Below are 56,950 nucleotides of genomic sequence, written 5' to 3' on the forward strand. Positions count from 1 at the left end.
CGATCAGCGGCGTGGGTTGAGACGCGTTACCTACTACGTTTAACATGGTTTCACTCATGATTCCCTCAGTGTCGTTTGTCCAGAAAACTCCCGCCCGAACTGAAGTGTGGCACACAATAGCGCGTCCAGATCGTCGGTGCGGGTGCGGTGATTTACTATGGCTACGCGTATCGCTACATTTCCCTGCAGCACAGTAGTCGACGGCGCTGCAACCCCGGACTCCTGCAAAGCAGTAGCTATGCGGCTATTCAAGGCGTTGCCGTCCCCGTCAGTGCAAAAACGGAAACAAACAATATTCAAGCCGACCGGCGCAAGCAGCTCCAACTCCGGATGCCCATCGATTGCGGATGCCAGATAATTCGCCAGATGGCATGTATTCTCCATTACTTCCGCCAACTTACGCGTACCGTAGACCTTAAGCGTAAACCATATCTTGAGCGCTCTGAAACCGCGCGATAAGTCTGGCCCGAAATCGCAAGGCCAGGGCGAGCCGGCGGCCAAGCCCTGTGTCTCGCGCTTTAAATAAGCAACCGGCGCGGCAAATGTTTTATAGTGCAGATCGCCGTTTCTAACCACCAGGCAACCGGCGTCATAAGGAACCTGCGCCCACTTGTGAAAATCGAATGCTATGGAGTCGGCGCGTTCGATCCCCTTGAGCAACGGCGCCAGCGTCTCAGACATTTTGGCCAGCGCGCCAAAGGCGCCGTCTATATGAAACCAAAGCCGGTAGCGTGCCGCTATTTCCGCTATCGCGTCCAGATCGTCTATGGCGCCAATATCGACGCTACCGGCTGTTCCCACGATCAAAAACGGATGCAGCCCCGCTCTCCGGTCTTCGATAATGGCGGCTTCCAGCGCGCCGGCCTGCAAGCGGTACCGGCCATCCACCGCGATTTTACGCAAGGCTTCGATGCCGATACCGGCCAAATCCAGCGCCTGGGCAATACTGGCGTGCGCAGCTTCCGATGTATAGGCCACCAAACGCGACCCGGCTTCCCCCAAACCGTTGCAGCGAACATCGACCCCCAACGCACGGGTACGCGCCACCACCACAGCAAGATAAGTAGCCATTGAAGTGCCGGTCACCAGAATACCGCTGGCGGATTCGGGAAACTCGAACAGCCCGCATACCCAGCGCACGACTTCGCGCTCCACTTCTACGGGTATCTGGTTGCGTCCGCCAAGGTTCGCATTCAAGCCCCCGGCCAGCATTTCCGCCAGCATGCCGACTACGGAGCCGCCGCCATGCACCCAGCCGAAAAAACCGGGGTGCGTGTTCCCCACCGCGTATGGCGCTATCGCCGTCATAAAAATGCGGTGCACTTCATCCAGTTCCGTGCCGGTTTGGGGCAACGGCTCGCGAAATTGCATGCGCACGGCTTCGGGCGGCGCTTGCCATACCGGACGATCACGGGTATGTTCCAGGTAATCCAGCATGTCATCCAGCATCAGGTGCGCCTGCAAGCGCACCTCATCCCAATCAGCCGGATCAAGCGATTCGTTCGACCATTCAGTCATGCTGTTTGCGGCTTTTACTGACTATTACGGCATTATTCGGCATAACTGAAGCGCGCCGAGGGATCAATGGCCCATATCGTAGTGAATTCTGTTCATCGAGAGGGGTTCGGCATAACCCCTTTCTCCCTGCGAATAATGTCCATAAGTAAAGAACGCGCCGGTAGAAACATCGACGATACAAGGCAGGCAAGCCAGCAACAAATCCAGAAACAGATAAGCGCCTGGGTCGAACTGCGACTCGATCTGTTTACTGCCCTCCTGAAGACCGTTATGGCAATTAATCTGTAAAGGGCTCCAACTCCTGCGCACCGACAGGGTATTGCTCAACGGATCATTGGAAGCGTTCGTCCATACCCCTTGTCCGTTCTGGGCCTTGCATAGGGTCGCGGAAGACACGTCCACGTCCTGCATGCGCGTTTCAATCATCAAAGACTCATCCCCGCCTCTGAATACAGTGGCGCACCCGTTAAGCAATGACAGTATCAACAGTGTGCAAGCAAGCCTTGTGCGCAGCATGACGTAACTCCGATTTGACCGAAGCTGAATTATCATACGCGCCATTGCACAAAGCAACCAAACGCGCTAAATTCTCGAAATGCGCGTTGCGCCGTTTTAGACGAGCGCAGGGAGCGCGCAAACCTTCACAAAATACCTCATTACAGGAGCTTGATTATGAACAAGCGACGCGCTTTCAACATTTCCGTTTGCTGCGGACTGATACTCGGCTTCAACGCCGTTTTGAACGTCAACGCCTTTGCCGGCCCGCCGGTGCCAATGGGTCCGGGAGCAGCTGGCGGCGCTTGGGCCGCAGGAGCCATGATCGGGGCCGGTGCCATCCAGAACGGCGGCGCGAACGGCTCCGTCACAGTCGGCGCCCCGCCTTCGAACGGCAGAAACTGCCAGGAGATTTCACCGACCTACACCACTAATAACGCATGCGGTACCGGCAGTTACACCTACTCCACCGGTTCCACCGGCATGCAGACCATGCCGGCGCAAAACATGACGCCCCAGCAGCCGCAACAGTAAAACGGAAACCGGACCGCCCCTTAAAGCCGTGTTTTCAGTTTAAGGGGCCGCCCGGATTAGCCATGCTTAAAGATCAAGCTTCTCCCGCAAAGAAAAATATACTGTTGACTTAAGTCCTCCGCGCTGAACCTGTCGAGGTAGGCACGGCCTCACAGTCAATGTTGGCGTCCGCACTTTCAGCACGGCTAACGATGGATATAGGACCGATAAAAGTAGTTTTGGCGGATGAAAATGCCATTTTCCGGGCAGGAGTCAGCCAGATTCTGTCTGAAAATCCGCTTTTTCAAATAACCGGTTACGCCAGAACCGCACTTGATGCGGCACATCTGTTCAGAAATCTGACCTGCGACGTACTGATCACCGATATCGGGCAAAGCGGACGCAACGGAGTCGCCATGCTCGAACACATAAAAAAGGAGTACCCTATGGTGCAAATTCTGGTGCTCACTCAACTTTCGGAAAAGTTATATGCTGTTCCGGCATTAAAAGCCGGCGTTTCCGGCTTTATAAGCAAGGACACCAGCCCTGACGACCTTATCAAGGCGGTCAGTCAGGTCTCCACCGGAAACAAATACCTTTCTCCATGGCTGGCGCAGGATCTGGTAAGCCGTCTGAACGGCACTCATCGGCCCATTCTGCATGAGACCTTATCGGCGCGGGAGATGCAGACGCTTTGCCTGATTGCGGGAGGGAAAACCGTCGGACTCATTGCGGACGAGCTCAACCTTTCGGTAAAAACCGTCAGCGCTTATCGCAGCAGACTGCTAAAAAAGCTCTCTTTGACCAATAATGCCGAACTGATACGCTATGCCATCGACCATGACCTGGCTTGAATCCGCAGCAAAACCGAATACCGGATAACTCCCAACCCTTGACAGCGATTTCTATCCGGATACCGACAGAGAAAACCTTGCGGCTTGTGCCTTCCGGTGCTAGCATTAGTTGATTTGTTATTGCGTGTTTGGAGCAAATGGATGACTGAGACAAAAACAGCACCGCAGCAGGCATCGCCGTTCAGTTTCGAGCCCTATCCGCTGGTTGCGGGCGAGGAATACATGAATGAGGCCCAGGTTGAGCATTTTCGCAATATACTGAAAACATGGAAGGCCGATCTCATGGCGGAGGTTGACCGTACCGTGCATCATATGCAGGACGAAGCGGCAAACTTTCCCGACCCGAACGACCGCGCGACGCAGGAATCCGAATTCAGCCTGGAACTGCGTACGCGAGATCGCGAGCGGAAGTTGATCAAAAAAATAGAAGAATCGCTCGAAACGCTCGAGCACGGCGAATACGGCTTCTGCGAAACCTGCGGTGTGGAAATCGGCATACGCCGTCTGGAGGCCAGACCCACTGCGTCCCAGTGTATCGATTGCAAGACGCTGGATGAGTTGCGCGAAAAACAGCTAGGCTGACGGCATCCAACTCGGGACCCCCTTCTGTCCGGGCAGAACACGGCAAACCGGAAGTCACCGGTCTATCGGGGTCGGTTCGCGCCCTCGCCGACCGGGCCGCTGCACATCGGCTCAATGTTTACGGCTCTCGCAGGTTTTCTGCAGGCGCGTTCGCAGAACGGACTATGGCTGTTAAGGATAGACGATCTCGACGCGCCGCGAACCTTTCCCGGCGCAGCCGACGGCATACTGCAAACGCTGGACGCGCTGGGATTGCAATGGGATGGCGCCGTCGCCTATCAAAGCAAGCATTTGCCGTTATACCGGGAAGCCCTCGATCTACTGGATAGTAAGGGTCTGCTCTATCCCTGCACCTGCTCCAGAAAGTCGCTGGGCGAAGCTCAGCCTGTGCGGCAAGAAAACTCGTCCGCTCCGGAAACCGGTCCGCGCCCTTATCCCGGCTTTTGCGCACTGCGAAAGCAAAACCCCGACTTACCACATGCTTTACGCGTCAAAGCGCGTGATACCATCTCGTTTATCGACCACTTGCAAGGGCCGCTCAGCTATTCGCTGCCCGACACAACCGGGGACTTCATATTGCGGCGCAAGGACGGCATCATCGCCTATCATCTCGCCACCGTTATTGACGATTATCATGCGCAAATCACTGAAACCTTGCGCGGCATCGATCTGCTCGATTCTACTGCCTGCCAGATTCATTTGAAAAACCTGCTGGGCATGCCGGTTGGCGATTATCTGCATATTCCGGTTCTGGTTGATGCACAGGGGGTCAAGTACAGTAAACAGACGGGGGCAACTGCTGTCGATAGCGGAAATCCGGCGCAATTGTTGTTGCAGCTGTTGGCGCTGTTGAAACAAAATCCGCCATTGGAATTATCGGATGCTTCGGCTATGGAGATCTTGCGTTGGGGGGTTGCGCATTGGGATATTGATCAGCTTCGCAATATTGCAGCGATTCGATATCCGTAGGTTTAACTGAGGTTTAATTGCTGGCAATTATTTAGCGTCCTTTGATATTTTATCCGAAGCCGTTAAGTTAATCCGTTCGTGATGAGCCTGTCGAACCATGAACGGATTAACTATCAAGACAGAAGGATTTTCCATTCATCCTTCGACAGGCTCAGGACGAACGGAAAATCGGGACGCTGAATAGTTACAATTGTTGAAACAAGGTCTTTTGGTTTTGTTTCGCTGCGCGAGATACCCTACCCCAATGCCGTTAAATTATGAGAACAATCATCGCTCCGGCAGAGCTTGATTCGGGGAGTGCCGGAAACCAGACATTCGGGACGGACTTGCGAAGTAACATCCTTGTCGACTGGATACCGACAATCCATGCCGGTATGACGGCTTAACTTAACAGTATAGACCTACTCCCTGCACTCCAACCCCACCAACTTCCCATCCTTATCAAAATGCACCGTGGTATAAGCACTGTTACGACTACGCGCCAGCACATCCCTGTCGACTCCGAAAAACCGGCTCAACTCCTTCACCTCCAGCGCCGCAGCAGCTTCCGGTTTGGTCTTGCGCTTGCGCAACTCACGGCGCACGCCGTTATAAACGCCCCAAAACACCCACATCAACGCAAGCGCCAGCAGCGTCTGTCCATAAACGCTCAACATATCGCGCAGCTCCGGGTAGCCGCCTGAATAACTCACCCAAACGGCGCAAAAATTCTTCTGCAACAACCAGCAGCTCAACGCCAATAACGGGAACAGCAGATAAGCCCACATCAACCAGCCCGCCAGCATCAGGATAAAAGCAACTACACGCTGCCCTGAAGACTGTAAATGCGAAGACTCAATGACCAGTTGCGTCACTTTTTACCCAGCCCCCTGTCCACAGTCACCCATAGCGCGCGCTGCCCTCTCTCCTTGGCTAGCGCCCTCATAAAACCGACCACCGTCGTGCCCACATTATTCAGCCAATACACCAGCGGATACCAGATCATCCAGTAATAATAACGGCTGACGCCGCCGATCCGCGCTTCATAGCGGGAGTCTATGGCGAGACTGACGGCGAACTGCGCCAGACAGGTCATGCTCAGCAACATGCCCGGCCAATCGGGAATCAGCTCGGCTATATTGTAATGCGGATGAACGAATTGATTCACTATCCAGCCCGACAGCACAAATACCATCAAGTAAGACCAGAGTATGCTCAGCAGGCATTCCAGGTAAATAGGCCACATGCGCCGCGCCGACCAGCGCAGAATATCCCGGGAATAACGCAGCAGGACTTCCGCGCCGCCCTGAGACCAGCGCAGGCGCTGCTTCCACAGTCCTCGCAAGGTTTCCGGCATCAGCACCCAGCACAAGGCATTGGTTTCGAAGCGTATGTCCCAGCCTTTGAGCTGCAGCTTCCAGCTGATGTCGATATCCTCGGTCACCATGTCGTTGCTCCAGTAACCCACGCTGTGCAGCGCCGACTTGCGAAACGCCGCAATAACGCCTGAAACGGTAAACAAACGTCCGTAAAAACGCTGGGCACGCTTGATCAGGCCGACTATGGCGGAAAACTCACCTACCTGGATTTTTCCGAGCAGAGTGGAGCGGGTGCGGATGCGCGGATTCCCGGTCACCGCACCGACACGCGGATTTTTCAGGAAATGCCTCACCATCCAGGAGACCGCTTCCGGGGCCAATAGCGCGTCGCCGTCTATGCAGACCAGAAATTCATGCCGCGACAGCAACGCACCGGCCTGTAGCGCCATGGCTTTCCCCTGATTGCTGGCCAGATTGACCACGCGCAGCTCCTTGCGTTTTTTGGCCAGATCATTCAGAATCGATAAGGTTTCATCACGGCTGCCATCGTTGATAGCCAGAATTTCAAAATTGGGGTAGCGTTGCTGCAGAAGAAACTCTATGGTTTCCTGTATGTTATCCGCTTCGTTGTAACAGGGAACCAATATTGAGACGCCGGGCGCGGGAGCTCGCATGACCGGCATGTCGTCTACCGTATCCCCTTCTTTGCGCTCCCAGGCCAGATAATATAAAATAGCCCCCAGCATCCAGACATGAGCCATCACCAGCGGGTAATAAAACACATAGTCGCACACCAGATCGCTCAACCCACGCCACAGAACAGTCAACAATTCATTCGTTGAAATCAACTGCCGCGGAACGTGTAGCAGGTCAGACAGATTTCCGCTTACTGTACTCATCAGGGGTAATAAGGCAACGAAAATTCACGTTCCATGTCGGCTTGGCGCGGCTGATCTTCAATATAATTATCAGGATAATAGCCGACATGCACTGCTCCCAGCTTTTGCACCTGCTGTATTTGCGCAAGAAACGTCGACATCGGTATCGGTTTTTGGGTATTCCAGTCGACCGTCTGCAATTCAAACACGGTTTTCTTCAAACCATCGGGGTAGGTTGCAATTTTGCGCACCACTTGTTCCAGCCATGCTTCTGGGTTTTCAGCCTTTTCCATGAAGGGCATCGCTTCTATGGCCACATAATCGTAATGTTTAAACGCGGTTTCATAGGATTGCGCATACCACGCTTCGCTCTCCGGACTCAATAACGGCAAGGCGTAATAATTGCGCGCGGTTTTGATGCCGGGCCGATAGTAGCGGACTTTGGCGGTCAGGTAATCCGTCCATTCGTCCAGGGCTTCGGTTTTATGGCGCGCCCATTTCATCAATACCGCATCGTTCGCGCGCAAGCGTGCAGGGTCGCCGCTTAATTTCCAGGAGTTTTTAGCGACAGACAGCGCTTCGGGCGTTACATCCTCAAAATCCGACAATATGGCGTCGTCATGGTACAGCACCCCGTTGACCGGCGCGTATTTCGCCAGATCCTCATAAATCTCGCCCACTACACGCCTGGCATTTTGATTGAACGGAGACAGGCGCTTATAGATATGCCGCCCCAATACCGGCTTGCCGTCATGCCATTCATGAACGAACCAGTCGTCCGGGGCGTTGATGCGGAACGCCAGCGTCGGCATCCAGGCGTAAACCTTGACGCGCGTCCGGGTAAACAGCTGCCAGGCCGCGCGGTTAAACAGATCGGCGCGCATAGGCAAATGCCGGTTCGGGAAATACAGCGCGTCGGCATTGCCATCGCCGTCGGGATCGGCAAAGGCCTGAAGGTACACGGCATTGACCCGCATCCCCTGTATGCGGTCTATCAATCGCCCCAGATTCTGCTCCTGCCGCTCGGGGTCCGGGTCGTAGATATAATCCAAGTCCACATGCACGACATGCAGCGGGCGGTCATCGATACGCAATGAACCCAGCAGCCTGGAAAAATCGGCAGTATCCGGATTCTCGGTAACCAGCAGGCGCTTGAGACCGGGCAAGTCCGCCAGGGTATTCAGGCCGTCGCGCAATCCCAGGGTAATCCCCATTCCCGCATCGGACGCGGCCTGTATCAGCGGTTGATTGAATTCGCCGTACGGCCAGACGATGACCCGCGGGCGAAACCCGATGTGCTGAAAAATATCGTTCGAGCTGCGCTGTATGTCTTGGCGTACGCGCTGCAGGTAGTGTTCATCACTTTCATAGCTTTTGTCTGCCGGATCGTATATCCGGTTGACGCCAGCAGGCAGGGGATTACCTTGCGGATTGGCCAGAAGCCCTCTATGCAGATCATGACTGTGAGACGCAATTTCCACCAGCCCGGACCGTTGCATTTCCCTGAGCTGTTCCCAGGTCAACAATTCTTCTATCGACGGCGCGCCATCTACCCTCGCCTTGCCCGCCACGTTTTCCATCCAGCTGCCGACTACGGCGACCATGGCCGGATAATGAAAACGCTGCAGCAATGGAAAAACCTTTGTGTAAAAACTGGCGTAACCGTCGTCAAAAGTGATCAATACCGCTTTGTGCGGCAAATGACGCTTTTTATCTCTGGCATCGATCAGGTTCTGCACGCTGACCGGATGATAGCCGTTCTGTTGGAGCCACTCGAAATGCAGTAGCAAATGCGCGGTGCTTACCGCAGTCTGCCCCGCTTTGGCGTCGCGTGCGACTTCATCCTTGATATCATGATACGAAAGCACCATGAAGCTGTCCGGCGAAAAAACAATGTTCCCCGCCGAGACTTCGTATGCCGGCAAAAAAAGCGCGCAGGCAAGCAGCACGAGGATGACACGCCTGACAGGGTTTAGCGGTCTCAATTCAACAGATCGAACCGATAAAGCGTCCTTCATTGCACCAGAGCCAGCAACACGCCTGCGGCGACGGCGGAACCGATCACCCCCGCCACATTGGGCCCCATGGCATGCATCAGCAGAAAATTATGAGGATTGCTTTCCTGACCCACCTTGTTGGCGACGCGCGCGGACATCGGCACCGCCGAAACGCCGGCGGCCCCGATCAGCGGGTTGACCTTGTGTTCGCTGAAGCGGTTCATCACCTTCGCCATCAGCACGCCCGAAGCCGTACCGAAACTGAATGCGATGGCGCCCAGAATCAGAATACCCAGGGTTTCAGCACGTAAAAAAGCATGTGCGCTCAGTTTGGAACCGACCGCGAGCCCGAGAAAAATGGTTACCACGTTAATCAGTTCGTTTTGCGAGGTCTTGCTCAGCCTTTCCACCACGCCGCTCTCGCGCATCAGATTGCCCAGGCAGAACATGCCGATCAACGGCGCGGCCGAAGGCAACAGCGCGGCGCTGAGCGACAGCAGTATCAGCGGAAAAATCACCTTTTCCTGTTTGCCGACATGCCGCAGCTGCGTCATTTCGATCAAACGCTCTTCCGGCGTCGTCAGCGCGCGCATGATCGGCGGTTGTATCAACGGCACCAGCGCCATATAGGAATAGGCGGCTACCGCAATCGCGCCCAGCAGATCGGGTGCCAGACGCGACGACACATAAATTGCGGTCGGACCGTCGGCGCCGCCGATTATTGCAATCGCAGCCGCATCCTTGAAGGTGAAATGCATGCCGGGTACGATATTGAGCGCCAGCGCGCCTATCAATGTGCCGAAAATACCGAACTGGGCGGCCGCTCCCAGCAATAATGTCTTGGGATTAGCCAGCATCGGGCCGAAATCGGTCATCGCGCCGACGCCCATGAATATCAACAGCGGGAACACACCGGACTTGATGCCCAGATACAGATAAGACAGCAGACCGCCCTCTTCCGCGATACCGGCCACCGGTATGTTGCTCAATATCGCTCCGAAACCGATAGGCAGCAATAACAGTGGTTCGAACCCTTTTCTGATCGCCAGGTAAATCAGCAGAAAGCCGACCCCCATCATCACCAGCTGCCCCCATTGAAAATTGGAAAGCCCGGTACTCAGCCACAGATCGAAAAAACTACCCATTCCGTATCATCCCAAGGTGACCAGTACATCATTGGCTGTAACGGTATCGTTGACATACACAGCTACACGTTTGACAACACCGGCATTTCTCGCACGCACTTCCGTTTCCATTTTCATCGCTTCCATGACGACAACCACTTGTCCCGCCTGTACATGCTGTCCCGGCTTGACGTTAATCCGTAAAATATGACCGGCCATTGGCGCTTTGACAGTCTCGATCACGGCGCTGGCGCCGGAAGCCGTTGCCGGCTGCGCGGAAACCTGCGCAGCCGCTGCCTGAATCGAGACGACATCGCCGCCGGAGGCCACCTCGACATGATAGAATTTACCATTAACCTTTACATTATAGGCACATGGGCCGTTATCGACAGGAACAGCAGGCAACGGCGTGGAATTCTTTACCGAGGCGTCCGTGCCTGGCGCGGGCTCGAATGCCAGCGGCTTGCCGCGATTCTGCAAAAACTTCCAGCCGATTTGCGGAAACAGCGCGTAGGTCAATACATCGTCGATTTCTTCCGCGGCGAGAATTACCTGCTCTTTTGCCGCCATCATGCGCAGTTCGCTCTGCAAACGCTCCATTTCCGGTTCCAGCAGGTCGGCGGGACGGCAGACTATCGGCTGCTCTCCGGCCAATACGCGCTGCTGCAGCGCCGCGTCTATCGGCGCCGGCGTAGCGCCGTATTCCCCCTTGATGACGCCGTAGGCTTCCTTGGTTACGGTTTTATAACGTTCGCCGGAAAGCACGTTGATAACCGCCTGCGTACCAACGATTTGCGATGTCGGCGTTACCAGCGGAATAAAGCCCAGATCCGCGCGCACGCGCGGAATCTCCTCCATGACTTCATCCATCCGCTCCAGCGCGCCCTGCTCCTTCAACTGGCTTTCCATGTTGGTCAGCATGCCGCCCGGCACCTGGGCTACCAGTATACGGCTGTCGATACCTTTCAGGCTGCCTTCGAAATCGGCGTACTTTTTGCGGATCTCGCGGAAATAAACGGCAATTTCCTCCAGCAACTCGATATTCAAACCAGCTTCGCGTCCGCTGCCTTCGAGCGCGGCGACAATAGATTCGGTAGCGCTGTGACCGTAAGTGCCGCTCATGGAGGAAATGGCGGTATCCACGTTGTCCACGCCGGCCTCTATCGCCTTCAGCAAGGTCGCAGTGCTCAGGCCGGTGGTGGCATGGCTGTGCAGATGGATCGGCACCTGCACGGCCTGCTTCAGCCGGGCAACCAGTTCTCCGGCGACATAAGGCTTCAGCAATCCGGCCATATCCTTGATGGCTATGGAGTGAACCCCCATGTCCTCCAGTTTTCTGGATAAATCGATCCAGGTTTCCAGTCCGTGCACAGGACTCACAGTGTACGAAATCGCAGCCTGTGCGTGCTTGCCAACGTCAATGGCCGCCCTGATTGCGCACTCGAAGTTGCGCGTATCGTTCAGTGCATCGAAAATGCGGAATATATCGATGCCGCTTACCGCCGCGCGTTCGACAAAACGCCGCACCACATCGTCGGCATAATGGCGATATCCCAGTATGTTCTGCCCGCGCAGCAGCATTTGCTGCGGCGTATTGGGCATGGCTTTTTTCAAGGCTCTGATGCGCTCCCACGGATCTTCACCCAGATAGCGGATACAGGCGTCGAAAGTAGCACCCCCCCAGCTCTCCATCGACCAGAAACCGATCTGATCGAGTTTCGCGCATATCGGCAACATGTCATCCAGCCGCAGGCGCGTTGCCAGCAGCGACTGATGCGCATCTCGAAGCACAACCTCGGTTATGCCTAGTGCTTTGACCATAAACAAGCTCCTTGAAAATGTTTGCTGTTACTGATTACGATAACGATGAAGCGCTGCCGATATTACCGCGACCAGCTCCATCGCGTCAGAGGCCTCGTCGTCCGATACCGCGCTCTCCGGCAACGCCGAATGTTCGTGCAGGGGTAACGGTTCGGGGTCGAACCGGCTGATGATACGTGAACTGACGTTGATAACCCAGACCAGCAGCATCAGGAATAGATAAACTATCCCCATGCCGATCAGCATGAGCTTTAAGCCCTGTTGTATAAGTTCGCCTAAGGATGGTTCCACAATCCGCAACGCTCGACAGTGATGTAAACTGGGCGCATGATAATCTGTAGGTGTGCTAAAGTCGATCTGAATCGCATTACGCGACCGGGCCTTGGCTATGGCAACGGGAACGAATCTGTAGTTTAATCGGCACATACTTGGTTTTTTCTCTAGTTTATCGGACTCATCATGGTTATTACATTAAAAATTCTCGCCGTACTCATCGTACTGATACTGATCGTCGGATTAATCAACCCGCGCTGGGTGCTGTTCTGGATGAAATCGCCCGACCGCCTGACCTTATCCAGTATCTGCATCATCGCCTTCATGGCGACATGGACCGGTATCGCCAAATTGACGCTGACCCCGAAACAGTTATCCGCCGAACACCATCAACAGCAGGATGAGAGAGAGAACGATCAGCGCAACGCCCTGCAACTTGACGCGCGCTGAGGCAGTTACAGCCCCGCCGAAGCCGAGCGGACGAAAACAGGCACAAGCATCCCGCAAGGACTCAGTGCGCCGCTCTTTGCCCGTTCATACGCAAGCGCTACTCTCATGGGTTATGAAGCCACCTGACAACACTAAAAACATTCAGAACCCGTCCCTCTCGTCGCTCTATCCACTTAAATCTAAGGAGGCAGTATGCGCGCTACCATTAAAAATTTGTTTCAGTATCTGCTGATCGGCGTTCTCGCCATTTTACCGATCGTGATCGTCATACAGGTTGTCATGCTGATCAAAACCTTTATAGCAAGCAGCTTTTTTCATGTCTACGGTTACGTCGACAGTTATTCGTTTACCCTGCTGCTGCTGGGTTTGACCATGGCCGGTATTTCGTATATAGGCTATACCATAGTTCAAAACAGAAACTCGCTGATCATCTCCTCTGTTGACCTGCTGGTTGAGAAAATTCCGTTACTCAACACAATCTACAGGGTATCGAAGAAGGTCATCAGCATGTTTTCGGCGACTGGCGACAATGACAACAAACGCGAAGTGGTATACATCGAATATCCCAACAAAGGCATCTGGGTCCCTGCATATGTAACCAATCGCAGCGGCGAATGGTACGTCCTGTTCGTGCCGACCTCGCCCAACCCGACTTCCGGCTTTACCGTCGTCGTTCATGAGTCGAACACCATCAAATCTTCACTGAATATCGAAGAGGTCACCAGCTTCATCATCAGCGTCGGGGCCGACTTTCCCAAGTCCGGCGAAGTGGCGAACCTTCCGCACTGAACAAAATCTTCTACCCACAGCAGCGTGATTAATGCTAGGATTGGCGGGCGTGCCTGCATGCAGGGAACTCATACCTTCCCCCCTCCGGCACACTCACAAAACAAAAAGCTTTTTTAGGAGTCGTAGACCATTATGAATAAAGTCAAACTGGCAAGCACCCTGCTGGGCGCTACCTTGATGTTCGGTGCGGTTGTCCCTTTCGCCTCTGCCGCTGCAGTCAGCGAAACCATTTTCAACGGCGCAAAGCTGTACAAACGCGAACGTTGCGAAACCTGCCATGGCGCGACGGCAGAAGGCGGCCCTGCGTTCCCTAACCTGGTAACCGGCCTGAAAAACCTGAATCAGGAGCAGTTCAAGGCGGTTGTGCTGAACGGACGCGGCAATATGCCCGCATTCAGCGGCAACAAGAAAGTTGCCGACGGTATCGACAGCCTTTACGCCTACCTGAAAGGCAGATCAGACGGCACCGTTCCAGCCGGCGATCTGGAAGTGGCGAAATAAGTTAAAGCGCCCTGTTTACTGCAAATCCGGCGCTCTGTCTCAAGGCCGGATTTGCAGTCGCATTTAAACCACTCGTCGCTACATTCTACCCTGCCGTTACTACGGCGCAGGCCAATTTCCTGCTCCTCAGCGCTTTACATGCCGTGTTCGCATCATCGCGTTCCAAGCCGCTGATACGGGCCGTATATCGCCGGTTCTTTCCGCTGTTATGCACCGATACGAACGATCTTCCGTGCGCCAGCGCCGAGGAAGCTTTCATCGCTGATTTCAGCGCACGCTCCGCATCCGATTCAACAGAAAATAAAGCACCCACCTGGACTGTATAGAGCTGTTTCTGCGGGAACATTTTATTGACATGCGCGTTGAGCCGCGTCGAGGCCGAAGATTTCGGCTTGTGCAAGGCTTCGGCATGGTATTCGTTAATCCCGCCAGCGGACAGCATCCTGGCGATGCTTTCAGGGCGGCGCAGCAATGCGCGGTCTTCGCGCTCGCCAAAACCCGGATTATGAGTCAACGCATCGCGTCCATCCAGCTGATCGAAGCCGTCATCGAGAATTTCACGCATATGGGCGTCGCGGCGCTTGTAGGAATTGCCGCCGAATACCACACCGATCAAACGATGGCCGTTACGCCGCGCCGATGCAACCAGGTTAAAACCGGAAGCGTTGACGAAGCCGGTCTTGATGCCGTCCGTACCCTGGTAGGTTTCGAGCAGGTGATTGTGATTATGATAAGAGCGCCCGCGAAATTCGAAACTCTGCGTGGAAAAATAGGGATAGTATTGCGGAAAATTCTTTTGCAGCGCGCGTCCCAGCCGGTACATATCCCAGGCGGTCGTCCACTGATTGGGATGCGGCAGACCGGAAGCATTGTAGAAAGACGATCCGGTCATGCCGAGCTGCCGCGCTTTCTGCGTCATCATTTCAGCAAACTCCGCTTCGGAACCTCTGCCCAGATGTTCTGCAAGCGTGGTAGCCGCATCGTTGGCCGACTGCGTTACCACCGCCAGGATGGCCTGTTCGACCGTCAAACTCTCCCCCGTCCGCAACCCGAGGCTGGATGGCGGTCGCGAGGTTGCATGCGACGAAGCCATCACCATCGAGTCGAGCGTCAATTCCCCACGGCTCAACGCTTCGAATACCATGTAGAGCGTCATCATTTTCGTCAACGAAGCGGGGTGCCGCAATTCATCGGGCGATTGCGAATACAATACCCGCTCCGAATCGACATCCACAACCAGCGCCGAATAGGGCGCCGCTTTCGCTTCGGCCTGAATCAACAGAAAAACTCCGGCTGCTATTCCGACGAAACGTAATAGCAGTGAACTATTTTTTATTACAACCATAAGGCGCTTGAGTGTGTTTGTAGAGGTAATGTATGCGCGTAAACCTGGCGGGAAGCGGTCAGCGCTGTTTCATGACGCGCTCCTTTTCGCGCTGCCAGTCCCTGCCCTTTTCCGTTTCGCGTTTATCGTGCAGCTTCTTGCCTTTGCCCAAACCGATTTCCAGTTTGGCGCGGCCTTTCTTCCAGTACATCGATAACGGGATCAAGGTGAACCCCTTGCGCTCCACGCTGCCGATCAGCCGGTTCAATTCGCCGCGATTCAACAGCAGCTTGCGCGTTCTAACAGCGTCAGGATGCACATGCGTGGATGCCGACAGCAAAGGCGATACGTGCGAACCCAGCAGCCAGGCTTCGCCGCCTTTCAGAACCACATAGCTTTCCTTGAGCTGGGCCCTGCCCTCGCGCAGACTTTTGACCTCCCAGCCCTGCAACACCATGCCCGCTTCGAAGCGTTCTGAAATAAAGTAATCATGCGTTGCAATCCGGTTGACTGCAATCGTGGCGGAGCCCGGCTGACTTTTGTTTTTCTTTGCCATTGTTTTTCGATGTATCCGGAATTTGCCTGACTCAATTGTCGGTTTCTGGTATTTTACCCTATCATCGAGTTTTATAGCGGAGGAAGAATGTCCGATCAGGTTACAGCACGTGCGCTATGGTCTTCCAGAGCTGCATTTATTCTCGCCGCCAGCGGTTCCGCCGTCGGCCTCGGCAATATATGGAAGTTTCCCTATCTGGCCGGAAGCTATGGCGGCGGCGCTTTCGTTCTGGTTTATATCGCCTGCGTAGTAATCATCGGCGCGCCGATCATGATAGCCGAAACCATGCTCGGCAAACACGGACGAGGCAACCCGGCACATGCCATGCTGGCGCTGGCGCAACAGGCCAAAACCCATCCGGCCTGGCAATATCTGGGCTGGGTAGGCATCATTATCGGTTTTCTGATCCTGTCGTACTATAGCGTCATAGCTGGCTGGTCCCTCGCTTATATTTTCAAGGTCAGCGGCGCGCTCAATGTCAATATCAGCCCTGCAAACGCAATCAGCCGCTTTAACGACTTCAAATCCTCCAGCGATTTTCAGATTATCTGGCACACGCTGTTCATGGGTCTGACTTATCTTGTCGTCAGCGGCGGAGTAAGCCGCGGCCTGGAACGCACTACGCGCTACATGATGCCGGCCCTGCTGGTCATGCTGCTGTTGATGGATATTTACGCGCTGAATTCCGGTGGTTTTCTTCAGGGACTGCGCTTTCTGCTGCACCCCGACTTCAGCAAACTGACCACGGAAGGCCTGCTCGCCGCCATGGGGCAGGCTTTTTTTTCACTGGGCGTCGGCATGGGCGCCATCATGGTTTACGGCTCCTACCTGCCCGACGATGTATCGATTCCACGCTCCAGCGTGATTGTTTGCGTCACCGATACTATCGTCGCGCTGATGGCCGGAATGGCGATCTTTCCCATCGTTTTTGCCAATGGCCTCGAACCCTCCATGGGCGCGGGCCTGATTTTCGAAACCTTGCCGATTGCGTTCGGTCACATGCCCGGCGGAGGATGGCTCGGTGCGATTTTCTTTATTCTGGTCTTCTTTGCCGCGATTACTTCGGCCATTGCGCTGATCGAACCGGCTATCGCGCTGTTATCGGAAAAGTTTGATCTGGACCGCGCGCGCGCCAGCCTGTTGGTCGTTGCCGCATGCTGGCTGGCCGGCTTTGGCACCGTTTATTCCTTCGGTGAAAACCCGGCGCGCTGGTTGCACGGAAAAACCTTTTTCGAACTGATCGATTTCGTGACTTCGGATCTGCTGCTGCCGATCAGCGGCGTGCTGATTGCGATCTTCAGCGGCTGGAAACTGAGCGCTACGATCAGCCGCAGCGAATTCGACCCGCAACAGGGCCGAACCTGGCGTGCGTGGCTGGTATCTATCCGCTATATTGCGCCGGCAGGGGTCGTGTTAATTTTGCTTGACGCACTGGGGCTCCTGTAATGACCATCATACACAAAAGCGCACTGCTCAAATTTCCGGCGCATCAGATGTTCGCCTTGGTTGACGACATTCCCGCCTATCCGCAATTTTTGCCGTGGTGCAATTCCAGCCGCATTCTCAGCCGCACGGAAAATATCGTCGAGGCCGAGCTAGAAATTGCGCAAGCCGGTTTCAACCACCGCTTCAGCACGCGCAATACGCTGATCGAACAGAAAGAAATCCGCATGGCGTTGATTGCAGGCCCGTTTAACCGTCTGGACGGCGTATGGCAGTTCACCCCACTACGCAGCGACGCCTGCAAAATCAGCCTTGAACTGGAGTTTGAAATGAGCGGCGCATTGTTCAGCCTCACTTTCGGAGCCATTTTCAATCAGATAGGCAACACCATGATCAATGCATTCAGCGATCGCGCCAAAGCCTTGTATGCCACTGCGAACAACGAATATGCTGATTGAAATCGCTTACGCGAAACCCGGGCGACAGCGCCTGCTGTCGCTGGACGTGCCCGCAGCAACAACGGTGCAACAGGCTATAGAACAATCCGGCATTATAGTGCAGTTCCCGGAGATCGACCTGAATGTTAACCGTGTCGGCATTTTCAGCAAGCCGTGCAAACTGGATCAGATACTGCAAGCAGGCGACCGCGTGGAAATCTATAGGCCGCTGATTGCCGATCCGAAAGAGGCGCGGAAAAAGCGGCTTAGTAGCGCAAAGATCTAGCGCGGGGATAGCAGGTCAAGCCTGTCTGTTGCCGCCTCCTTCGTAACGAAGAACCGTAACAATATGAAGTTATGAACATACGGTCGAAATAAAACGGAACAAATCGGTATTTCTTGTTTTTTTAAGCCATCAACTTTACAGGTGAATAATAATGCGCTCATTAAAATTCATGTATTTCAGATCGATCCTGCTTGCCGTTATCGTATCAAGCGGCCTGTCCGCTTGTGGCGGCGGTATGGGCGGCGGCGGTTATCCTATGGCCATGGGAGGAATGGGTTATGGTATGGGGCGCGGCCCCGCTACCGTTTTCGGCAGTCCCTACGGTTGGGGACGCACGCAAAATGATGTGATTGTCGACAGCAATCGAGACAGAACCGTCGCGGTGGACAACAACAATGGCTGGAATCGTGAGCGTAACAATGCCGGCGTTTATGACAACCGCGAACAAGGCTGGGAACGGGGCGGCGGGTTCTACCATCCGGGAAGAATTTAACCGGCTCCATCTGCGCCTTATCGAAACGATGAAACTCCAATTCCTAGCTTAGAGGATTTATTGTTATGTTCAGAACCATGCCGGCTGTTGCATTCAGCCTGATTTTATTGTTGTCCGGCGCTGCGATTGCGGCGAATAATTCAGATACCGGCGATATAGCGGCTGTCGCCCCCGCTTCCTACCACCTCCTGGACCCTGCCTGGCGAGTAATGGAACAAAAGGTTACCGCCTTTGTCGGCCAACAGAAGCAGAGAGAAGTAGTCGATATGGCCTATGCCACAGTCGCCGCCGACGTTTGCGATAAGCTGGATGTGGATGAAAAAACGCTCGATAAAGAATTCAACCTTTTATCGGCAGATATGCAAAAGAAAAACAACCCGGGAGAACAGGCCCAATTCGAAAAAGAGTTAATGGGGTATTACGGAGTGTATGTCGGATTGATTGTTGCTGAAAGCATGCAAAACAAAGTTTTGTTCTGCAAGGAAGTCGAGAATGTAAGAACCAAAAAAGGCGGGCCGAGCCGTTATTGGAGCGCGGTATCCTCGACTCCGAAGTAACCCATATTGAGCCTTGTTCAAATGCCTATCAGGCTTTGCTGGCCAGGCACCAACTGATTTGCAGCATGAGCAAGAAAGGTGACTGCTACGATAATGCCGCCATGGAAAGCTGGAATCACAGCTTTAAAGTCGAGGCTATCCACGGCGAGCGATTCCAGACCAGGGATGATGCCAAACACCACGTCTTCGATTACATCGAAGTGTATTACAATAGGAAACGGCTTCATTCGAAACTGGGCTATTTGTCCCCAGAGGCCTTTGAACTTAAAAATATCGCTTAGCGAGGTGTCTGCTGAATCTGGGCAGGATCACTTCTGCATTGATTGACAGGACGGACAGCAAACTATTGCTCAATCTGCCAATAGGGCAATATGAAGACATTAACCCGACTTTCCGTACGCTTGCTATTCGACTCCAAATCCATCCGGAGCATGGAAAACAAAAGCAGCCTACAGCCGCATATTTCCGGCTGTAGGCTGCTTTACGCTAACGAAGTAAACTCAGCACGTGACTGCTACTGGCATTCGCTTGCGCCAGCATCGCCGCGCTCGATTGTTGCAGGATCTGATTTTTACTTATATTGGACATTTCAGTGGCCATATCGACGTCCTGAATGCGACTGCGCGCCGCACTCTGATTTCCATTTCCTATAGCCGACTGCAGGTTCGCGATTGCGGAAACCCCATCATTGGCATTCTGCGAAGCTTGCGTCATGCCATTGATTTGACTGGTCAACTTATCAGAAATCGCTAAGCCTGCCGCATCATCCTGAGCGCTGTTGATCCTCACGCCAGCAGACAGTTTCTGCGTGGCAGCCTGAGTTTGTCCTAGGTAGCGTTGTGAAGTGAGTGACCCTACGTTTGTATTGATAATTAATGACATTTTAGTCTCCTGGAAAACCCGGTTTTCGATTACCGAATGTTGAGTGTCGCCGTTCTCTGGGCTCATCTAGTTTTAAATAAACCACGCCCCGTATCGGTTATCGGATGCAGTTTTTTTAAACTTTAGGTGCTTGTACTTTGGGTTTCCGGAAAAAAGGCATCGGAACTTTCACTCGGCTATATCGAATTGTGTCATGATTGTGTTACATGAATATGTAAAACGGCGTGCAGATTTCTTCACTTTTTTAATTGCTGAAAACTGAAAACATCAGACACAATTACATGAACTAATGCTCCGGGAGAGCTTTGTTGAGCCATGTCCTTGGTGGCCGGACGAACAATCTCAACCGGAACAGGGTATCGGATCGATACCATAAGCAGTGACCCGGTTCCTTCCCTGGCTTTTCGACACATACAAGGCCTTGTCCGCCCTTTCGATAAAACCATGAGCCGTTTCGCCGGGAAGATAAGTGGCGACGCCCAATGAGACGGTAATGCAGCCAATAGGCGCTTCGCTCGTCGGGCGGCGAATCTGGCATGCGGCGATTGCGACACGAATAGATTCCGCCAACGCGCGAGCGCCTTCCAGCGGCGTCATCGGCAACAGCACTGCAAACTCTTCACCACCATAGCGGGCCGCCAGGTCCTGACCTTTAATATTACGCTTGAGTATTTCGGCGACAACCTGAATGACTTTGTCGCCAAAAAGGTGGCCATAGCTGTCGTTGACCTTTTTGAAATGATCGATATCCAAAAACAAAAGACTCGGACGAGGCCCGCCTGCATTACATGCACCCAACAGTCCGCTCATGCTCTCATCAAAATTGCGTCGATTGGCCAGCCCCGTCAAACCATCCTCCATTGCCTTTTGACGAACCCGCGTCACTTCGGCGCGCAACGTTTCTATTTCCTTATGGCTTTGCGCCAGCTGTTCGCTGAGAGAAGCTGTCGATAAACGCATTTTATCCGTTTTATGGAGCATCCGGTCCATGCTGCCGCTCCGCATCAGGATTGCAGGCGTGGACTCGCGGAACAAATTGCGTAAGCGGCCGAGAAACGAGCCTTGATTCCGGTTGCTTTCGGTAGGCGCAACAGCGGCTTCTGTTGTCAACTCCCGGCTGAACTGTTGCAGAGAAGTATCGTAAAGCTGCACCTGCGTTCCGGCTTCCGCAACCGACATCGCCGTTGCCGAAATAATACGCTGGAGGTTAGACGGAAGTTCATCGCTTACATTGGCGCTTCCGGCCGCAATGAACCGGCTGTACAACGACGTTATTGACTGTTCGTCCAAAACGATTTGATTTTTCAACAGCTCGTCAATCGCGCTGTTCAGTTCAGGGTTCATTCCGGCCGCATACTCGTACCAGACCGTAAAACTGATAGGATTCATGGGTGCGGCATGCCTGATCATCAACGGCATGACCTTTTTTAACAGAGCAATGCTGTCTTCTACATTTTCCCGGTAGCGCACCCCTCCCCTCCCACACAATGACTAAAGCGTGCGCGCCAACACCAGCGCATCTTCCCTGCCCTTGCTGGCAGGATAATAGCCCTTGCGCTGACCGATTTCATTAAAACCCAGACTGAGATACAGATTAATGGCTTTTTGATTAGAAGGCCGGACTTCCAGCATCATCATTTCCGCGCCTTTATCGCGCGCAAGCTGCATCAGATTTTCCATCATCGCGCGTCCGTAACCTTTGCCCTGGGCGGCGGGCGATACGCAAACATTGAGCACATGCGATTCGCCGGCGCCGACCGAAGCGATGCCGTACGCCTGGATCCGGCCCAGTTTTTCGGCAACCCAGCAGATATAGTTGACTCTGAAACAATCCCTGAAAGTTTGCGGCTCCCACGGAAACTCGTAGGCCGCATTTTCGATTTGCAGTACCGCATCGATATCCGATTTTTTCATGCGGCGATAAATCACTTCGGCCGCTTCGACCAGACTCGGGTTATATTTACTATAGAAATCCCTTTCCGCATCGTATTGTATCCAATCCTTGAGCACCTGAAAAAAACCGGACATAACGCTTAACATTGCTCCCGATAGACTTTTGCCGCCAAACAAAGATCATCCCATGCCCGGCGCTTTTCGAGCGGCGATCTCAGCAAATAGGCGGGATGGTAGGTAACCACCAAAGGGGTTTCAGCATAACGGTGAACGCTACCGCGCAACTTGCCGATCGGCGTTGCCGTTTTCAATAGATTCTGCGCCGCTATGCGTCCCACGGCGAGAATAATACGCGGTTTTACCAGCGCGATCTGCTGTTTTAGATAACTTTCGCAAGCCGCCACTTCTGCGGGCTGCGGATCGCGATTACCCGGAGGACGGCATTTGAGTATGTTCGCTATATACACCTGCGTTCGCGGCAAGCCAAGCGCGAACAGCATTTCCGTCAATAGCTGGCCGGCGCGGCCGACGAAAGGCTCGCCTTGCAGATCCTCCTGCTCGCCGGGCGCTTCACCGATCACCATCCAATCGGCTTCGTGATTGCCGACGCCAAAAACGGTTTGCGTGCGGCTGCCATGCAACCCGCATGCAGTACAGGCTCGTACGCGCGCTTCCAGATCATCCCAAGCCGATGTTCCTGCCGATGACTCCACCATTTCAGCAGCGAGATGTTCAGCCTCTGACAGCGGAACCGTGTCGTTTGAATTTACGGGGAGTGCGACAACAGGCTCGGCAGCAACGCCGGCCTGCAGATGCAAACCGGTGTCCTCTGCCATCACAGTTTCCAATGCTGCCTTATCCGCCAAAACGTCTACTTTATTAATGTCAGAAACCTGAAATCGAGGCACCCAGACCGGTATGCCCATCGCATCCAGGTAATCCAGCCGTTGTTGCTCGGAGTTAATCATTTATCAGAGGAGTAACAATCGGCCTCAATCAAACCTCCCCAACCTGGGGGTGCGTGCGATCTTTCCCGCTCAACAGCTTATTGACGGCATTGATATACGCCTTTGCCGAAGCGATGACTATATCGGTATCCGAGCCCAGCCCATTGACGATACGCCCGCCCTTTTCCAGCCTGACCGTGACTTCGCCCTGCGCATCGGTGCCGCTGGTAATATTATTCACCGAATAAAGGGTTAAGCTGGTTCCGGTATTCACCAGCGATTCTATGGCCTTGAGACTGGCATCCACCGCACCGCCGCCGCTGGCTGCGCCGGTCAGCTCATCGGCATCCACCTTCAAGGTCACCGAAGCGCACGGTATTTCACCGGTTTCGGAACAAACTTTCAGAGCCACCAATTTAACGCGCTCATCGTCGGATTCGCCGCCGGCCTCATTCAACAACGCCTGAAGATCTTCGTCGAATATTTCGTGTTTTTTATCGGCAAGCTGTTTGAACCGGAAAAAAACCGCATTCAACTCTTCTTCCGAAGCAAACCCGGCGCCGAGCTCCTGCATGCGGGTGCGAAAGGCGTTGCGTCCGGAATGCTTGCCCAGCACCATGCGATTGGCGCTCCAGCCGACTTCTTCCGCGCTCATGATCTCATAGGTTTCGCGGCTTTTCAGCACGCCATCCTGATGGATGCCGGACTCGTGCGCAAAGGCATTGGCGCCAACGATAGCCTTGTTCGGCTGCACAGGGAAGCCGGTAATGCTCGACACCAGTTTGGAACAGGCGACGATTTCACGGGTATCCACTTCCGTATGACAGGAAAAAAAGTCCTTGCGCGTTTTCACCGCCATGACCACTTCTTCCAGCGCGGCATTGCCGGCTCTCTCTCCCAGGCCGTTGATGGTGCATTCCACCTGACGCGCACCATTGGACACCGCCGCCAGCGAATTGGCTACCGCAAGCCCGAGATCGTTGTGACAATGGACGGAAAAGATGGCCTTGTCGGAATTGGGAATACGCTGCCGCAATTTTGCGATCAGCAAACCGAACTGTTCCGGCATCGCATAGCCGACAGTGTCCGGGATATTCAGCGTTCCCGCTCCGGCGTCGATTACCGCCTCCAGTATGCGGCATAAAAAGTCTTCTTCCGAACGCCCGGCGTCTTCCGGAGAAAACTCGACGTTATCGGTAAACTGACGCGCGCGCTTGACCGCCCTGACCGCGTATTCGATGACCTGCTCGGGCGACATATTCAACTTGCGCTGCATATGTATCGGAGAAGTCGCTATAAAGGTATGGATGCGCGAATTGCGCGCGCCGGCAAGCGCGGCCCCCGCGCAGTCGATATCCTTGTCCAGCGCGCGCGCCAGCCCGCAAACGGTGGAATCGCTTATCGCTTTGGCCACCGCCTGCACCGATTCGAAGTCCCCCTGGCTGGCGGCGGGAAAGCCGGCTTCAATGATATCGACCTTGAGCCGTTCCAGCGCGCGCGCAATGCGCACTTTTTCTTCGCGGGTCATCGACGCGCCGGGACTTTGCTCTCCGTCGCGGAGAGTGGTATCAAAAATTATCAGTTTTTCGCTCATGAACAAACTCCATGAATACCGGACAGCCACAGGGCCGTTATCCGGAAGATGATTCGGATTTGTGGGTATTTCAGTCTGTATGAGAGAATCGTGTATGCCCCTGGCGGGGCAGCAGCAGGCACAGAAAATCGGCGTCCAGGCCGAGGGCTTGAACGGTTTTCCTGGTGAAAGGCCTTGTTTCGGCCATGTTATGACTTACGACCCATGCGATGTTGTCTTAATACCAAAAGCGTCAATATCGGTCCGGACACGGCATACCCCGCAAACATGGCGAACAGCGTAAGCGGCGGATGCGTGAAAATCACGGCGAATGCCAGCATGATCATAATCGCCTTTACAAAAGGCATACGCCCATGAAAATCGATATCCTTAAAGCTATAGTAGCGGATATTGCTTACCATCAACAAGCCGGTAGTAATCGCCAACACCGAAGAAACATAAGCAAGCGTCTGCCCGTCCCAGCCCTGATCTATCGACAGCCAGACGAAACCGGCAATTATGGCGGCGGCAGCCGGACTGGCCAATCCCTGGAAATAGCGCTTGTCCGCCGTGCCGATCTGGGTATTGAAACGCGCAAGGCGCAATGCGCCGCCCGCGCAATGTACGAAAGCGGCAACCCAGCCCAGTTTGCCCAACTCAGACAGCGACCAGATATAAATCAGTACGGCGGGTGCAACGCCAAAGGAGATCAGATCCGACATGCTGTCGTACTCGCCGCCGAACTCGCTCTGGGTATTGGTCATGCGCGCCACCCGTCCGTCCATGCCGTCCAACACCATGGAAACGAACACGGCAATAGCGGCCAGTTCGAAGCGATGATTGATCGCCGCGGTAACTGCGTAGAACCCGGCGAACATGGCCGCAGTAGTAAAAAGATTAGGCAGCAGGTAAATCCCGCGCCGGCGTTTGGACAACTGCGGCTGTTCGCTCATAATACCCTCCGGTATAGGCTTATGCTGTTAAATCCAGGCCCATCCCCGTGAAACAATGTATGGCGCTTCTTTCTAACTTAACGACACTGTTCCCTGGGTAGAGAGGCCAGAAGCGGCTAGTTCCTGGTTTTATCCACAATCTTGTTGGCTTTGATCCAAGGCATCATATCACGCAAACGAGCGCCTACCTGCTCGATCTGGTGTTCGCGCCCCAAACGGCGCTTGGCTTTCAGCGTCGCGGCTCCACCCTGATTTTCCAGGATAAATTCGCGAGCAAACTCGCCGTTCTGGATTTCGCGCAGTATTTTCTTCATTTCCTTCTTGGTTTCTTCGGTAACCACGCGCGGACCACGCGTCAAATCGCCGTACTCGGCGGTATTGGAAATGGAATAACGCATGTTGGCGATACCGCCTTCATACATCAGGTCGACGATCAGTTTCAGTTCGTGCAGACACTCGAAATACGCCATCTCCGGTGCGTAACCGGCTTCGACCAGCGTTTCGAATCCGGCCTGAACCAGCGCAGTGGCGCCGCCGCATAATACCGCCTGCTCGCCGAACAGATCGGTTTCGGTCTCTTCGCGAAAAGAGGTTTCAATAATACCGGCGCGTCCGCCGCCATTGGCCGAGGCGTATGCGAGCGCAATTTCCTTGGCGCGGCCGCTGGCGTCCTGGAAAACAGCAATCAGCGAAGGCACGCCGCCGCCCTGGGTATAGGTCGAACGCACCAGGTGGCCCGGACCTTTCGGCGCGATCATGATCACGTCCAGGTCTGCGCGCGGCACGATCTGCTCGAAATGGATGTTAAAGCCATGAGCGAACGCGAGCGCAGCTCCCTGTTTGATATGCGGTTCAATCTGCTCGCGGTACAGACGCGACTGATGCTCGTCAGGCGCCAATACCATGATCACATCGGCCGCCTTCACGGCTTCTTCTATGCTCAATACGGTCAGGCCGGCATTCTGGGCTTTTACCGCCGAAGCGGAACCCTGGCGTAGCGCAACAATCACCGATACGCCGGACTCTTTCAGGTTCAATGCGTGCGCGTGTCCCTGTGAGCCATAACCAACAATAGCGACCTTTTTGTCCTGAATGACGGAAAGGTCGGCATCTTTATCGTAATAGACCTGCATGATATTCCTCTTATATTTCTGTTGCGTTACGAATGTTCAATAATGATTTATTTGTGCCGCCGCTTTCGAAGCGGCGGGTAGGTGCGCGCGTCACGCAACGGAGAGACTCAGCGCCTTCTCGCCACGCAGGATGCCGGTAGTACCCGAGCGCACGACTTCGATGATGCGCTCTTCGCCCAAGGCGTCGAGAAACGCGTCAAGTTTGGATTTTTCGCCGGTCAGCTCGATAACATAAGTGCCTGCGGTTACGTCGAGTATGCGCCCGCGGAAAATATCGGCCAGACGCTTGAGTTCGTCTCGTCCGCTTTCAACAGCATGTGCCTTGACCAGCAACAACTCGCGCTCGATATGCGGAAACTCAGAAATATCAATCAGTTTCACCACGTCGATCAATTTATTGAGCTGCTTGGTAATCTGCTCGATGATTTCGGTGCTGCCGGAGGTTACCAGCGTCATGCGCGACAGCGTAGGGTCCTGAGTCGCCGCGACGGTCAAGGTCTCGATGTTATAACCGCGCGCGGAAAACAGCCCGGCCACGCGCGACAGCGCGCCCGCTTCGTTTTCAATCAAAATCGAAATAATATGCCGCATATCAGGCCAGCTCCCCGTCGACATCGACCCCCGGAGCCAGGCGCATGTCGTGATGCGCCTTACCAGCCTCGATCATAGGATAAACATTTTCAGTCGGATCGGTCAGAAAATCCAAAAACACGGTTCTGTCCTTGAGCTCAAGCGCCTGCTCCAGCGCCGATCTGACTTCCGACGGCTGTGTGACGCGTATGCCGACATGCCCGTAGCTTTCCGCCAGCTTGACGAAATCGGGTATGGTTTCCAGATAGGACTGTGAATAACGGCTCTCGTAAGTGAACTCCTGCCACTGCCGAACCATGCCCATGTAACCGTTGTTCAGGGTTATGATTTTAATCGGCGTCCGGTACTGCGCCGCAGTCCCCAGTTCCTGAATACACATCTGTATGCTGGCCTCGCCGGTGATGCAGGCGACAGTGGATTCCGGGAACGCCAGCTTGACGCCGATAGCAGCAGGCAGACCGAAGCCCATGGTCCCCAGACCGCCGGAATTGATCCAGCGGCGCGGCTTGTCGAAGCGGTAATACTGCGCGGCCCACATCTGATGCTGGCCGACATCCGAAGTGATGTAGGCCTCGCCTGCGGTCAGTTCGTATAATTGCTCAATCACATATTGCGGTTTGATCAAGTCGCTGTTCTTGTCATATCTCAGACACTGAACTCCTTGCCAACGCGCGATTTTACTCCACCAATGCTCAAGCGCAACCTGATCGGGTTTCTCTGCGCCTGCGCCCAGCAAGTGCTGCATCTCATCAAGCACCGGCCCAACCTCGCCGACTATAGGCACGTCCACGCGCACGGTCTTGGCTATGGAAGCCGGATCGACATCGATATGGATAATTTTGGCCGCCGGACAGAATTCGGCGAGTTTACCGGTCACACGATCGTCGAAACGCGCGCCAACTGCCAACAGCACATCGCACTCATGCATCGCCATATTGGCTTCATAAGTACCGTGCATGCCGAGCATGCCGAGAAACTGTTTGTCGGTTGCCGGGTAGCCGCCCAGGCCCATCAGGGTATTGGTAATCGGAAAGCCGAGCGCGCGTGTGAAACGCGTCAACTGTCCGGCCGCATTGCCGAGTATCACCCCGCCGCCGCTGTAGATCATCGGCTTTTTGGCGGACAACAACAAGGCCATCGCTTTCTTGATCTGCCCGTGATGCCCCTTCACCGAAGGGTTGTAGGAGCGGATGTGCACGCTTTTCGGGTACGAATAAGGCACCCTGGCCGAGGGATCGGTCAAGTCTTTGGGAATATCGATCAATACCGGGCCGGGACGGCCGGTGGTGGCGATATAGAACGCCTTTTTTACGATCTCGGCCAGTTTGGTTACGTCCTTGACCAGGAAATTATGTTTCACGCACGGACGGGTGATTCCGACAATATCGGCTTCCTGAAACGCATCGCTGCCGATTACCGGCGTCGGCACCTGCCCGGTGATCACCACCAGCGGAATGGAGTCCATATAAGCGGTCGCGATACCGGTCACCGCATTGGTCGCGCCCGGCCCGGAAGTGACCAGCACCACGCCGGGACGCCCGGTCGCGCGCGCATATCCGTCAGCAGCATGAGTCGCCCCCTGCTCATGGCGTACCAGAATATGCTTGATGTCGTTCTGTCTGAACAGCGCGTCATAAATATGCAGGACGGCGCCGCCCGGATATCCGAAAATATACTCGACGCCTTCGTCCCTCAGACACCGAACCAGTATGTCTCCACCGCTAAGAACCACGTTAGCCTGCTCCCAAAAATAGGACGGGGCGATCTGCACCCGGCCGGATATTCCCCATCACACAGGGGTGACCTTTTATGATACCGAGAATTGGCTATATCATCAACATCACCATCAGGGAACCCTTACCTGTCAAAGTTGACAGAATGGCAAACTCACACCCCACCAAACAAAGAGGCAGGCTCCTTTCGAAAAGGGGCCGGATTCTTCTAATCGACACCTTTATTTATTAAAATCAATCTGTGTTTTTTATTCTCGGCCTGCCCCTGCATGCAAATCCGACTTTTATACCCAGCGTCGCCTCGACTTCTGCTTTGAACTTCTCATTACCCATCGGCGTCCCCGTTTGCAAAGCCGACCTTAACAGTTCCAACTCATCTGCAGCCGGCGCCCTGTCAAACAGGCTGCGGTATGCAGAGCATCGTTCTTCCGGGGAGCAACCCAACACCATATACTCACTGTGCGCCGACAGAATGGCATTGCCAATCCCCTGCGCATTGGCAGCATAGCTGGACCAGCGGTATTGTGCGGGACGCCCCACCATCCCGGCCCTGACCGGATTCATCTCGATATAACGCATGCATGACAGCAGATAAGACTGCGACTCAATAACGCTGCACTTATAGCGTCCCTCCCACAAAGCGCCATGACGTTGATAGGTTTTGTTTACATATCGCACGTAACACCGGCCCAGATGTTGAAACAAACGCCCCAGCGAGTCGGCGCGCTCGGGTGTCAACAGCAAATGCACATGATTGGTCATCAACGCGTAGGCATGAACCGCACAGCTACAGCTATCGGCGGCCTGCTTGAGGCAGCGCAAATATTCCAGATAATCGAAATCGTCGAAGAAAACCGCAGAACGGTTATGTCCGCGCTGAACCGCATGAACAGGCGCGCCAGGTATGTAAAACCGCTGTTTTCTCGGCATGGCGGCCCTTATTTTTTGAGCGGATGGCGAATGCGCAATCCCTTGAAACGGCGAAACCCTTTATCGGTGGTAATCCAATCGCAATCCCATTCCATCGCCAGCGCCAGCGCCAGCGCCAGCGCCGCATGGTAAGCATCGGGAATATCGTTGCCCTGCGCAGCAATCGACCGCGCGCACTGCAAAAACAAATCCCAATGATTTCTGCCGGGGCTCAAACAAACCGCGTATTCCGCCGACCTGAGCTGTTGCGCAAAGGCGATTGCCGTTTCCGGAGGGCTTGGACTTTCAAAAACTTTCGGGTGGGTTACCACACGGATAAATCCGCTCAAAACCAGCTCTGAAAACCCAAATGCCATATTGGAATTAACCGCGGATTCCAGCCAGTCACGATAAGCCCGATGATCTTTCGCATCTTCCCTGTGCGCATACACCAATACGTTTACATCCATCAGCATCATGACGGTTCGTCCATAATATCCAGCAACGAACGTCCGTTATCGAGGTCGACCCCGGGTTTCACGCCGTTTCCGGACGCGGTTATCATCCGTACCGTTTCGCACCGTGCCTTCGGCTTTGCCAGGGACTCGCATAACGCGTTTTCAATCACACGCGCCAGAGAAACCCCCTCGTCGGCAGCCCGGCGCCTGGCGGAAACGAGGATATGCTCGTCGAGATTCAATGTGGTTCGCATGTAACCTCCTCGTTATTACGTTTGATGGCAAATCCCTCAGTATATCATGCTGTTATATGAAAATTGATGCCTGTTTTTTTATGGGTCTGCCCCCTTTTTATTCTTTTTATTAAAGAAGCTTGACTACCGGCTTTATGCTCGTGCCTCCAATCATCTGAATATGATCAGGCCTCAACGTGGCGTTCCTCGAACCAATGATACAGGGTCGGCAGCATCACCAGTGTCAGCAACGTGGAAGTAATCAAGCCACCGATCACCACAATCGCCAGAGGGCGTTGAACCTCCGATCCTGGGTCATTGGAAAAGATGAACGGGATCAGGCCCAGCATGGCTACCGTCGCAGTCATCATCACCGGGCGGAAACGCTGCGTGCATCCCTGGATAATCGCATCCCGCTGGGCGATCCCTTTTTTGCGCAGACTACGGATATAGGACACCAGAACCACGCCATTCAGCACCGCAATACCCCAAAGCGTGATAAATCCGACTGATGCCGGAACCGAGAGATATTCGCCGGTCAGAAACAGCGAGAAAATTCCCCCAATGGAGGCGAAGGGTAACACAAGAATAATCAGCGCGGCAAAACGCAAGGAATTGAATAATAAAAACAGCAGAAAAAAGATGGCCGCGAAAGTAAGCGGAATAATGACCATCAGACGTTTCATCGCCCGGTCCAGATTCTCGAACTGGCCGCCCCATTTCAGGGAATAACCATCGGGAAGCGCCACTCTTTCGGCTACCCCCTTTTGCAGCTCGGCGACGAAACCGCCAAGATCGCGGCCATGCACATTGGCGCCGATGATGATGCGGCGCTTGCCGGTCTCCCGGCTGATCTGAGCAGGGCCATCCAGGACACGGATCGTAGCCAAATCGTCCAGCGGCACCAGCGCACCGTTCGGGGAACGCAGCAAAACCTGACGGATCGCTTCGGGACTATTGCGAAACTCTTCAGGAAACCGGACGCTTGCGGAGAAGCGCCGTTCGCCTTCGTAAACCTCAGTGCTTAAACGTCCACCGATGGCGCTTTCGATAATGTCGTTGATATCCGTCACGTTGATGCCGTGGCGTGCGATCGCGCGCCGGTCAATAGCGATAGTGAGATATTGCTGCCCGCTTACCCGCTCCACGCGGATATCTGAAGCGCCCTTAATGGAGCTCACCACTTTGATGATTTCGTCCGCTGTATGTTTCAACACCTCCAGTTCATCGCCAAACAACTTGATCGCAATATCTGAGCGCACCCCGGTCACCATTTCCGCTACCCTGGCAGAAATGGGTTGAGCCATGACAATTTGCACGCCGGGCAGCACGCTGAGTTTCTCGCGGATGGCGTCCTCCACATCGTCCTGATTCCAGCCCGGCGGCAACTGTGCGCGCGGCTTGAGCGTTACGATGGGATTAGATTCGTTCTCCGGCTGGGGATCGGTAGAGTTTTCGCTGCGCCCCAACTGGGAAACAGCCATGGCCACTCCCGGCACCTGCATGACCAGACGCATGGCCTCAGTTTCCAGGCGGATGGATTCGTCCAGGGACATACTGGGTACCCGGTTAATGCCGGATACGATGGCGCCCTCCTTCATTTCAGGAATAAAGGAAGTGCCTAAATGGGGAAACAAGGCCAGACTGCACGCCAGCACGCCGACAGACGCGATAATCACCGCGCCCGGATACCGCAATGCAAAACCGAGCAGTTTCAGATAAGGACGTTTCATCAGCGCAATTAGGCGGGTGTCATGCTCCTCACCTCCCTTGAGAAGATACGAGCAGAGCACCGGCGACAGCGACAGCGTCAGCGATACAATCAGCGAAATGAACAACGCGATAGCGATAGTGATGGCGAGCGGAGCGAACATTTTGCCTTCCAGCCCGGTCATGGTCATCAGCGGCAGAAATACCAGGCAGATAATACCTACGCCGAACAACACCGGCGTACCTACTTCGGCGGCGGCGCGCTGCACAATCAAACCGCGGCTTTCGCCGTTTTCCCGCGCCTCGCCAAGATGGCGGAAGGCGTTTTCCACAACGACCACGGAACCATCCACCATGATGCCGATCGCAATGGCAAGCCCCCCCAGCGACATCAGATTGGCGGAGATACCGTAATGATTCATCACCATGAACGTAGCCAACGGCGTAACGATCAGCGTCGCAACGACAATCAGGCTGGAACGGATATCGCCCAGATACAGAACCAGGGTCACAATAACCAGACCGATGCCCTCCATCAGCACCTTGATTACCCCATGGATAGCCGCGTTCACCAGATCGGTGCGGTCATAGAACGGAACAATCTTGAGACCGCCGGGCAGCATACCGTGCGCGTTGATTTCGTTTATGCGCGCCTTGACCCGACCAACAATTTCTTTGGCATTGCCGCCCCGGATCATCATGACGATGCCGCCAACCGCCTCAGTATCGCCGTTCTTGATCACCGCGCCATAACGGCCGGCCTGACCGATGCGCACCTCTGCCACATCGCGGATGAAAACCGGCGTGCCGTCTATCTCCCTGAGCACGATATCGGCGATATCCGCCACGCATTGAATAAGCCCGACACCACGGATCAAATACTGCTCGGCGTACTGTGGAAGTTTGCCGCCACCGCTGTTGGCATTGTTCAGCGCGAGCGCGGAATAGACATCCTTGAGGCTCAAGCCATGATGGCGTAAGCGGTCCGGGTTGGCCAACACCTGGTACTGGCGCTCGAAACCGCCGACGGAGTTGATTTCGGCAACCCCCGGAATATCGCGCAGTAGAGGGCGCACCGTCCAGTCCTGAATGGTGCGCCGTTCCGTCAGCTCATCGACACTCAGCGATCGATTACCGTCGTCTGGGCGCTCCAGCGTATATTGATAGACTTCACCCAGCCCGGACGATACCGGGCCTAAAATCGGCGTTACATCCTTGGGTAACCGGTCCGCACCCTCGATCATGCGCTCCAGCACCAGCTGTCGCGCGAAATAGATATCGGTCCCATCGGTAAATACCAGTGTGATCTGGGACAGTGCATTGCGGTTCACCGAACGCATTTCCACGAGCCCCGGCAACCCGGTCATCGCGATTTCCAGCGGCGCTGTGACAAAACGTTCCACCTCTTCCGGAGAACGCCCTGGCGCTTTGGCGGCAACCTGAACCTGGACGTTGGTCACGTCGGGAAACGCATCGACGGATAGCGCGCGCATTGCATTGACGCCAAAGGCAATGAGGCAAAGCGCCAGCACGACGACCACCACACGCTGCTTGAGCGCAACGCGGATCAGACTCTTGATCATGGCTCACTCCAGTTCCTTGCGAATGCGTTCATTATTGAGATGGAACGCGCCATCCACAACGATTTGCTGGCCTACGGCAAGCCCGGAAAACACCTGACGCAACCCTTTGTTCCGGTCCCAGCGCAACCAAACGCAACTGGAAACGATCCTGGGCAATCAGGACGAATACGTAGTCGTGATCGCTTTGCCGGATAACAGCCTTGGCAGGAATTGTCACTGCTTCGATTGAGGCTCGGTGAATAATCATGGTTGCCAGCATTTCCGGCTTGATTTTTTTATCCGGATTTTCTATTTCCATACGTACCGTTACGGTACGGCTAACGGGATTCACGGTATCGGCCACGTAAACCAGTGTGCCGGTGATGGTCTGTCCCGGTAGCGCAGGAATTTGCACTTCCGCCTTACCGCTTAGCTCGATCAGATGAGCATCCTGTTCCGGTGCATCGGCGGTCACTGTAATGGTTTAATGAACCCGGACACTTCCAAAGGCAGAATTTATACTGTCAGCAGAGGTGAGCATGAAGACAAACGAGACAAAATACAAGCGCCCCAAATACAGTCTGGAATTCAAGCAGGATGCCGCCAAGCTGGTTCTTGAAAAAGGCTACAGCCTGAACCAGGCTGCCGATCATTTGGGCATATCATTAAGTGCCCTGGGACGCTGGGTCCGGGCGGAACGCAAGCCTTCCGGCAATGAGTCTGCGACGAAAAAGCCAGGCTTGAATCTGGGGGATCACGATGAATTGATTCGTTTGCGTAAGGAAATTGAACAATTACGCATGGAGCGTGAAATCTTAAAAAAGGCCGCAGTCTTCTTTGCGAAAGAAGCCGAATAAAGTACGGGTTTATTCAGGTGCAACAGAAGACGTATCCAGTGACCGTGCTCTGTCGAGTGATGCAGGTGAGTACCAGTGCGTATTATGAGTGGTTAAAAGCCCGACAGGACAGCGATAAGGATCAACAAGATCAAAAGCTTGCCGAGAAGGCGAGGCAGATTTTCATCGACAATAAACAGTGCTTTGGTTCGCGTCGTTTAGCGGATCGATTGCAAAAACAAGGTCATGCCGTTGGGCGTTTTAAAACGCGGCGCATCATGCGAGATTTAAAGTTGAAGGTTCGCTATCCCAGGCGAGTTAAGGTCACCACTGATAGTAACCATAACGAGGCCATTTCGCCCAACCGCTTGGACCGGCAATTCCAGGTTGCCAAACCCAATCAAGTATGGACGACAGATATTACCTACGTGTGGACCCTGCAAGGCTGGCTTTATGTCGCGGTGGTCATCGATCTGTTTTCCCGGCAAGTCGTGGGCTGGGCGATTGATGATCACATGCGGACCTCGCTGTGCGTCAAGGCCTTGCAAATGGCCTTCTGGCGCCGTAAGCCGCCACCCGGTCTGTTGCATCACTCGGATCGTGGCAGCCAGTATGCGAGCCGGGAATATCGCCGGCATTTAGAAGTGATGAAGATGGAACAGAGTATGAGCCGTAAAGGGAACTGTTGGGACAACTCGCCGACCGAACGCTTTTTTCGCAGCTTGAAGCATGAGCAGCTCAACTACGAAAAATTCAAGACCCAAGAGGCCGCAAAACTGAGTGTGATCGATTATTTGGCTTTTTATAATGGCCGTCGTTCACACTCAATATTGGGTTATCAGACCCCTCTCGAATTCGAGCGGGAATTTTATCGAAACGCTGCCTGAACAGGTGTCCGGTTTTTGTTGACCATTACAAGCGCCTCAAAGGCGCTATAAAATCGTGAGCCGCCCAAGGCGGCTAATTACAGACGCAACTTCATCTGCTCGTATCTGGCATCTTCTTCGTCTTGGCGCCTTATGTACTCCCTTACTACGTTTTCGTCCAATCCGACCGTAGACACAAAATAACCCCGCGCCCAGAAATTCTCCCCGGTAAAATTCCTTTGCCGACCGCCAAACTGCCTGGCTATCTGAATGGCACTCTTTCCTTTCAAATACCCCACCACATTCGATACCGCATACTTCGGCGGGATACTGATGCACATGTGCACATGATCGGCCATCACATGCCCTTCCACGATATTCGAGTCCTTCTGCGAAGCAAGCTCATGGAATATCGCACCTAAATTTCGTGGTAACTCACCAAATATTTTCTTCTTGCGCCGCTTCGGGATAAACACCACATGATACTTACAATCCCAACGCGTATGGCTCAAACTCTGATACTCTTTCATCGTGACTCTCCGTCTCTTGGTCGAAACTTCAGCGTCACGAAGACCGCTGTATAGGTCAAACCTTTGTGAGTCCCCCGGCAGAGCCGGGGGCTTACTTCATTGAGTTAGCGAAAAGACGCGCTATTTTATCAGTAATCTGGATGTCGCCGACCCCATGCGTCTGGCACAGGCGGTACGCGCTCACTGGTGCATCGAAAACAACCTCCATTGGGTATTATGTCGCGCTCGATGAGGATAGCCATCGGACTCGAAAAGGACATAGCGCTGCCAATTTAGCCGTTATCAGGCATATTGCGTTGAATCTGATAAAAAAGAAAAATCAGCAAAGGTTGGCGTCAAGATTAAACGCTTGAAAGCCGGCTGGGATAATGATTATTTGCTACGGGTAGTCGGCGTTATTTAAGCGCGGTTGCCCTGGAGTATGAGCCGCAAAACTGAGCGTGATCGATTATTTGGCTTTTTTATAGTGGCCGCGCCGATCACACTCAACATTAGACTATCAGTCCCCGTTCGAATTCGAGCGGGTGTTTTATAGAAACGCTGCCTGAACAGGTGTCCGGTTTTTGTTGGCCATTACATCGCCACCGGGAATTGAAACACAAGATGCCGTAACCGTTCAGACACCCACCGATTTTAATTATTTTCCGTTCGTCCTGAGCTTATCGAAGGATGAATGATAATCCTATAGCATTGATAGTTAACCTGTTCATGGTTCGACAAGCTCACAACGAACGGATTATTTTTGCGACAATGGACAAAATTACAAGGGGTGTCTGAACGGTTACAAGATGCCTGCCAAGCGCACCTCCCTATGCGCTTAACATTGATTCAAAGCCTGTTACGTAAATAACCAGCTCAGTCGTAACTAAACGTTTTGTTCGGATAAGCCGGCAAACGCGGCATTTCCTGTTTCGGGAATTCGCCGGTCAGGCCGTTCAGGAAGGCAACGATATCGTTTATCTGTTCGGGCGTCAACGTTTTGTCCAGTTGCGCTTTCGCCATCACCGCAACGGCGTCCTGCAGCGTGCTGATTTTCCCGTTATGGAAGTAAGGCGCGGTCAGCGCGATATTGCGTAAAGTCGGCACTTTGTACATATGCCGGTCCGCGTCGTTCTTAGTGGCTTCATAACGCCCCTGGTCGGCGGAGAAGTTATATTGGGCTTCCAGCGCGCCGTTCTCGTAGGTCGGGAATTTCATGAAAAAACCGGTTCCTTCCGGCAGCTGCGGTCCGTTGAATACCGGGCCGCTGTGGCAGGTCGTGCACCCGACCTCGGCAAAGGTCTGCAATCCGCGTTGCTGCTGCTCGGTTAATGCCGTCTTGTCCCCTGTCGCGAACTTGTCGTAAGCGCTGTTCGGCGTAATCAGGGTACGTTCGTAAGCCGCTATCGCATTTGCCGCATTATCCGCGGTAAGCGCTGCATCCGCAGCCCCCCCGAAAGCGGTTGCGAAAGCCTGCGTATATCCGGGTATCTGTTTCAGACGCGCTACCACATCATCCCAGCTTTTCATGCCCATTTCGATCGGGTTGGTCACCGGGCCCTTGGCTTGCGCCTCCAGACTGGCCGCACGGCCGTCCCAGAACTGCACGGAATTGAATGCCGAGTTCCATACGGTAGGTGAACTCCGCCCGCCGACTTTTCCATGAACGCCGACAGAACCGCCCCGATTGTCTTCACCGCCATACATGGTATTGTGACAGGAAGCGCAGGAGATCGTACCCGTGGATGACAAACGCGGGTCATGATAGAGTATTTTACCCAGCTCCACCTTGGCCGGCGTCGACGGATTGCCGGCCGGTTCCGGCGCTTTAAGCGGTAAAGCCTGCCATTCGGCGGCCTGGGCAATACCGATGACGCTTGTCAACATCAGCGCTCCGCCCCATAAAGCTTTCTTTTTCATTTCTCCTCCGATTTATTAGTGTGATTGATCATACGCAATAAGCAGCTTACGTGTATCAGGTGCATATTAATAGAGAAGCATGACCGCACTCAAGCCAACGGCGGGTTTATTCGCAAACGCCACAAATCTGTCATAATAAACCCATTGAAATTTTGCAGGTTATGGCATAGAGGCTGGCACATGCGGATACTACGAACCAAACGTTCGACACCTGACGACTTCCAGGAAAGCGGACTGCGCCGCTGTCTCGATGCTTCCGACCTGACGCTGCTGGGTGTAGGCGCGATCATAGGCACCGGCATATTTGTACTGACCGGCATTGCCGCGGCCACCCAGTCTGGTCCTGCCGTCATCATTTCCTTTGTCATTGCCGGTCTGGTCTGCGCCCTCGCAGCGCTGTCCTATGCCGAACTCGCCTCAAGCGTAGGGGGTTGCGGCAGCGCTTACGGGTACAGCTATGCGGCTTTCGGCGAACTGATCGCCTGGATAATCGGTTGGGATTTGATACTCGAATACGGCATCTCGGTTGCCGCCGTCGCCAATGGCTGGTCCGGTTATCTGAACAACGCCCTGGTTGCGGTGGGGCTGCCTCTTCCCGATTCGCTCACTCATGCGCCGCAAGCCGGAGGCATTATCAATCTGCCGGCATCGGCCATCATCCTGTTGTTGATGGGCATGCTGATACTCGGCGCCAAGGAAAGCGCGCGGCTGAATACCGTCATGGTAACCATCAAGATCATCACCATTGCGGTTTTTATCGGCATTGCCTCTTTTCACGTCCAGCCCGGCAACTGGAGCCCTTTCATGCCGTTCGGCTGGTTCGGCCATGATGAAACCGGGAAGCCTGTCGGCATACTGGCCGGCGCATCCATCGTGTTTTTTGCCTATGTCGGATTCGATGCGGTATCCACTGCTGCGGAAGAAGCTAAAAATCCAAGGAAAGATATACCTGTCGGCATCATCGGCTCTCTGTGCTTTTGCACATTGGTGTATATACTGGTGGCCGGGCTGCTCACAGGCATCGTTCACTATAATGAACTGAACGTTTCGTCTCCGGTCGCGCATGCGCTCGGCCTGATCGGCTTCAAGTGGGCATCGGCGCTGGTATCCACCGGCGTCATAGCCGGCCTGACCACGGTCATGCTGGTGCTGTACTACGGATTGACCAGGATCATATTCGCGATGGCGCGCGACGGTCTGCTTTCGGCGAATTTCGCCGGCGTCAACGCCAGGACGCAAACACCGGTAAAAATAATTGTAACCTGCGGTTTATTCATCGCCGCGATTGCCGGACTCGTCCCGCTTGGAGAGCTGGCGGAAATGGTCAACATCGGCACTCTGTTTGCGTTCATGCTGGTTAGCGCAGGGGTTATCGCCTTGAGGTACCGGGTACCGGAAATGATGCGCCCCTTCAAAACGCCTGCATCGCCCCTGCTGCCGCTGGCGGGCGTTTTTTCATGCGGCGCGCTGATGGCTTTTCTGCCCAGTCTCACCTGGTATCGTTTCATCGTCTGGCTGGGGTTGGGGCTGATAATCTATTTCAGCTATTCCATACGCAACAGCAAACTGGATAAATCTTGAGACAAACGAGAGGCAGCTGGGCATGGCGAAAATTCGCACTTGTCGATATACTCAAACATATATCTTTCAATTGAAAATCGCCCCGATCTTTCCGGCATAACAGAAATGGACAAACAACCTGACAGCTCATCCGCGCAAAGCGACCTCGAGCGCGAAGTTGCCGCACTTATGGTAAGCGCATTAAACCTTGAAGCATCGTCCGACGACATCGCCCCGGAAGCCCCGCTTTACGGCGCCGGTCTGGGGCTGGACTCAATAGACGTGCTTGAAATAGCCCTTGAGATTTCCAAGCGCTACGGCTTTCAATTACGGGCGGACAACGAAGACAACGTCAGTATTTTCAGTTCATTACGCAGTCTTAGCGCTCATATCGAGAAAAATCGAACCCAGTAATGCGCTCAGCATCTTCCGGCGCCGGCTCACTATCCACGATCAGCTTGTTCCTGGGTGCAATAGCTTATCCCTGGCTGGTGCACCAGACATTGACCGGACCTTTAACGCTACGTCCGCTTTATGGCTATGCTTCTGTCATATCAATGACCCTGCCGGCCGTCTTACTCGGCTGGCGAAGCCGTTACCGTCTGCCTATTCTTTGCGGCGGTTTTACTCTCGGCTTTTTTTTCTACGGCCATCAGGCATGGCTCATCAAGCATATCGACTGGTTTTATCTGCTTGAATACAGCGCCTTCAACAGCATTTTATGCCTTGGATTCGGCCGCACATTGACGGCAGGACAGACACCGATGGTTACGCAGTTCGCCACACGAATACGCGGCGCCGTTACACCCGACATAGCTGTTTATACGCGCGCTGTAACTTTGGCCTGGACGGTTTTTTTCGGGATACTGGTACTGGTTTCGTTGATGCTGTTTCTGTTGGGCTCACACTACAACTGGTCGTTATTTGCAACGACCTTAACCCCGGCACTGGTATGCCTGATGTTTGCTATCGAATACCTGATCCGTTTGCGTCAGCTGCCGCGGATAAAGCATGATGGAATCATATCGATGCTACAAACGTTACTTTCACGCACCTGAGCGGGAAAAGTAACTATTCATCCCGATACAGCGGGAAAGGCCGTCTTGCCGGCACGGATTGCCGGTATCCAGCCGACAGGGTGTTAACACTTCTATGCCATCCCTTCTGCTATGCTCAGGGCAGGCAATGGAGCCCAAATTCCGGCATTCCCTGCCGAAACGACAATTTTTTAATTCAGCACGGTAACTGAATGGTTACCGGAAAATATATACAAAACATGGCAAGTCATTCCGTTTTCTGTCATCCCGGCCTTGATTCCATCGTCGCCTGGCGAAATGGGCAAGCCGTTACGCTCCAGCGGTGTCTGAACGACGCAAGACAGGTTGCAGCCATGCTGGCTCCTGGCAGGCATATGCTGAATTTGTGTACGAATCGTTACCATTTCATGGTCGGATTCGTTGCCGCGTTGCTTCAAAACAAAATCTCCATCCTGCAGCCAACCTGCACCGCCGAAACCTCGCGCCGGCTGCTGAATTACGCCCCCGATCTTTTTTGCCTGACGGACAGGACGGATAAAACCCCCGATCTGCCCATCGTCGACTTTCCCTCACTCAATGCGAGCGGCATGCAAACAGAAGAAATCCCCGCAGTCGAATCCCAGCGCCATGTAGCCACGATATTCACCTCCGGCAGCGCCGGCACACCGGTTCCTCACCACAAAAACTGGGGATCGCTGGTGCGCAATATACGCGCGGAAGCCTTAAGGCTGGCTTTGAAAGAACAGACTGTCATCGTAAGCACCGTGCCGCCTCAGCACATGTACGGATTTGAATCGACCGTGTTGCTGGCAATGCTGGGCGGTTTTGCCCTCTGCGCCGAACAGGCTTTTTATCCCGCCGATATCCGCACAGCCATTGAGCGCTTACCATGCCCGCGGCTATTGGTTTCGACACCGTTCCATTTGCGTACACTGATGAAGTCGGGCGTATCGATACCTGAGATCGAGCAAGTGATTTCGGCAACAGCGCCTCTTTCGATCGATCTCGCGCGGACTATCGAAAACTTAAGCACGGCGCCGTTGATAGAAATATACGGATGCACGGAAACAGGGCAGCTGGCTAGCCGGCGTCCAACTCTATCCGAGTTATGGACCACGTTTTCAGGAGTCAGCTTACATCAGCATAACGGCTTAGTTTACGCCGAAGGCGGGCATCTCGACGCCGTAACGGCGCTGGACGACCACTTACAACTCCTAGATACGACGCATTTCATGTTGCTGGGCAGGTCTGGCGATACGCTCAATATCGCCGGCAAGCGCACCTCGCTAGCCTATCTTAATCAACAACTCAACTCTCTGCCCGGAGTGGAGGACGGCGTTTTCCTGATCCCCGAAAGCGAACGCTGCGATAGCATCACCCGTCCCGCTGCCCTGATCGTCGCCCCCACGCTGGATAAAACGACAGTGTTGAACCAACTCAGAGAACGCATCGACCCCATTTTCCTTCCTCGTCCGCTGCTGCTGGTCGATTCCCTGCCACGTAACGAAACCGGCAAACTACCGGCGCAAGCGCTGGTCGCGCTGCAGCTACGGCTTCGGGAAGCGGGTCGGCAGGAACTCACGGCAACTGTCATGAAACAATGCGAATCAGTCGATACCCATCCGGCAATTGCTGACCATCATCCGGCATATAACGGACATTTCCCCAATAACCCGGTGTTTCCGGGCGCGCTGCTGCTGGACCACATCATCCTGGCTATCGAGTCGACACTCGAACCGAATTTCCGGGTCACGCAAATCAGCGCAGCAAAATTCATCAGCCCGCTACGACCCGGCGAGCACATTACCTTACACCATGAGAGAAAGGATGCGCTGATTAACTTTAGCCTCAGCGTAAACGATCGCATTATCGCCAAAGGCCAAGTACATATTGAACAGTGGCAGGCCGACATTCCCTTTCTCCACCACGAACAACCGCCGTCATGAAAACAGCGCGCAAAGCATCCCATGCTCGTGCCGCATGGAGAGAACAACGAGAACGCAGCAATCTCTGCATCATGAAATTCATGCGCTGGATATCGCTGACCTGCGGACGCAGCGCCAGCCGCATACTGCTAAGAGGCATAGCGCTCTATTTCCTGCTGTTTTCGCCCACGGCAAGAACAGCCTCCCGCAACTACCTTGAGCGCGCGCTCGGTCGCACTATCGGCTGGAAACAGCTCTACCGGCACTTTTTCTGTTTTGCCAGCACCATACATGATCGCATATACCTGACCGCCAACCGCATGGAACAATTCGACATCGCCCTGGACGATCATATAAATTTGCCGGAATATACATGCAGGCGCGGCGCAATCCTGATGGGAGCGCACATGGGAAGCTTCGAAGCGCTTTACGCACTCGGACGCACCCGCCCCGATCTCAAGGTAAGTCTGGTGATGTATGAAGAAAATGCGCGTAAATTGAACCAGATACTGGCCACGATCAATCCTGCCTTGCGGCACGACATTATTTCGCTCGGCCAGATTGACACCATGATCAGGATACGAGACCGGCTGAAAAACGGTTATCTGGTCGGAATCCTGGCCGACAGAACCTTGCGCGAAGAGCCGAGCAGGAACATTTGCTTTTTGGGATCTATAGCCCATTTTCCCTACGGGCCGTTCCGGCTCGCCGCCCTGCTGCGTTGCCCGGTGATTTTCATGGCCGGTCTTTATCGAGGAGGCAACCGTTACAGCCTCCACTTTGACGCGCTGGCGGACTTCTCGGAAACGAGTCATGAAGACAAAGAACAGTACCTGATCGCTGCGATGGATAATTATGTGCGTTTTCTGGAAAAATATTGTCGGCTCGCGCCCTATAACTGGTTCAACTTCCATGATTTCTGGAAAGAACCTATGGATTAACCCGCGGATTATTTTTCGTTGTTTCAGCACCTGATCCCACCCAGAATCATTTCTGGCTGGAAACCCAGTTTTTTTTTGCGCGCGTCCTTCGCGGTGCATGGACTGGCATTATTCACAGTAATCGTCCTACCCAAGCTCTGGGTATGGGCTATCTCGGCCACGCTCATAAATCATCTGGCCCTGACAATTTTCGGCCTCTGGCCCACATGCCGCTACCTGGGTCCCAATCTTACCTGCCTACCCGAAGCGGCGCGCCGGCGCAACGAAGTAGCGCTGACCTTTGATGACGGCCCCGATCCGGAGGTTACGCCTCTGGTTCTTGAAATTCTCGACCGCTATCAGGCGAAAGCGACTTTTTTCGTGGTCGGCGCGCGCGCCATGCGATTCCCCGGATTATGCCGCGAAATCGCACGGCGCGGCCATACCCTTGCCAATCATACCCAACACCACAAAAACACCTTTGCCTGCCTGGGCTGGAGTGGGCAGATGCAGCAAATCGTTATGGCGCAACAAACCATTAAACGCATAACCGGCCAGGAACCAAGGTTTTTTCGCGCGCCGATGGGCATGCGCAACCCGATTCTGGACCCTGTGCTTTCGTGCCTCGGGTTGCCACTGATTACCTGGAACCGAAGAGGCTACGATACGCGCTGCGCGGACTGCAAAACACTCCTGGCACGACTGACAAGCAAACTGGGCGCCGGAGATATTGTACTGCTGCACGATGGCAATAGCGCAATCGGCGTCAATGGACAGCCTGTCATCCTGGAGCTTTTGCCCAAACTGCTGAATATCATTGCGGCCATGCGATTAAATCCTGTTGCCTTGAAGGATGCGCTATGCGTACCTCAACCAATCGACTCGATCAAGCCACCCGGATGCAGAAAATAGTCAGTCCAGATTTTTATGCGTATTTGATAATGCCTTCCGCTCATTTCTTTCGTTCCATGGCTGGCCGACGATTTTTCGCATCAAGCCATCGATAGTACGGATTACCAGTATGTTGTTTGCGAGCTGTAAAATCTCCCTGGGCCGCCTGGGAAAGGCGCGCAAGGCCATGGAGAAGCCGATATCCTCATATACGATATAATGCCAGTAACCTGACGGAATGAACAAAACATCGCCATGCTCCAGCTCCGCGACCGTTCCCTTCAAATACTTCAACGCAGGGTATTTTTCATAGTCCGGGACCTCGACATCAATATCGAATAAACTGCTGAACGAAAACGGCACATGATAGAGGTATTTTGCCTGTTCGGGCGGGAATAGATACACCCGCTTCTTCCCGCCGAAATGGCACAATAGAATATTCGCCAGGTCGATATCGAAGTGCATCTGCACTTTCGCACCTTTACCTCCGAAGAACAGCACCGGCAGCTTGGTAAACAATTTCAGCCCTATATCGGGATAACTGAAATCATCGGCCAGTTTTGGAGCATAAGACAAAATATTGTAGAAAAAAATGCGCAGCTTGTTTTCGCCGCTCCGTAACGACGCGACAAAGTCCTGCAATTTCATTTCGGTAAGCGCGGCATGTTGATGCCGCCTGCCACGCGCACGGTCGCCGCCACCGTAGAGTGGGACCCTGTTTTCACCTATCACAGCGCAAATATAATCCAGATCCCATTTTTCCCGGGCAGGCCATGCCTCGCTGAGCTGCTCGATAACGACCGGTATTTGAGGCGTTTTATAATGAAGAATGAAATTTTCTTTGGAAACCTTTGTTACGCGTGCTGTCGCTCCCAGTTCAATCATTGCGGAATCTCCCCATCAACCGGCTAATGCCGTCAGAGTGATTTATCATATCTTCTTTGCAGGCATTCTTATATACCCGCTATACGGGAAGCAACAATCAAGACCGGTATCCAGTGACTGCTTTTGAGTCATGGCCGAAGCTTCGGAATAGAGATAAGCCAGTCGAGGCGCGCAGAAGCGCGACGGTAATATTAATCACGCCGCAAGTCCGCCCCAGGAAGCCCTCTTCGAACATCCGTGGGGCGCAGAAGATCTTCGCCTGGCTCACCTAGCTTCCTCTCCAGCGGGTAGGCTGAATAGTTAAGGATTTTTAACAGCTATTCAGCTAGAACGACATAGGAATGGTAGTTGAGCTCAAATGAATCGTGCTCAAAAACCGGCGGTGGAAATATTTAGCTGGGGCGGCCCCAGCCCGCAAACAACAGAGAGCTCGAGGGCTAGGGCGACCCTACACAGATAGGCGGCGGCAACAGAGGTTCTAAAGGGTTTATTTTTTCTTCGCCAGTTCCAGCGCGCGCCATAGCAACGTAAAGGCGGGCGACATGATATGACCACGGGTGTATTCTCGAACGCCAAAGCCCAAATGGGTCAGTAGATAGATGGACTTCAAATCCACCAGTCCCTTGGTTACTGCACTCAGCGTATCGTCAACGAACATCAGACCTTCCCCGGCAAGTTGAGCAACGCTGGGTAAAGGGCGGGCGGCTTTTTTCAGTTCTTCCGCAAGCGCTTCCGGGCCGACGTCACTGCATACGAAAAGATCGTGATCCTCTGCATATTCACAGATTTCATCCCATGAAGTGATATCCGGAGCGTATTGTATCAGCAAACTACCGGTCTCCACCTTGAACCGGCAGAGTTCAACCCCTGGGCATGACTGAAATGCGGCTGACAGGCCGGCAAAATAATCGCTCTGATTTTTCCTGGAAGCAATCCTCAGCCTAACGCGCCCAGGTATCTGATGAATCAAATAAGCCTGCGCGAGTGCCAGAGTCATGCTTCGGTACCTGTTTCGGCCTCGTTGACTGCTGCTGCAGCGGCGGAGGCAGCGGCATCATGGCGGCTGGACAGTTCCGCCTTCACTTCGGCGACTATGTCCTCAAACGTTTCACCGGCCTCGGCAACAGCCTCACGGCTTGCTTCAAGCAACAGCACACCCGATTTTACCGCCGAACGAATCAAAGGCCGCCCCGTTCGCACCAGCGTCGGCACTACCGCAGGCAACAAAGCCGCGATTCCGACTCCGATGATAATATTCCGGTGCAAGGGGTTTCTGAGCAGGTTTTGAATCTCAGGTGGTAAATTTATAGGCATTACAACACTCCTAACTTATTCAAATTTAGTTTTTAACATTAACAGAAAGTTTTGGCCGCTTGCGCAGCTTTAATCTACATAGAGGGGATTTGTAACTCTGCATTCCAGACACCGAAACGGTGCGACCTGCGCCTGTACTGAGTAAGGACGCCACAGCGAAACATTGTAGCCTGCATGATGCTCCATACCAAAATAAAATTCCAACATCATGCAGTAAAAAAACGTATTGTCCAGGCTTTACGGATGCGCTCTTTCGAATTTAGTCTGCAGGAAGGCTTCGGGACTGCGGCGAAAACCGTCACGCTGTAATTATGGTAAACCCGCATGTGGTACACTTCCCGGATATTGGCATATCCTCCCCCCGGCTATCCCCGCCAAATAATCGCACTGTCAAGCCTACACCCTGAAGACCATCCGGTTTTATGCGATATTACCACCCTCGATCTGAAAAACCACATATTCGGCAATATTGTGCGCATGGTCGCCGATACGCTCCAAAGCTTTGATTAAAAGCGCAATTCCGATTGTATCGCCAATCCCGCTTGGATTACGTGAGGCTGAATCAATCAGGCTATGCAAGGTCTTGCGAAATTCGCTATCCAATTCCAGATCGTCTTCCGCCACGCGGATAGCCAAACCGCGATCCTGCGAATCGAATACATTTAATGCTTTTCGCAGCATCGCAATCGCCATTTCTCCCATAAGAAATACACCTTCCAGCGCGGTATTGTCCTGGTGTCCCACAGCCGCCAGCTCAAGCGTGAATCGCGCCAGTTTCAGAGTTTCATCGCCAATACGCTCCAGATTATTGATAATCTTGGATGATGCCAAAATTACACGCAAATCTTTGGCGACCGGAGCGCGTCGGGCCAGCAATGAGAAAATATACGCGTTGGTGTCGATTTCAAGCTTATCTATTACCAGATCCTTCTCCAATACCACCCGCGCTTGAGCCGTATCGTGGTTTTCCAGTGCCTCCAGGGCCTGAAGCAGCTGATCAAGCACGCGCCCGCCCATCGCCATGACACTATTGCGCAACAGGAAAAGCTCTTGATCGAAATGAACTACCGTATGCGACTGCGACTGATCATCCTCCTTCCGTCTTTTTTGATCGGCAGGAAAATGCACTTCTTTACCTGAGAAAACAGGCGCTTGTGATTGATCCTGATTAGTCATGGGTTCCGTTTCCATGCTGATTGCTTCCCCGACCAAAAAAAACCGAATCTAAAGAAATTACCACGCGCCTGCTATTTTATTAAATCGTCCGTTCTGTCGATTTTTTCCCAAGGCAGTTTCAGGAATGAGTCGCCGAAATGACCATGGGCAGCCAGTTTGCGATAAAAACCCTGCTTGTAACGCAACGGCAAATGCCTCAAACCGAAATCACGGACAATCGCACCCAGTCTGAAATCGAAAATAGTTTCGACCTTTTTCTGGATAACCGTTTCAGCCACCTTGCTGCTTCCAAAAGTCTGCACCTGAATACTGACCGGCGCGGCATGACCGAGCGAGTAACTGAGCTGAATTTCGCAGGCGTCCGCCAATCCGGCGGCAACCACGTTCTTGGCCGCATAGCGCGCGGCATAAGCGCCTACGCGATCGATACGGGAAGGATCCTTGCCGCTCAAGGCTGAACCACTATGGCGCGCGAAACAGCCGTAGGTGTTGCTATCGGTTTTACGTCCAGTCATGCCCGAATGTGAGGAAGGGCCGCTTTTCGGAAATACGCCGGCCGGATTGACAAAATACTCGGTCTTCGCATCCGGCACCACGGCCGCTGATGCGAAAACGTTCTGCACTACGCGATTTTTAAAGTCCTGGATCAGCGTATGCTCATCCGCGCCCTTGGGGCGCTGCAATCCGGCTATCAGCGTAATATTGGAAATACCTACCGGCTGTCCCTTGTCAAAGATTACACCCGCCTGCACCGTACAGTCAGGAGAGAGATAGGGCATGCGTCCGTCCTGACGAGCAAGCACCAGTTCCGCAGCCAGGTGATTGGCAAGCGATATCGGCAACGGCATCAATTCCGGGGTATGGTTGCAGGCATACCCGAACAGCGTGATCTGATTACGTGCCGTCAGCTTATCCAGCTCGCCATCCTTCAGCTCAGCTTCGTCCACCTGACAACGCTGATCGGGCGACATCGTGATCAGGCTGGTCACCACGGTCGAATCCGCCACGTCGTATTCCTCCGGCGTGTAGCCCGCCCCGCTAATAACGGAACGCGCCACTTCAGGAATATCGACATTTCCCAGAGAAGCATAACGCGCCGCGACAAAGATTACGCCTTTGGAAATGGCGCTCTCGGCAACGATACGCGAATAAGGATCCTGCTTTAGAAATTCATCGACCAGCGCATCGCTGATCGTATCGCACAAGCGATCGGGATGGCCCTGGGTTACTGCTTCAGATGAAAACAAATAAGTTTTTTTCGTGGTCACGCACTTTACCTCTCTCATTAGCGAGATTGAATTTTCTTGAGTGTTTCATTGACGAGCATCGGGCAAATACTGCCGGCCGCTATCGCCGCTATGTCTATCGGACCTACCGGCGCCAACCGCAACAGCGTCCGCAGCTGGGGAACCGCGAGCGTTAACACCTGCACGATCATGGAGCCGATGACCGCCTGATTCAGATACGGATTCGTCGGCCTTTCTCTATTAAAGACGGTCGTGGTTTCCGATCTGGCGCCGATTGCATTCAGCAATTGGCCGATGGTTATCGTCATAAATAGATTGGTGCTGGCTTGAGGCCCGAACCCGTATCGCAGCCCGCTGAAACCGTAAACACCCAGCGCGCCCGCCGACATGACCAGCGATTCGCGGAACATTTTTTTGAAGTCGTCTTTTTCGATTATCGAACGCTTCGGATCGCGTGGTTTTTGCGTCAGGACATCGCTTTCCGGCGGCTCCATGGACAAGGCCATTGCCGGTAAAATATCGGTCAGCAGGTTGATCCACAAGATTTGTATCGGACTCAACACCTCGCCCATGCCGAGCGCGGTGCCGATGAACATGATTTCGATTTCGCCCATGTTGGACGACAACAGAAAGCGCAGGCTCTTGCGAATATTGCTGTATATAGTTCTGCCCTGTTCGACGGCGGTGATCATGGTGCTGATATTGTCGTCTTTCAACACCACATCGGCTGCTGCACGCGCCACGTCGCTGCCCATGTCGCCCATGGCCACACCGACGTTCGACGCTTTCAATGCCGGACCATCGTTCACACCGTCGCCGGTCATCGCCACGATGCGCCCGGTCGCCTGCAAGGCTTGAACGATTTTTACCTTGTGCGCCGGACTGACGCGGGCAAATACTGTAGTGTCCTTTACCAGACTCTGCAAAATTTCCGGTTCGAGCTTATCCAGGCGGCTGGAGTCGATGACTTCCAGCGGCCTGTTGTTGGCAAGCCGTAAACGTGTTCCGACGGAAGCCGCAGTCGCGCTCTGATCTCCGGTAATCATGACGGTATCGATGCCTGCTGCGTGGAACTGATCCATCAGCTCGGCAACGCCCGGACGCAACGCGTCTTCCATGCCGCTCAAACCCAGCCAGATCAGGTCGGACGGGGTTTCACCGATTTCGTCGGTATCCGCATAACGGTAGGCGACCCCGAGTACGCGCAATGCGTCCTTGGCCAGCTGGTGGTTCTGCTCCGCCACCAAAGCACGGCGGTCCTCGTCCAACTCCTCCAGCACGCCATTGACTTCCTGCTGCCGGCATAGCGCCAGCACTTCGCTCGGACTGCCTTTTACCGCATACAGATACTTATCGCCGTCTTTATGCACCGTGGCCATGAACGGGCGCCCTTCGGCGCGGTGCAGGGTTTTCACCCAGGGCTTCGCTGCGCGGAGCTGGTTGACATCCAGGCCGCCGACGACCGCGGTGCGCACCAGCGCGCATTCCGTAGGAGATCCCTCCCATTTCGATGAGTCCTCTCCGTTCACCACCACTTCACTGCACAGACTGACCATGGTCAATATCTTCGCAACCTCATCAAAGCGCGTGGCTTCAATGCGCACACCTTCCTTGTATAGAACGTCTTTCTGTATGATCAAATCATGTATCGGCGTTTTAATGGTGACCATGCTCATTATGTTCATGGTCAGCGTGCCGGTCTTATCCAGACAGATTACCTGTACCGAACCCAGACTTTCTACCGCAGGCAACTGGCGCACCAGTACATTTTTCTGCTGCATCTTGCCTATGCCCAAGGCCAGCGTGGTAGTCGCCACGGCAGGCAGGCCTTCCGGCACGGCGGCCACAGCCAGCGAAATGGCCGAAGTCAGCATCTGCAGCCAGGGAGTGCCGCGCAGCAGACCGACACAGAACATTCCGGCACATAAACCGGCACTGACCACCGCCAATTGGGTGCCCAATTGATCAAGCTGTTTCTGCATCGGGGTATCAGGCGTTTCAACGTTGCCGACCAGAGACTGGATAGTACCGATTTCAGTGTTGCTGCCGGTAGAAACCACCATCGCCAATCCGTTACCGCCGGAAACGATGGTGCCCATGTAAACCATATTCTTACGGTCGGCCAGCGGAGTATCGTCGTTCCCGACGAACTCATGATTTTTACTGATCGGCATGCTTTCGCCGGTCAGCGCGGACTCGTCGACCGTCAGCTTGTTGCTGGAAATAATACGCGCGTCCGCAGCAACAAAAGTGCCTTGCGACAGCACCATTACGTCGCCGCAAACGATATCCGCCATGGCTACCTGGGTAATTTCACCGTCGCGCAATACCAGGGTATGCAAAGGCGTCATTTTACCCAGCGCGTTGATGGTTTTTTCTGCCTGACTTTCTGTGATATAACCGATCACCGCGTTCAGCATGACCACCCCGGCTATCACAATCGCGTCCAGAAAACCGCCGGTAGCGATGGAAATTGCGCCCGAGATGCCCAGCAGCGCAACCGGTGGACTCATGAACTGACCGGCAAACATCGCCAGCTTGGAACGCGGTTTACTGACGCTCAGCGCATTCGGCCCGTAATAAGCCAGACGCGTTCCGGCTTCGCTGCTGGAAATACCCTGCACCGTGCTGCCCAATTGTTTCGCGGCAAAGTCAGCTGACTCAATATGCCATTTTCCCTGCGGCTGCAGGTTACCGGTAACGGCGACCGATGGCCCGTTCTCTACCGTGGTTTTTTTGAAACGGTCGAACAGTCCGCCGCGCTCCGGGCTGGATACTTGAATTTTTTCAGCCGGCAGCGTGCCCTTGTAACCCGCCGGGTAATCCACCAAAGCGCCTTCCAGCGTATTCACCACGGTCTGCACCGGGATATGAGGCTGATACTGGATCAGCACATTGCCGGTCAGGATGTTGACCGAAACGCTCTTCACGAAGGTGGATTGGCTGAGGGTCTTTTCGATTTCCAGCTTCAAGGGGTCCGACCGCAGCAATCCGAAAACCTTGATGCGTACGCGTCCCGGCGCACCCTGATGAACTACTTTAAGACGATCTGAAACGATGGGGTGGTGTAGATGTTGTGCTGCCATTTATATATCACCGGTCATTGTTTTTTTGAAATATTGACACACAAATATGACAACCTGATGTCATCGGATAATCCGTCGTGGGCCTCAATTTGACCACGTTTCCGTCACTACGTAAACCATACGGCAATCAAACGCGTCGTATTGCCAACCCGGACGCAACGGCGGCTTCCGCCGGCAAACACTCTCGCTCCAAGTATCCGGAACAGGTGGGCATAGGCAACAATCCATTGTATTTAAATATAGTTATCACAGCGAACATCCAGTAACCTGCGATTGATGACGCTGATATAGTTACAAAACAACTTTGCTGAGCGATAATCTGCAATGGTAATCTCAATCCGTTAGACAGCAAGCTTCAGCGTCCGGTGGGACTCACTATAAACCACTTTCTCATCACCATAACAAGGAGAACACCATGGATCAGTCAGCGCGCTACGCGGACCTCAGCCTCAAAGAGCAGGATCTGATCAAGGGCGGCAAACACATACTGGTTGCCTACAAGATGAAGCCCAAAAGCGGATACGACTATCTTGGAGCCGCGGCGCATTTTGCAGCGGAATCATCCACGGGTACCAACGTGGAAGTTTCCACGACCGACGAATTCACCAAGGGTGTCGACGCGCTGGTTTATCTGATCGATGAATCCACCGAAGAAATGCGTATCGCCTACCCGCTTGAACTGTTCGACCGCAACATTACCGACGGCCGCATGATGATCGTTTCGTTCCTGACCCTGGCCATCGGCAACAATCAGGGCATGGGCGATATCGAACACGCCAAGATGTACGACTTCTACGTACCTCCGCGCGCGGTGCAACTGTTCGACGGCCCTTCGGTTGATATTTCCGACCTGTGGCGCATCCTCGGCCGCCCGATCGTCAACGGCGGTTATATTTCCGGCACCATCATCAAGCCGAAGCTCGGCCTGCGCCCGGAACCGTTCGCGCACGCGGCTTACCAGTTCTGGCTCGGCGGCGACTTTATCAAAAACGACGAACCGCAGGGCAACCAGGTATTCGCGCCGCTGAAAAAAGTCATCCCGCTGGTCGCAGACGCGATGAAACGCGCCCAGGACGAAACCGGCGAAGCGAAGTTGTTCTCCGCCAACATTACCGCCGACGATCATTACGAAATGATCGCGCGCGGTGAATTCATCCTCGAACAATTCGGCGAATTCGCCGACCATGTCGCGTTCCTGGTCGACGGTTATGTCGGCGGCCCCGGCATGGTGACCACCGCGCGCAGATACTTCCCGAAACAGTATCTGCACTATCACCGCGCCGGTCACGGCGCGGTGACTTCGCCGTCGGCCAAACGCGGCTACACCGCGTATGTACTGGCAAAAATGTCGAGGCTGCAAGGCGCGTCCGGCATCCATGTCGGCACCATGGGCTACGGCAAGATGGAGGGCGAAAAGGACGACCGCGCCATTGCCTACATCATCGAACGCGACAGCTATACCGGTCCGGCCTACCATCAGGAATGGCATGGGATGAAACCGACCACGCCGATTATCTCGGGAGGCATGAACGCGTTGCGCCTGCCGGGATTTTTCCAGAACCTGGGACACGGCAACGTCATCAATACTGCCGGCGGCGGTTCCTACGGCCACATCGACAGCCCGGCTGCCGGGGCGATTTCTCTGCGTCAATCCTATGAGTGCTGGAAGGCCGGCGCCGACCCTGTCGAATGGGCCAAGGAGCATCGGGAATTCGCACGCGCCTTCGAATCATTCCCCGGCGATGCCGACAAGCTGTATCCGGGCTGGCGCGAAAAGCTGGGCGTGCATAAATAAGCCGGCACGCGTCATACAAGAGATGTGTCGATGGCGCTACGCCATCGACACGCGCCGTCGAACTCCCCTGCCCTTAAATTCCAGGCATGCCGATATACCCCGGCAATGCCTGAATACGCGACAGCCATGCGCATACGTGCGGATAATCGTCCAGCGCTATATCGCCCTCGGACGAAAGCGCGACATAAGGATAACAGGCAATATCCGCCAAGGTAGGATGGTCATCGGCCAGCCATTGCCTGCCGCTTAAACGCCGCTCCAGTACCGCCAACCCCTGCTTTCCCAACGCCTGACACTGGGACAAATCCCAGGGACGCTTGAATTTTTGCACGGCTCTGGCCCGAGCCAGTCCGTACAGCAGTTCGTTCTCCGACAGCGCCAGCCATTGCATCACCCTGGCCAGCGGTTCCGCCGCCAACGGCAGCCACGGTTCATTACCGTATTTCCGCGCCAGATACGTCAGTATAGCCAGCGAGTCCCAAACAATAGTGCCGCCATCGTCGAGCACAGGAACCTGGCCCCGCGGATTCAATTGCAAAAAAGCTGGCTGCTTGTGTTCGCCGAGCGTCAGATCGACCGCCACCGATTGGTACTGCAACCCCAAAAGGGCGCAAAACAGCCTGATTTTGTAACAATTGCCCGAAAGCTCCATATCGTACAGCTTCATCGTTTCCTCAGATTGGTGGGTTGTGCGCTTAATTATAGGTTGTCGTGATTTCTAAAGCGCGCATAGAGCAATCCCGATATTTATTCGCCGAACCGCCCAAATTCACGCTGGCGGAAAGCCAGCTCGTCACACCGCGCCGGACACGTGGCTGTACTTCCAGAAAACCGCCTCGGATCTGAGCGCGACCCCTCCGACATTGGAACCGGCCATCGCGCACGCTTTTCGGCATCACCAACAAGGCGGAGCTGACGCCGGAAGAGCTGGACGACCAAGAGCGCAGGAAGATTTCCATCCCGGATCAGCGCGGTGTTTTGAGTCGGGCGGAGCAACGCGGGCGAATGGAAGGCATTCTGGCTATCGCGGGCCAGTTGCTGGATGTATTGGACGATCTCAGCTGGAAAAAGCTAAGGAAACGCTGAATAAATCGTTTCCGTTCATGGCTCGACAGTAAGCGTCCAGTCGTCCCGTCTACATAAAAAATAAGTCTTCCGTCATGCTTTGCATTTTCCTTGAGGAGTCGAAGCATGAATAGCATGAATAACAAGCAAGCAGAGCAGATACGCCATATCGAGCAGTGGCGAGCCAGCGGCCTGAGTCAGGTCGAATATAGCCGTCGGAACGAGCTGAAGCCGGCTACTTTCAACTACTGGGTGCGGCATCTGGATGCCGAAGCATCCGCGGTTCGCCCTCTTTCACCTTCGCGCGCCGGTTTTTTGCCGGTATCGATTGATAAAGTAGCTGAACCGGCGGCGCATGCGCTGCTATTGCGGACAAGACAGGGGTACACCCTGGAACTCTCAACGTCGACTTCTCCTCGCTGGTTGGCGGAGCTGCTGCAATGTCTGGATTGATCGCTCATCCCGTCCAGATTTGGTTCAGTGTCGCGGCGGTGGATATGCGTCGCGGCATCGACGGTTTATCAAGCCATGTGCAGCAGGTGCTGGGACATGCGCCTTGCGCGGGGTCGGCCTTCGTGTTTCGCAATCGTGCGGGTAATCGCATCAAAGTATTGCTGTGGGACGGCACCGGAGTGTGGTTATGTCAGCGCCGTTTGCACGAGGGCCGCTTTATTGGGCCGAAGGCGGGAGAGCCCTGTGTTTCTCTCACAGTCGCGCAATGGGAATGGCTGATTGCCGGGGTCGATTGGCGGCGCTTGTCGTCTGTCCCGTCGGCGGATTTACGGGCTTGAACAGCGCCTGCATTTTCCGTAAAAACCTGCTGAAACCCAGCATTCATGCGGGTTTCAGCGTGACTCCCTACCGAGCATCGGGTATAATAACACCATGAATTTACAAGCTAAACTCGATCAACTGAATCTGGAAGCAGCGGCCAAAACACAGCTGGCATCGGCGATCGATTCGTTGATCGAACAGGCGCGGCAGGAAACTGAACAGCAGTTCGACGCAACGCTGAAAGCCAAGGACGATGAAATTCGTATCAAGGACATCAAGATCGAGGCGCTGACCCTGGAGCTCAGCATCCTGCGCCGCACCCGCTTCAGCGTCAAAAGCGAAGCACTGCCCGCTGTGCAGCGCGATCTGTTCGAAGACACCTGGAACGAAGACCTCTCCGCCGTTGAAGCGCAAGTCGAACAGCTGGTCGAAGAACAACCCTGCACCACCGTCGCCAGACCCAGGCGTCCGCGCGCAGGCCGTCAACCGCTGCCAGAACATTTGCCGCGCATCGAACACCGTCACGAACCGGAATCCTGCCTGTGCGGACAGTGCGGTAAAGACTTGGTCAAAATCGGCGAAGACATCACCGAACAGCTGGATGTCGAACCGGCCAAATTCTTTGTCCACCGCCATATCCGCCCGCAATACGCGTGCAAGGCCTGCGAGACGGTCAAGGCTGCGCCGATTGCACCCGCCATTATTGATGGCGGCATGGCGGCGGTCGGCTTGCTCACCTGGGTGATGATCGGCAAATACCAGGATCATCTCCCGCTCTATCGTCTTGAACAGATCGCCGCGCGCGACGACGTGATCCTGTCGCGTTCGACGCTGGCAGACTGGGTTGGTCGTGTCGGTGTGGCGTTACAACCGCTGGTAGACCGGCTTGCCTGGCATCTGTTGCAGCGCAACGCCCTACACGCCGATGAGACGCCGGTGGCGCAACTCGATCCCGGCAACGGCAAAACCAAAAAGGCCTACCTGTGGGCCTACCGCAGCAATGATCTGGAACCGGGGCCTCGCATCATCGTCTTCGACTATCAGCCCGGACGTAGCGGCGCACATGCGCGCCACTTCCTCGGCAACTGGCACGGTCACCTCATGGTCGACGACTATGGCGGTTACAAATCCCTGTTTGCTGCCGACCGCGAGGGCGCGCAGCCCTGTATCGAACTGGGCTGCATGGCGCATGCGCGCCGGAAATTCTTCGATTTGCATAAAGCCAATAGCTGCCCGATGGCGCTGGAAGCCCTGCAGCGTATTGCCAGGCTGTACGCGATAGAAGGCGAAGGCAAAACGATGGACATCGAAGCACGCAAGCAACTGCGCCAGGAAAAAAGCAAGCCCGAACTAACAGCCCTGCATGACTGGCTGATCGAAACCCGCGCGCGTACTGCCAACGGCGGCGG

The 56,950-nt window shown here is 54.2% G+C and carries 59 protein-coding genes (2 of these 59 cut by a window edge); 25 read left to right on the forward strand and 34 right to left on the reverse strand.

Features of this window, described 5'->3' with window-relative positions:
* The 3 genes from F6R98_RS15695 to F6R98_RS15705 form a co-directional block, all read right to left on the reverse strand.
* Nucleotides 1–46, reverse strand: partial view of an ATP-grasp domain-containing protein gene (locus tag F6R98_RS15695; protein WP_153251098.1) — the 5' portion only. 1,181 nt of this gene lie to the left of the window's left edge; the window shows 46 of its 1,227 coding nt (coding positions 1–46); it begins with the start codon at nt 44–46; its stop codon lies off the left edge, out of view.
* An 8-nt stretch (nt 47–54) separates the two neighbouring features.
* Nucleotides 55–1,518, reverse strand: a complete 1,464-nt coding sequence (locus F6R98_RS15700) for a pyridoxal phosphate-dependent decarboxylase family protein (protein WP_153249858.1) — start codon at nt 1,516–1,518, stop codon at nt 55–57.
* Between the two features lie 63 nt (nt 1,519–1,581).
* On the reverse strand, nt 1,582–2,034 hold the full coding sequence (locus F6R98_RS15705; protein WP_153249859.1) for a hypothetical protein: 453 nt from the start codon (nt 2,032–2,034) through the stop codon (nt 1,582–1,584).
* 156 nt (nt 2,035–2,190) lie between these two features.
* On the opposite strand from F6R98_RS15705, the gene F6R98_RS15710 reads away from it, so the two are divergent.
* The 4 genes from F6R98_RS15710 to gluQRS all read left to right on the forward strand — a co-directional run bounded on the left by F6R98_RS15710 (nt 2,191) and on the right by gluQRS (nt 4,931).
* Nucleotides 2,191–2,547: a hypothetical protein gene (locus F6R98_RS15710; protein ID WP_153249860.1), complete on the forward strand. Its 357-nt coding sequence runs from the start codon at nt 2,191–2,193 to the stop codon at nt 2,545–2,547.
* Between the two features lie 191 nt (nt 2,548–2,738).
* Complete coding sequence (locus F6R98_RS15715) at nt 2,739–3,380, forward strand: response regulator (RefSeq protein ID WP_194269977.1); 642 nt, start codon at nt 2,739–2,741, stop codon at nt 3,378–3,380.
* Nucleotides 3,381–3,521: 141 nt separating this feature from the next.
* A complete protein-coding gene (gene dksA, locus F6R98_RS15720) occupies nt 3,522–3,962 on the forward strand; it encodes an RNA polymerase-binding protein DksA (protein WP_153249862.1) in 441 nt (146 codons plus the stop codon).
* Nucleotides 3,963–3,986: 24 nt separating this feature from the next.
* The gene (gene gluQRS / locus F6R98_RS15725) at nt 3,987–4,931 is read left to right on the forward strand and encodes a tRNA glutamyl-Q(34) synthetase GluQRS (protein WP_153249863.1); all 945 of its coding nucleotides are present in this window, start codon (nt 3,987–3,989) and stop codon (nt 4,929–4,931) included.
* Nucleotides 4,932–5,332: 401 nt separating this feature from the next.
* On the opposite strand, the gene pgaD is transcribed toward gluQRS, so the two are convergent.
* The 6 genes from pgaD to F6R98_RS15755 are packed head-to-tail and all read right to left on the reverse strand — an operon-like array spanning nt 5,333 to nt 12,475.
* Entirely contained in the window at nt 5,333–5,785 is a 453-nt protein-coding gene (gene pgaD, locus F6R98_RS15730) for a poly-beta-1,6-N-acetyl-D-glucosamine biosynthesis protein PgaD (RefSeq protein WP_153249864.1), read from the reverse strand.
* Nucleotides 5,782–7,128, reverse strand: coding sequence for a poly-beta-1,6-N-acetyl-D-glucosamine synthase (gene pgaC, locus F6R98_RS15735; protein WP_153249865.1), 1,347 nt, complete (start codon nt 7,126–7,128; stop codon nt 5,782–5,784). Before pgaC ends, pgaD begins: the two co-directional genes overlap by 4 nt.
* Complete coding sequence (pgaB, locus tag F6R98_RS15740) at nt 7,128–9,125, reverse strand: poly-beta-1,6-N-acetyl-D-glucosamine N-deacetylase PgaB (RefSeq protein WP_228124915.1); 1,998 nt, start codon at nt 9,123–9,125, stop codon at nt 7,128–7,130. The genes pgaC and pgaB overlap by 1 nt, the downstream gene beginning before the upstream one ends.
* Nucleotides 9,122–10,249: a sodium ion-translocating decarboxylase subunit beta gene (locus tag F6R98_RS15745; protein WP_153249866.1), complete on the reverse strand. Its 1,128-nt coding sequence runs from the start codon at nt 10,247–10,249 to the stop codon at nt 9,122–9,124. The genes pgaB and F6R98_RS15745 overlap by 4 nt, the downstream gene beginning before the upstream one ends.
* A gap of 6 nt (nt 10,250–10,255) precedes the next feature.
* On the reverse strand, nt 10,256–12,049 hold the full coding sequence (oadA, locus tag F6R98_RS15750) for a sodium-extruding oxaloacetate decarboxylase subunit alpha (RefSeq protein ID WP_153249867.1): 1,794 nt from the start codon (nt 12,047–12,049) through the stop codon (nt 10,256–10,258).
* Between the two features lie 27 nt (nt 12,050–12,076).
* Nucleotides 12,077–12,475 (reverse strand): OadG family protein, encoded by a 399-nt coding sequence (locus F6R98_RS15755; RefSeq protein WP_407079250.1) that lies wholly within the window; start codon nt 12,473–12,475, stop codon nt 12,077–12,079.
* A gap of 33 nt (nt 12,476–12,508) precedes the next feature.
* Here F6R98_RS15755 and F6R98_RS15760 point away from each other — a divergent pair, with 33 nt between their 5' ends.
* From F6R98_RS15760 to F6R98_RS15770, 3 genes are all read left to right on the forward strand, one after another.
* Complete coding sequence (locus F6R98_RS15760) at nt 12,509–12,772, forward strand: hypothetical protein (protein ID WP_153249869.1); 264 nt, start codon at nt 12,509–12,511, stop codon at nt 12,770–12,772.
* 192 nt (nt 12,773–12,964) lie between these two features.
* Nucleotides 12,965–13,561, forward strand: a complete 597-nt coding sequence (locus F6R98_RS15765; RefSeq protein ID WP_153249870.1) for a DUF502 domain-containing protein — start codon at nt 12,965–12,967, stop codon at nt 13,559–13,561.
* Between the two features lie 132 nt (nt 13,562–13,693).
* The gene (locus F6R98_RS15770; RefSeq protein WP_153249871.1) at nt 13,694–14,062 is read left to right on the forward strand and encodes a c-type cytochrome; all 369 of its coding nucleotides are present in this window, start codon (nt 13,694–13,696) and stop codon (nt 14,060–14,062) included.
* Nucleotides 14,063–14,147: 85 nt separating this feature from the next.
* Here the strand turns inward: F6R98_RS15770 and F6R98_RS15775 are convergent, their stop codons facing one another.
* Together F6R98_RS15775 and smpB are read right to left on the reverse strand one after the other, a co-directional pair.
* Nucleotides 14,148–15,407, reverse strand: a complete 1,260-nt coding sequence (locus F6R98_RS15775) for a D-alanyl-D-alanine carboxypeptidase (protein ID WP_153249872.1) — start codon at nt 15,405–15,407, stop codon at nt 14,148–14,150.
* 58 nt (nt 15,408–15,465) lie between these two features.
* A complete protein-coding gene (gene smpB, locus F6R98_RS15780; RefSeq protein ID WP_153249873.1) occupies nt 15,466–15,942 on the reverse strand; it encodes an SsrA-binding protein SmpB in 477 nt (158 codons plus the stop codon).
* A gap of 87 nt (nt 15,943–16,029) precedes the next feature.
* Here smpB and F6R98_RS15785 point away from each other — a divergent pair, with 87 nt between their 5' ends.
* From F6R98_RS15785 to F6R98_RS15810, 6 genes are all read left to right on the forward strand, one after another.
* Nucleotides 16,030–17,388, forward strand: a complete 1,359-nt coding sequence (locus F6R98_RS15785; protein ID WP_153249874.1) for a sodium-dependent transporter — start codon at nt 16,030–16,032, stop codon at nt 17,386–17,388.
* Nucleotides 17,388–17,843 carry a type II toxin-antitoxin system RatA family toxin gene (locus tag F6R98_RS15790; protein ID WP_153249875.1) on the forward strand — a complete coding sequence of 152 codons (456 nt, stop codon included), beginning with the start codon at nt 17,388–17,390 and terminating at the stop codon, nt 17,841–17,843. Before F6R98_RS15785 ends, F6R98_RS15790 begins: the two co-directional genes overlap by 1 nt.
* On the forward strand, nt 17,833–18,108 hold the full coding sequence (locus F6R98_RS15795) for an RnfH family protein (RefSeq protein ID WP_153249876.1): 276 nt from the start codon (nt 17,833–17,835) through the stop codon (nt 18,106–18,108). The genes F6R98_RS15790 and F6R98_RS15795 overlap by 11 nt, the downstream gene beginning before the upstream one ends.
* Before the next feature lie 151 nt (nt 18,109–18,259).
* A complete protein-coding gene (locus F6R98_RS15800; RefSeq protein WP_153249877.1) occupies nt 18,260–18,601 on the forward strand; it encodes a hypothetical protein in 342 nt (113 codons plus the stop codon).
* 65 nt (nt 18,602–18,666) lie between these two features.
* Complete coding sequence (locus F6R98_RS15805; protein WP_153249878.1) at nt 18,667–19,158, forward strand: hypothetical protein; 492 nt, start codon at nt 18,667–18,669, stop codon at nt 19,156–19,158.
* 101 nt (nt 19,159–19,259) lie between these two features.
* Nucleotides 19,260–19,439 carry an IS3 family transposase gene (locus tag F6R98_RS15810; protein ID WP_407079318.1) on the forward strand — a complete coding sequence of 60 codons (180 nt, stop codon included), beginning with the start codon at nt 19,260–19,262 and terminating at the stop codon, nt 19,437–19,439.
* 205 nt (nt 19,440–19,644) lie between these two features.
* Here the strand turns inward: F6R98_RS15810 and F6R98_RS15815 are convergent, their stop codons facing one another.
* From F6R98_RS15815 to F6R98_RS15880, 14 genes are all read right to left on the reverse strand, one after another.
* Nucleotides 19,645–20,040, reverse strand: a complete 396-nt coding sequence (locus tag F6R98_RS15815) for a flagellin N-terminal helical domain-containing protein (protein WP_153249880.1) — start codon at nt 20,038–20,040, stop codon at nt 19,645–19,647.
* Between the two features lie 342 nt (nt 20,041–20,382).
* On the reverse strand, nt 20,383–21,510 hold the full coding sequence (locus F6R98_RS15820; protein ID WP_153249881.1) for a GGDEF domain-containing protein: 1,128 nt from the start codon (nt 21,508–21,510) through the stop codon (nt 20,383–20,385).
* A gap of 21 nt (nt 21,511–21,531) precedes the next feature.
* Entirely contained in the window at nt 21,532–22,068 is a 537-nt protein-coding gene (gene rimI / locus F6R98_RS15825) for a ribosomal protein S18-alanine N-acetyltransferase (RefSeq protein WP_153249882.1), read from the reverse strand.
* Between the two features lie 5 nt (nt 22,069–22,073).
* Nucleotides 22,074–22,901: a uracil-DNA glycosylase gene (locus tag F6R98_RS15830; RefSeq protein ID WP_194269978.1), complete on the reverse strand. Its 828-nt coding sequence runs from the start codon at nt 22,899–22,901 to the stop codon at nt 22,074–22,076.
* A 28-nt stretch (nt 22,902–22,929) separates the two neighbouring features.
* A complete protein-coding gene (locus tag F6R98_RS15835; RefSeq protein WP_153249883.1) occupies nt 22,930–24,474 on the reverse strand; it encodes a 2-isopropylmalate synthase in 1,545 nt (514 codons plus the stop codon).
* Nucleotides 24,475–24,662: 188 nt separating this feature from the next.
* Nucleotides 24,663–25,406, reverse strand: a complete 744-nt coding sequence (pssA, locus tag F6R98_RS15840; RefSeq protein ID WP_153249884.1) for a CDP-diacylglycerol--serine O-phosphatidyltransferase — start codon at nt 25,404–25,406, stop codon at nt 24,663–24,665.
* Nucleotides 25,407–25,522: 116 nt separating this feature from the next.
* Entirely contained in the window at nt 25,523–26,539 is a 1,017-nt protein-coding gene (ilvC, locus tag F6R98_RS15845; protein ID WP_153249885.1) for a ketol-acid reductoisomerase, read from the reverse strand.
* A 90-nt stretch (nt 26,540–26,629) separates the two neighbouring features.
* Nucleotides 26,630–27,130, reverse strand: a complete 501-nt coding sequence (gene ilvN, locus F6R98_RS15850) for an acetolactate synthase small subunit (protein ID WP_153249886.1) — start codon at nt 27,128–27,130, stop codon at nt 26,630–26,632.
* A 1-nt stretch (nt 27,131) separates the two neighbouring features.
* Nucleotides 27,132–28,862, reverse strand: coding sequence for an acetolactate synthase 3 large subunit (locus tag F6R98_RS15855; RefSeq protein WP_153249887.1), 1,731 nt, complete (start codon nt 28,860–28,862; stop codon nt 27,132–27,134).
* Between the two features lie 235 nt (nt 28,863–29,097).
* A complete protein-coding gene (locus F6R98_RS15860) occupies nt 29,098–29,793 on the reverse strand; it encodes a transposase (RefSeq protein WP_153249888.1) in 696 nt (231 codons plus the stop codon).
* An 8-nt stretch (nt 29,794–29,801) separates the two neighbouring features.
* Entirely contained in the window at nt 29,802–30,251 is a 450-nt protein-coding gene (locus F6R98_RS15865) for a type II toxin-antitoxin system VapC family toxin (protein ID WP_153249889.1), read from the reverse strand.
* Entirely contained in the window at nt 30,248–30,484 is a 237-nt protein-coding gene (locus tag F6R98_RS15870; protein ID WP_153249890.1) for a DUF2191 domain-containing protein, read from the reverse strand. Before F6R98_RS15870 ends, F6R98_RS15865 begins: the two co-directional genes overlap by 4 nt.
* A gap of 164 nt (nt 30,485–30,648) precedes the next feature.
* A complete protein-coding gene (locus F6R98_RS15875; RefSeq protein WP_153249891.1) occupies nt 30,649–33,756 on the reverse strand; it encodes an efflux RND transporter permease subunit in 3,108 nt (1,035 codons plus the stop codon).
* Nucleotides 33,757–33,787: 31 nt separating this feature from the next.
* Nucleotides 33,788–34,210 carry an efflux RND transporter periplasmic adaptor subunit gene (locus F6R98_RS15880; protein WP_194269979.1) on the reverse strand — a complete coding sequence of 141 codons (423 nt, stop codon included), beginning with the start codon at nt 34,208–34,210 and terminating at the stop codon, nt 33,788–33,790.
* A gap of 64 nt (nt 34,211–34,274) precedes the next feature.
* On the opposite strand from F6R98_RS15880, the gene F6R98_RS15885 reads away from it, so the two are divergent.
* Both F6R98_RS15885 and F6R98_RS15890 read left to right on the forward strand, forming a co-directional pair.
* The gene (locus tag F6R98_RS15885; protein WP_153248169.1) at nt 34,275–34,592 is read left to right on the forward strand and encodes a transposase; all 318 of its coding nucleotides are present in this window, start codon (nt 34,275–34,277) and stop codon (nt 34,590–34,592) included.
* Between the two features lie 17 nt (nt 34,593–34,609).
* Entirely contained in the window at nt 34,610–35,458 is an 849-nt protein-coding gene (locus F6R98_RS15890; protein ID WP_265588086.1) for an IS3 family transposase, read from the forward strand.
* Nucleotides 35,459–35,535: 77 nt separating this feature from the next.
* Here F6R98_RS15890 and tnpA (F6R98_RS15895) read toward each other — a convergent pair whose 3' ends face one another.
* On the reverse strand, nt 35,536–35,967 hold the full coding sequence (tnpA, locus tag F6R98_RS15895) for an IS200/IS605 family transposase (RefSeq protein WP_153249893.1): 432 nt from the start codon (nt 35,965–35,967) through the stop codon (nt 35,536–35,538).
* 855 nt (nt 35,968–36,822) lie between these two features.
* The gene (locus tag F6R98_RS15900) at nt 36,823–37,866 is read right to left on the reverse strand and encodes a cytochrome-c peroxidase (RefSeq protein ID WP_153249894.1); all 1,044 of its coding nucleotides are present in this window, start codon (nt 37,864–37,866) and stop codon (nt 36,823–36,825) included.
* Nucleotides 37,867–38,046: 180 nt separating this feature from the next.
* Between F6R98_RS15900 and F6R98_RS15905 the strand changes: the two genes are divergently transcribed.
* The 6 genes from F6R98_RS15905 (at nt 38,047) to F6R98_RS15930 (ending at nt 44,220) form a co-directional block, all read left to right on the forward strand.
* Nucleotides 38,047–39,447, forward strand: a complete 1,401-nt coding sequence (locus F6R98_RS15905; RefSeq protein WP_153249895.1) for an amino acid permease — start codon at nt 38,047–38,049, stop codon at nt 39,445–39,447.
* A 105-nt stretch (nt 39,448–39,552) separates the two neighbouring features.
* Nucleotides 39,553–39,840 (forward strand): phosphopantetheine-binding protein, encoded by a 288-nt coding sequence (locus F6R98_RS15910; RefSeq protein WP_153249896.1) that lies wholly within the window; start codon nt 39,553–39,555, stop codon nt 39,838–39,840.
* Complete coding sequence (locus F6R98_RS15915) at nt 39,840–40,484, forward strand: COG4648 family protein (RefSeq protein ID WP_153249897.1); 645 nt, start codon at nt 39,840–39,842, stop codon at nt 40,482–40,484. The genes F6R98_RS15910 and F6R98_RS15915 overlap by 1 nt, the downstream gene beginning before the upstream one ends.
* Nucleotides 40,485–40,702: 218 nt before the next feature.
* Complete coding sequence (locus tag F6R98_RS15920; protein WP_153249898.1) at nt 40,703–42,409, forward strand: AMP-binding protein; 1,707 nt, start codon at nt 40,703–40,705, stop codon at nt 42,407–42,409.
* Complete coding sequence (locus F6R98_RS15925; RefSeq protein ID WP_153249899.1) at nt 42,406–43,329, forward strand: LpxL/LpxP family acyltransferase; 924 nt, start codon at nt 42,406–42,408, stop codon at nt 43,327–43,329. The genes F6R98_RS15920 and F6R98_RS15925 overlap by 4 nt, the downstream gene beginning before the upstream one ends.
* 75 nt (nt 43,330–43,404) lie before the next feature.
* Nucleotides 43,405–44,220, forward strand: a complete 816-nt coding sequence (locus F6R98_RS15930) for a polysaccharide deacetylase family protein (protein ID WP_228124916.1) — start codon at nt 43,405–43,407, stop codon at nt 44,218–44,220.
* Here F6R98_RS15930 and F6R98_RS15935 read toward each other — a convergent pair whose 3' ends face one another.
* The 6 genes from F6R98_RS15935 to F6R98_RS15960 all read right to left on the reverse strand — a co-directional run bounded on the left by F6R98_RS15935 (nt 44,221) and on the right by F6R98_RS15960 (nt 51,907).
* Nucleotides 44,221–45,084 carry a cupin-like domain-containing protein gene (locus tag F6R98_RS15935; protein WP_153249900.1) on the reverse strand — a complete coding sequence of 288 codons (864 nt, stop codon included), beginning with the start codon at nt 45,082–45,084 and terminating at the stop codon, nt 44,221–44,223.
* A 487-nt stretch (nt 45,085–45,571) separates the two neighbouring features.
* Complete coding sequence (locus F6R98_RS15940; RefSeq protein WP_153249901.1) at nt 45,572–46,081, reverse strand: HMA2 domain-containing protein; 510 nt, start codon at nt 46,079–46,081, stop codon at nt 45,572–45,574.
* Nucleotides 46,078–46,398: a DUF5132 domain-containing protein gene (locus F6R98_RS15945; protein WP_153249902.1), complete on the reverse strand. Its 321-nt coding sequence runs from the start codon at nt 46,396–46,398 to the stop codon at nt 46,078–46,080. Before F6R98_RS15945 ends, F6R98_RS15940 begins: the two co-directional genes overlap by 4 nt.
* Nucleotides 46,399–46,818: 420 nt before the next feature.
* On the reverse strand, nt 46,819–47,574 hold the full coding sequence (phoU, locus tag F6R98_RS15950) for a phosphate signaling complex protein PhoU (protein WP_194269980.1): 756 nt from the start codon (nt 47,572–47,574) through the stop codon (nt 46,819–46,821).
* 71 nt (nt 47,575–47,645) lie between these two features.
* The gene (metK, locus tag F6R98_RS15955; RefSeq protein WP_228124917.1) at nt 47,646–48,842 is read right to left on the reverse strand and encodes a methionine adenosyltransferase; all 1,197 of its coding nucleotides are present in this window, start codon (nt 48,840–48,842) and stop codon (nt 47,646–47,648) included.
* Between the two features lie 17 nt (nt 48,843–48,859).
* Complete coding sequence (locus F6R98_RS15960) at nt 48,860–51,907, reverse strand: cation-translocating P-type ATPase (RefSeq protein ID WP_153249905.1); 3,048 nt, start codon at nt 51,905–51,907, stop codon at nt 48,860–48,862.
* A 415-nt stretch (nt 51,908–52,322) separates the two neighbouring features.
* Here F6R98_RS15960 and F6R98_RS15965 point away from each other — a divergent pair, with 415 nt between their 5' ends.
* The gene (locus F6R98_RS15965; RefSeq protein WP_153249906.1) at nt 52,323–53,702 is read left to right on the forward strand and encodes a ribulose-bisphosphate carboxylase; all 1,380 of its coding nucleotides are present in this window, start codon (nt 52,323–52,325) and stop codon (nt 53,700–53,702) included.
* Nucleotides 53,703–53,775: 73 nt separating this feature from the next.
* Here the strand turns inward: F6R98_RS15965 and F6R98_RS15970 are convergent, their stop codons facing one another.
* The gene (locus tag F6R98_RS15970) at nt 53,776–54,369 is read right to left on the reverse strand and encodes a glutathione S-transferase family protein (protein WP_153249907.1); all 594 of its coding nucleotides are present in this window, start codon (nt 54,367–54,369) and stop codon (nt 53,776–53,778) included.
* A 524-nt stretch (nt 54,370–54,893) separates the two neighbouring features.
* On the opposite strand from F6R98_RS15970, the gene tnpA (F6R98_RS15975) reads away from it, so the two are divergent.
* The 3 genes from tnpA (F6R98_RS15975) to tnpC form a co-directional block, all read left to right on the forward strand.
* Nucleotides 54,894–55,220, forward strand: a complete 327-nt coding sequence (tnpA, locus tag F6R98_RS15975; RefSeq protein WP_153249229.1) for an IS66 family insertion sequence element accessory protein TnpA — start codon at nt 54,894–54,896, stop codon at nt 55,218–55,220.
* Nucleotides 55,208–55,558: an IS66 family insertion sequence element accessory protein TnpB gene (gene tnpB / locus F6R98_RS15980; protein WP_153249364.1), complete on the forward strand. Its 351-nt coding sequence runs from the start codon at nt 55,208–55,210 to the stop codon at nt 55,556–55,558. Before tnpA (F6R98_RS15975) ends, tnpB begins: the two co-directional genes overlap by 13 nt.
* A 127-nt stretch (nt 55,559–55,685) precedes the next feature.
* Nucleotides 55,686–56,950, forward strand: partial view of an IS66 family transposase gene (gene tnpC / locus F6R98_RS15985; RefSeq protein ID WP_153251037.1) — the 5' portion only. 328 nt of this gene lie beyond the right edge of the window; the window shows 1,265 of its 1,593 coding nt (coding positions 1–1,265); its start codon is at nt 55,686–55,688; its stop codon lies beyond the right edge, outside the window.

This window comes from Candidatus Methylospira mobilis (genome assembly GCF_009498235.1).
Classification (GTDB): Bacteria; Pseudomonadota; Gammaproteobacteria; order Methylococcales; family Methylococcaceae; genus Methylospira; species Methylospira mobilis.

Coding starts and splice junctions, on each gene's coding strand:
- F6R98_RS15865 (WP_153249889.1), bottom strand. CDS start 30,251: ATGATGCTGATGGATGTAAACGTATTGGTGTATGCGCACAGGGAAGAT.
- F6R98_RS15795 (WP_153249876.1), top strand. CDS start 17,833: ATGCTGATTGAAATCGCTTACGCGAAACCCGGGCGACAGCGCCTGCTG.
- F6R98_RS15715 (WP_194269977.1), top strand. CDS start 2,739: ATGGATATAGGACCGATAAAAGTAGTTTTGGCGGATGAAAATGCCATT.
- tnpB (WP_153249364.1), top strand. CDS start 55,208: ATGTCTGGATTGATCGCTCATCCCGTCCAGATTTGGTTCAGTGTCGCG.
- F6R98_RS15835 (WP_153249883.1), bottom strand. CDS start 24,474: ATGAGCGAAAAACTGATAATTTTTGATACCACTCTCCGCGACGGAGAG.
- F6R98_RS15905 (WP_153249895.1), top strand. CDS start 38,047: ATGCGGATACTACGAACCAAACGTTCGACACCTGACGACTTCCAGGAA.
- F6R98_RS15710 (WP_153249860.1), top strand. CDS start 2,191: ATGAACAAGCGACGCGCTTTCAACATTTCCGTTTGCTGCGGACTGATA.
- pssA (WP_153249884.1), bottom strand. CDS start 25,406: ATGAGCGAACAGCCGCAGTTGTCCAAACGCCGGCGCGGGATTTACCTG.
- tnpA (WP_153249229.1), top strand. CDS start 54,894: ATGAATAGCATGAATAACAAGCAAGCAGAGCAGATACGCCATATCGAG.
- F6R98_RS15830 (WP_194269978.1), bottom strand. CDS start 22,901: ATGATTAACTCCGAGCAACAACGGCTGGATTACCTGGATGCGATGGGC.
- pgaB (WP_228124915.1), bottom strand. CDS start 9,125: ATGAAGGACGCTTTATCGGTTCGATCTGTTGAATTGAGACCGCTAAAC.
- F6R98_RS15970 (WP_153249907.1), bottom strand. CDS start 54,369: ATGAAGCTGTACGATATGGAGCTTTCGGGCAATTGTTACAAAATCAGG.
- F6R98_RS15945 (WP_153249902.1), bottom strand. CDS start 46,398: ATGCCTATAAATTTACCACCTGAGATTCAAAACCTGCTCAGAAACCCC.
- oadA (WP_153249867.1), bottom strand. CDS start 12,049: ATGGTCAAAGCACTAGGCATAACCGAGGTTGTGCTTCGAGATGCGCAT.
- F6R98_RS15810 (WP_407079318.1), top strand. CDS start 19,260: ATGGAAAGCTGGAATCACAGCTTTAAAGTCGAGGCTATCCACGGCGAG.
- F6R98_RS15700 (WP_153249858.1), bottom strand. CDS start 1,518: ATGACTGAATGGTCGAACGAATCGCTTGATCCGGCTGATTGGGATGAG.
- F6R98_RS15745 (WP_153249866.1), bottom strand. CDS start 10,249: ATGGGTAGTTTTTTCGATCTGTGGCTGAGTACCGGGCTTTCCAATTTT.
- F6R98_RS15960 (WP_153249905.1), bottom strand. CDS start 51,907: ATGGCAGCACAACATCTACACCACCCCATCGTTTCAGATCGTCTTAAA.
- F6R98_RS15915 (WP_153249897.1), top strand. CDS start 39,840: ATGCGCTCAGCATCTTCCGGCGCCGGCTCACTATCCACGATCAGCTTG.
- F6R98_RS15900 (WP_153249894.1), bottom strand. CDS start 37,866: ATGAAAAAGAAAGCTTTATGGGGCGGAGCGCTGATGTTGACAAGCGTC.
- rimI (WP_153249882.1), bottom strand. CDS start 22,068: ATGTCCGGTTTTTTTCAGGTGCTCAAGGATTGGATACAATACGATGCG.
- F6R98_RS15870 (WP_153249890.1), bottom strand. CDS start 30,484: ATGCGAACCACATTGAATCTCGACGAGCATATCCTCGTTTCCGCCAGG.
- F6R98_RS15910 (WP_153249896.1), top strand. CDS start 39,553: ATGGACAAACAACCTGACAGCTCATCCGCGCAAAGCGACCTCGAGCGC.
- F6R98_RS15860 (WP_153249888.1), bottom strand. CDS start 29,793: ATGCCGAGAAAACAGCGGTTTTACATACCTGGCGCGCCTGTTCATGCG.
- tnpA (WP_153249893.1), bottom strand. CDS start 35,967: ATGAAAGAGTATCAGAGTTTGAGCCATACGCGTTGGGATTGTAAGTAT.
- F6R98_RS15755 (WP_407079250.1), bottom strand. CDS start 12,475: ATGTGCCGATTAAACTACAGATTCGTTCCCGTTGCCATAGCCAAGGCC.
- F6R98_RS15705 (WP_153249859.1), bottom strand. CDS start 2,034: ATGCTGCGCACAAGGCTTGCTTGCACACTGTTGATACTGTCATTGCTT.
- F6R98_RS15775 (WP_153249872.1), bottom strand. CDS start 15,407: ATGGTTGTAATAAAAAATAGTTCACTGCTATTACGTTTCGTCGGAATA.
- F6R98_RS15760 (WP_153249869.1), top strand. CDS start 12,509: ATGGTTATTACATTAAAAATTCTCGCCGTACTCATCGTACTGATACTG.
- dksA (WP_153249862.1), top strand. CDS start 3,522: ATGACTGAGACAAAAACAGCACCGCAGCAGGCATCGCCGTTCAGTTTC.
- F6R98_RS15875 (WP_153249891.1), bottom strand. CDS start 33,756: ATGATCAAGAGTCTGATCCGCGTTGCGCTCAAGCAGCGTGTGGTGGTC.
- F6R98_RS15815 (WP_153249880.1), bottom strand. CDS start 20,040: ATGTCATTAATTATCAATACAAACGTAGGGTCACTCACTTCACAACGC.
- F6R98_RS15790 (WP_153249875.1), top strand. CDS start 17,388: ATGACCATCATACACAAAAGCGCACTGCTCAAATTTCCGGCGCATCAG.
- F6R98_RS15770 (WP_153249871.1), top strand. CDS start 13,694: ATGAATAAAGTCAAACTGGCAAGCACCCTGCTGGGCGCTACCTTGATG.
- F6R98_RS15925 (WP_153249899.1), top strand. CDS start 42,406: ATGAAAACAGCGCGCAAAGCATCCCATGCTCGTGCCGCATGGAGAGAA.
- ilvN (WP_153249886.1), bottom strand. CDS start 27,130: ATGCGGCATATTATTTCGATTTTGATTGAAAACGAAGCGGGCGCGCTG.
- F6R98_RS15965 (WP_153249906.1), top strand. CDS start 52,323: ATGGATCAGTCAGCGCGCTACGCGGACCTCAGCCTCAAAGAGCAGGAT.
- F6R98_RS15920 (WP_153249898.1), top strand. CDS start 40,703: ATGGCAAGTCATTCCGTTTTCTGTCATCCCGGCCTTGATTCCATCGTC.
- F6R98_RS15940 (WP_153249901.1), bottom strand. CDS start 46,081: ATGACTCTGGCACTCGCGCAGGCTTATTTGATTCATCAGATACCTGGG.
- F6R98_RS15935 (WP_153249900.1), bottom strand. CDS start 45,084: ATGATTGAACTGGGAGCGACAGCACGCGTAACAAAGGTTTCCAAAGAA.
- F6R98_RS15765 (WP_153249870.1), top strand. CDS start 12,965: ATGCGCGCTACCATTAAAAATTTGTTTCAGTATCTGCTGATCGGCGTT.
- F6R98_RS15805 (WP_153249878.1), top strand. CDS start 18,667: ATGTTCAGAACCATGCCGGCTGTTGCATTCAGCCTGATTTTATTGTTG.
- ilvC (WP_153249885.1), bottom strand. CDS start 26,539: ATGCAGGTCTATTACGATAAAGATGCCGACCTTTCCGTCATTCAGGAC.
- phoU (WP_194269980.1), bottom strand. CDS start 47,574: ATGACTAATCAGGATCAATCACAAGCGCCTGTTTTCTCAGGTAAAGAA.
- F6R98_RS15800 (WP_153249877.1), top strand. CDS start 18,260: ATGCGCTCATTAAAATTCATGTATTTCAGATCGATCCTGCTTGCCGTT.
- F6R98_RS15785 (WP_153249874.1), top strand. CDS start 16,030: ATGTCCGATCAGGTTACAGCACGTGCGCTATGGTCTTCCAGAGCTGCA.
- F6R98_RS15885 (WP_153248169.1), top strand. CDS start 34,275: ATGAAGACAAACGAGACAAAATACAAGCGCCCCAAATACAGTCTGGAA.
- pgaC (WP_153249865.1), bottom strand. CDS start 7,128: ATGAGTACAGTAAGCGGAAATCTGTCTGACCTGCTACACGTTCCGCGG.
- smpB (WP_153249873.1), bottom strand. CDS start 15,942: ATGGCAAAGAAAAACAAAAGTCAGCCGGGCTCCGCCACGATTGCAGTC.